Origin of the sequence: Balneola sp., assembly GCA_003712055.1 — a bacterium.
Lineage (GTDB): Bacteria > Bacteroidota > Rhodothermia > Balneolales > Balneolaceae > RHLJ01.
The window spans coordinates 115,344-173,014 of sequence record RHLJ01000006.1 but is presented as its reverse complement, the minus strand read 5'-3'; the positions used below and the strand labels follow the sequence as shown (position 1 = coordinate 173,014).

Genomic DNA, 57,671 nt, shown 5'->3' with positions numbered 1-57,671 from the left:
TGATGATTCGGCCAGGAACAAAAATTTCCTTTATCAGTTCTCCCTCAGACAAATACTTACCAATCTTCAGATCATTTTTAGCTAGTTCTAACACAAATTCTTTGTCTTTTGCTCTTTCCGCAGGTACAAAAATATCAGCTCGTACTTTCCCATTTACCTGCACGGGATACATAATCTCATCTGCTTTTAGATATTCTTCATTAAATACAGGCCATTCAGAATAAGCTATAGAGTCTTCACCTCCGAATTTGTTCCATAGTTCTTCGGATATATGTGGCGCAAATGGTGATAAAATTTGTACAAAAGATTTAGCAACAGATGTTGGAATTGTATCCCATTGATTTGCTTCATTAACAAAAATCATCATTGCTGAGATAGCAGTATTAAACCGTAACGCCTCAATATCTTCAGTAACCTTTTTGATGGCTTCATGAAGGGCTTTTAGTTGATCTTTATTAGGTTCAATTTCCTTGACCTTTTCTTTTACTTCTCCACTGTATTCATCAATTAATAATCTCCAAACCCTATTCAGAAATCTATTTACTCCATCAACTCCTTTCGTACTCCATGGTTTAACCTGCTCTAAAGGCCCCATAAACATCTCGTATAATCGCAACGAGTCAGCTCCAAACTGTTCAATTACATGGTCGGGGTTTATTACATTCCCCCTGCTTTTACTCATCTTGTGGGCTCTGGCTTCAACTCTATTCCCCGTACTGATTTCGTAGAAACTATCTCCCTTCTTCTCTACCTGATCTTCAGATAGTTTTACACCATCCACAGTGGTGTATTCCATTTCTCCCAGAATCATTCCCTGATTCACCAGCTTAGAGAAAGGTTCCTCAGTAGATACAACCCCTAAGTCGAAAAGCACTTTATGCCAGAAACGAGCATATAATAGATGCAGAACAGCATGTTCTGCACCACCAACATATAAATCTACCGGCATCCAATATTGTTCATAATCAGGATCAACTGGCCCTCCTTCCCAATCCGGAGAGATATATCTTAAATAGTACCAGCAGGAACCAGCCCATTGAGGCATTGTATTTGTTTCTCTGATTGCCTGTTCACCTGTATCCGGGTCTTTTGTTTGTACCCAATCAGTGGCATTAGCTAATGGTGGCTCACCATCTCCCGTAGGTTGATAATTATCTACCTGAGGTAAATGCAATGGGAGTTCGTCCTGAGAAATAGCTTTGGCTTCACCATTTACATGTACAATTGGAAATGGTTCACCCCAATATCTTTGCCGGCTAAATAACCAATCGCGAAGCTTATAGTTAACTGCCTTTTGACCTGCATCCTTTTCTTCGAGCCACTCAATAATCCTGGCCTTGGCTTCTTCAATCTCCAACCCGTTTAGGAAATCACTATTTATAGCTGCTCCTTGACCGGTATACGCCTTTCCTTCAAATCCATCCTCAGGCTGAACAGTACGAATAATTGGCAAATCAAATTTCTCAGCAAACTCCCAATCCCGTTCATCCTGCCCTGGCACAGCCATGATCGCTCCTGTTCCATAACTAACCAATACATAATCTGCTATCCAAATTGGTATACGCTTTTCGTTTGCTGGATTAATAGCGTAAGCACCCGTAAAAACTCCGGTCTTCTCTTTTGAGAGTTCTTGCCGATCAAGATCACTCTTAAGTGCAGCTTGATTCTGATACTCTTCGACTAATTCTTTCTGCTCATTGCTTGTGATCTTTGAAACCAGATGATGCTCCGGAGAAAGAACCATATAAGTAGCCCCAAAGATGGTATCAGGCCTGGTGGTATATACTCTTAGTTTATCTTCAAACCCATCAATTTTAAAATCAATTTCTGCACCTATCGATTTTCCAATCCAGTTTCTCTGCATATCTTTTAGAGATTCCGGCCAGTCAAGATCTTCCAGTCCTTCAAGTAACCGCTCGGCGTAAGCAGTGATTTTGAGTACCCATTGCCTCATTGGCTTTCGAACAACCGGATAGCCCCCGACCTCACTCTTTCCATCGATTACTTCTTCGTTGGCAAGTACCGTTCCTAATTCCGGACACCAGTTCACTGCTACTTCATCTTCATAAGCCAATCCCATTTCAAACAGCTTAAGGAAAATCCATTGCGTCCATTTAAAATAGTTTGGATCCGTTGTATTCACCTCGCGATCCCAATCATAGCTAAAGCCAATAGCCCGTAACTGTTCTCTAAACCGGTTAATATTTTTTTCGGTAGTAATTCGAGGATGAGTTCCGGTTTTTACAGCATATTGCTCGGCAGGTAATCCAAATGCATCCCAACCAATTGGATGTAGCACATTAAATCCATTCATCCTTTTATACCGAGCGATGATGTCGGTAGCGGTATATCCCTCCGGATGACCTACATGCAATCCAGCCCCGCTTGGGTAAGGGAACATATCCAGTACATAATACTTTGGTTTTGAAGTATCAGTAGGAGTTTTAAAGGTCTTTTTTTTGAGCCAATACTGTTGCCACTTGGTCTCTATTTCTGCTGGATTGTAAGAGTACATTTACCTTTTATATGCTTGTTTTATTATTAAGCTTCGTTTTTTTTTCTAAACGTTTTTTGCCACTTTCTCTATTCAAAAGAATGCCAAAGATAAGCCTATTTATTTTCTTTTTTTGTGCCTTTATAAGCATGAATGTTTTATCTGCTCAGGAATTAGATTCCACTGGTACAGGCACATTAGTATTGGATACAAATCTCGAAGAATTTTACCTGATCGTAGACGATGATGTTCCAAATGCTGTGCTGGCAAAGTCTAGTATTGAGATTAACCTCCAGTCTGGAATACGTAAATTAACCGTTTCAAGTAGATATAATGATGATTATTCATTTGAACTGGATATCCCTGCTTCTGATACACTTGAATACAGTATTTTTATATCCTTGTATCCCCGATACCCTAAAACCAGTTTCTATACCATCCAAAGTGGAAGAAATCTTCGGATTCTAACCGATAAGGAATCGGTAATTTTTATAGACGGTAGGGAAGTTACCTCGCATTACTCTGAGCTATTTCTACCCAACGGGAGTTATGAATTAAGAATCGATAATCCTGACCATGGTTCCCTAAATTCGAAACTAAAAATCAATTCTCTTGAAGTAAAAGACTTTATCCGATTTAATGAAGAACCTTCAAGACATTTAAGGCCACTGAATATAATTCCTGGATTCGGGCAAATCAGAAAACAGCAACATATAAAAGCAGGAGTTTTTATTACCGGAGTATTGGGGCTTGGAATCGCTGCAATTAGATCTGATGCCTTATACTCTGATAAAAAGGAAACCTTTGATACTCAATTCGAAGAATATTTAGCTGCTAATACAGTTGCTGAAGCTAGATCATTACGGCTTGAGGCAGAATCTACTTTGGACGAAATGCAGCGAATTAATAATACCTCGAGAGCACTGGCATTAGGAACTCTGTTAGTATATACATACTCAATATTTGATAGCTTTCAAAAGCCTAAAAGTGGGTACAGAGGACCTGGAAATATTGACCCAAGTCTGGTAGTGCAATCAAGCCCGGTAGAAAATGAACTATATCCTCAGCTTTCTATAAGGATGAATTTTTGATGAAATCTTTTGGTCTATATATCGCCATGATAGTGATACTATTTGGTTGTAGAGAGTTGCCAAGTGTGGATAAAATAAATGAACTAGATCCTTTCTCACCAGAATATAATCCGATTGCACCTACCCTACTGCCTCCGGTATTTGACCCAAGTTTTGATGTGATTAGAATTACATGGGAACAAGAGAGAGATGAATTAGAGGGTATTATTGGTTATGAGGTATATGTCTCAACTTCGGATACTAATTCTTTTGAGTTACGAGAACGAATCCCGACAACTAACAGCACTGAATATATGTTTGAAGAAGACTTTAATTCGGAGGTCTTCACCTATCTCTTTAGAGTCAGAGCTTACTTTGAGCAGTTGGATGGAACGGTGTACTCCGACTTTGCATCTACTGAGTATTTAGGAAATCTTCCTCAGGTCTTCTCTCAGGTTTGGAGACATCCTTTTGCAGCTGTGCCTCAATACAAAATTGATATATCTGTTATTGACCCTCGGGATCTATCCATCGAAGTATTTTTAGAAACCTTAGACTCGCCTCCTACCTCTATTTACACTACTGAATTCTCTCCTTTCTCTTATGTAAATATCTGGTACCCATTAGATGTAAATGCTGACTCTACCAAATTATACTACAAATTATTTACCGATTCTTTTGAAAGTGGATTAATACCATTCAATCAAGATGATATTCTTGCAGATTTATCGAAAGCTTTGGACTTAGTTAGTTTGAGTACAAGTTCCATTGAATTGAATCTCACAGATGCAGATACAACATGGGATTTGAATTTTCAGAAAACTACAACCATTTATGATAATTATGAATTGACAGTTACCCGATCTAATGAGGAAGTGGTTTTCTCAAACGAAAATTTACTGTTTGAAAATCCAGTAGTACTTCAAGGTTTGAATAGCTACGAATCATATTTCACTTCATTCCGAGGAAAAAGAGGTGTATATACTAGTAATCAGCGAAACAGAAGTTTCCGAGTTACGCAGCAGATCGACAAACAGACTTCGTTTGATATTAACTATCCGGGAGCTGATGGTATACTAGTTGATATTGATACTACGAATTCACTCTACTTCGCATCATCTACTACTTCCCCTTATAATATTTTAATTGATCCTTCAAATGGGGAGTACGAGGTTTCTTCCTACAGTACATCTTCAACTAAAAGAATAGGGAAATTTCCTCCTTTCAATTTAGACTTTAACTCCTCGCTATATATAGCAGATTCTGATTTATCAATAGTAGGATGGGAAATTGAAAATTTATTAATGACCTCAAAGAATGAAGGAGGAGTGGTACCAACATTTTCCATGTTAGCTACAGACTTTGATTTTTATGATGATCATTCAATTATTTATTTGTCGAGATATGGTTCAAATACACAAAACCTATACATAACTGTATACAATTTTGAAACTGAATCTCATGATTATTTATTTGGCATTGAGAATGTAGAAGGAAGAACAGCTCGCATTTTATATAATGAAAGTAAACATCAGGTCTTCGTTTTTTTTAGGGATCTAAATGGGAATGGTAACTTGGAATATGTAGTATACGATATTGGCTCGAATACAATTTCCAACACTTACAGGCTCCGTGATAATAATGGCAGAGATCTATTTGTAGATGAACAATTCAATATCAAAGTTGGAGAAAATGGAGCGAAAATTCATTTATATGATTTCCAAATTCATGTAATAATAGAGGCTAACTTCCCATTTGATCACAATCAGTTTGATTCGATTACACGAATTGATAATACCGCAGCCTCTGAAAGTAGCGAGTTTTGCGTAGCAAGAGGCTCACAAAGTCAATCCAATAATAATTTCTCAATAACATGTTACTCTGGAGAAGATCAACAACAATATTTAGAATATTTCGAGCAAGTAGATGATAGATTATTGGCAATAGATTTAAATGCAGATGCATCAATTATGTACCTTTTATTCTCTGGTGAACTGCGAACATTCAACTTCAAAAAAGAATGGATTTTCGATTAAAACATTTAGGACTTCTCTTATTCTCTTTTTTTGCATTCAATTCCTTGTCTGCTCAAGAACAGGAAAAGAAAACCGGACATATAATCTTTAAATTCAATACCGATTCAGCCCTGGTGGTTGTTGATTATGATTTTAGCCAGGATACCATGCTTACTAGTGGTGATTCCCTCGAATTAGAGGAGGGTATGCACACTTTTGAATTGAACGCTCCTTTAAGCCCTAAGATTACCCGGAGAGTCTATGTTCTGGAAGTCAAAACTAAAGTTATTGAGGTAAACTTTCCTGAAGACCAGATTTCTATTGCTTCGGTACAAAACAATTATGCCTCAAAAGACTATTTCGGATTGAATGCTTTTATCCTTACTGATAGTGACTCTGAAATTTATTACCGTGGACAACTAATCGGCAAGGGTTTTGCAGCCATAGACTTACCTGAAGGTAGCAGCTGGATAGAAATTGAAAACCCAAACTATCGCGGCAAAGGGATAAGAGTTAATGGTCTCCCTTTCATGAAGGTGTATGAACACTATACCAGACCGGATAGAAACACCAGCAGAATGCTTTCATTCGCTCCGGGAGTAAGTCAATTCTATAAAAAGAATTATCTAAAAAGTGCGCTATCTGCAGGGATCTTTTATCCTTTGCTCATTAAATCTATTGGCACTCAGATCAATTATAATTCTGAGTTAGATGATATAGACCAGTTAATTAGGCTATATGAAGGAGCTGACTCGGAACAAGATGCTAATTCTCTGGGAACCCAAGTAGAGCTAAAAATAGAAGAAGCTGACGATACAAAAAGACAACGTAATCTTTTTGTTTTAATGACTGGCCTCGCGTACGGGATACATGTATTTGATGCATGGATTTCAAAACCAAAAGGAGGTTTTAGAGAGAAACGTGATCTGGATTTTTATATAAATGCCGGAGAATTACCCCAGGGGGTACATACGGAAATTACAATGAAGATTAACTTCTGATGAAACTCTGTCTACCTTTTATTCTCTTAATCCTCGTTTTAGGATGTAGTACAGCTCCGGATTTTGAACGTGATAATCCTAACGATCCAAGGAGTGAAGATTTTGTTCCAAATAGACCCAATAATGGGCAATACACGATTGATAATAATGGAAATATAACCCTTACATGGAGAGACAACACTCAATTTGAAACAGCGGTAAATATCTATAAACAAGTCGCTGAATATCCAAGAGAGAAAATTGCAGTATTACCTAAGGATTTAGCTCAATATACAGATACAACCAGGGAGTTCGGATTTCCGACTACTTATTTTATCTCTTCTGAGAAAGACACCAGTGAATCGAATCTTTTAGCTATTGATATAGATTTTGGATCGTTCAACTCCTTTTCCCACGAAACAAGGCTAAGCTCTAATGAGTTACGATTCTTTTGGTATGATGAAATAAGTTTCAAGGATGGATATCTGTTGGTTAAAAAAACAGATAATGATTTAACATATGAGACTGTTAAAATAATTAGTGGAGACCTTTTCGAAACTACCATCCCAATCCCAGAGAGTGGGTTTTCACATGAGTTTAAAATTCGTCCCTTTAAAGTATTTCGGGGAGATACGACTACCATTACACCAACAAATACCTCTGAATTTGAACTCGGCCCACTGAACTTAAGAACACAGTTAATAGCTGAGGATTCTCTTCTTATTTCATGGCAGGAAAACTCTGAATTTGAAGACTCTTTTTTGCTAAGCATAACTACACCTAATGGCTTAAATGAAATTGAGTTAGAAAGAAATTCTACCTCCTACACATTTAATGAGCTTTTATCAAGAGATTTTAATTACAGATTTAGTTTAGTGGCAAAAAATGGAGAGGTCCTGAGCAGACGAATTACTTCGAATAGATCTTTTGAGCTAAGCCCACCAGCAATACAACTTGTTACTCAGAATTCATCTACTGAAATAGTCATACATATAACTGAGCCATCTGAAATTCGAAGAACAATAGACGTTTATAGAAGCCTGGACAACATTAGCTTCACCAAAGTAGGTACAATTTTAAAAAATGAAGATAGCTTTACAGATAATAACTTAAACCAATTTGAATCCTACTATTACTATTTGTCCTCAAGCCTATCAACAAATTCGTTTACTAAAAAAATTATATCGGGACTAGGTTTAAAAGAGGTTAATAATATCGAGTTCGATGACATATTCTTTTCATTCCAGCAATTTGAGCTTACCCTTGGTAATGCAAGTCCTTTTATTGCTTATACAGATTGGGGATCGAGTTCCTTAGAATTTTTTGATTTTTTAGAAGAAGGGATGTCATCCTCAATTACAATCCCCTTGCCAATAAATGAACTGGCAGTAAATAGTGACCATACCTCAGCTGTTGCAACTAATACGGTTACCAACAAAATATATCTTATCGACTTGGTATCGTCTATCGTCATAGATTCAATAAATGTTGATAACCTAAGTAGAATCTATCCTCGTTTTATCAATGAGGGTTCAAAAATTGCTGCCCTATTTCCAACTGACGATACCTATTCTACGTGGGATTTAAGTGTTATTGATCTTACTACTAAGTCTATTGAGTCTGTAGATATTATTACTTCTCCATCAAGTGAAATACCAGATATGTATGTTAACCCCGGTAAAACGAGAATGGTAGTATCAAACTATTTTGGAGAAAATGATTTTGAGCTAGCCTATTACTCTATTTCAAATGGAATGATAACTGATGAAAATAATACATATAAGTCCTGGGGTTACCCTATATCTTTTTCCAACTCTTTGGATTCAGTAATGGCTGTAACTGATCAGTATGAACTAACTATTTATGATAGCCGAACAAGCCAGAGCATATTCAACTATGAATTTACACTTTACAATAGTAGCAATCTTAGAAACTCTTTTTTCTTAAAGAATGGAATCGTGTATGTCCCAGATCAAGCTGGTGCTTATCTAGTCGATATCAATAGATTTCCTGATGATCCTATTGTAGAGATAATAGGCTTCAATTGCTGTTCTATATCGCACAGAGGCTCTTATTGGTTTAATGATTCGGGATATTTAATTGACCTTAGAAATTCCCATATCAGTGGAACCCCAAACTTTGGCAATCTTTATGAACTTGAAGAAAAGTGGAAAATTTCTCTGGAGGAAATAGACTAAATAATAGCCACCCCATCCGGCTCCCACCATAAATCCGGAGTTTGGGCCTGGCTTAGGAATTCGGTTTTTATTCCTTCAATTTGCTCTCCTGCTGAATAAACCGTCTGAACAACTCCTCCAAATTTCTCTCTCAACTCTAGTACTTTAGACTCGTCTCCCTGTACCCAATGCAGGGCAAAATCTAATTCTGGAAAATCCTCACTTTCCTGGATCAGAAAATCATCCAGCCATGCCTGAGGACGTTCAATCGACTTGTTATAAGCAAATTGATAAGCAAGAGCTTCTTTAGGTTTTCTAAGCTGTGGATTCTTCAACCAAAAAGACTCAATATAATCCTGGAAATGGCATTTCAATTTATTGAATCGAATTGGGCTGACTACTACTGCTACCGATCTACAACCCTGCCCTCCATATCTAAAAATTGCTTCCACCAAATCAGTAATAACCTCAGGATCTTCATTAGTTATATAAGCCATTGAAAACTTGGCCGTTCGAATTACAAATTCGGTCTTTCCGGTTGCAGCGTTTAACCGGAAAAGTTCATTTTTGACAGGATTAACAGAGGATGAAGAGCCAGCAAATAATACTTTATCCGATTCCAAACCCTCAAAAGCTTCGATATCCATGGAGTAAAACATCTTTGAATCAGAAACACTTGTGCTTACTTCTTCAAGAAAGGTTGGTAGTAAGTAAGGGTCTTTTTTAGAGAGCTTTCCATAATAATCTGCTCCGGATAAAATAGTTCCTAGCGCATCCTGAAATCCAACTAAGGGAAGGTTACCAGCATGTAAGCAAAGTACCTTTTGACCAATCGAATTTTTCTCTTCATTTAGACCAACCCTCCTTGCCCATTCCTCGACCTGCCCTGCATCAATTTTTTGTTTGAGTGCTCTGATCTGAAATTTGATGTCTTCAAAACTGAACAGCTCTTCATCAACCGTTTGTTCAATGGCTCTTTTTAAGGCAGTATTATCTGGTTGCAGCCATTTTTTTGCTGCTTCTGATACCTGGGTTATGTGATTATCTATGTTCATTTTTACTAGTCCTCCTGAGGATACTTCCGAAGGATCTGAACGGGTAAACCCACTCGTTTAGATTCTTCGCTTATGCCTGTCCTCCGTACTAATACTTTGGAAGGAGGGCTCAGAATGACAATCCATTATTTAGTCCTGATCAATCAAAAAATTACATCCTCGTAAGTTCTGAGGATTCCATCTGCCTAAAACCTGAAAACCTCTGTCTTCGTTTTGAATTCCTTTGTCCCCTGTCAATATAAATGAACAGGAATATACATTAGCTAAATCAATAACTCCGATAAGCCCTTCTTCTCCTTTTGACATTTCTTCCATTGGGTTTGCAGGTTTTCGGATAGAAACACTCATCCATGGTACGCATTGAAACCACTCATTTCCCCTACTATAGGCTTGACTCAGTAATTCCGTCATTCCATATTCAGAGTGAACATTCTTATTCGAAATTCCAAAACCATCAGCTAGTTGTGCATGAAGATCCGTTCTGGATATTTCCCTTCGAAATGTTTTCATACCACCTGTCTCAATAATGATTGAGTCTTTAGGGAGTTTGGTATCTCCGAATCCAACTAAATCCAACAATCCAAAAGCGGCGCCAAAAAGCATCACTCTTTTTCCCGATACATAAATATTTTGAATTTGCTCTTGCTCTAATGGTTTATCTAGCTCCAGAAACCCACTTAATCCAGATTCGTCACCTCTAATCAGTTCGCTTAGCATCCATATTAAGGAAGACTCAGGATTAGAATTATAACGGGGTGTATAAGCTAGAGTCACGAAATCATCTAACGAATAAAAATGATGCATTCCTTTTAGAATTGATTCCCTATATAGCTCTGGCTTTACTACATAGTGCTTACTTCTACTCATTCCCGAAGTACCCGAACTTCGAAATACTAACTCTGGCTTTTGTCCCTCACTTTTAAGGCTCAATAGTTCTGCATCTTTGAAAGCCTGAATAGGAAGCAAAGGAATCTCTTTGATCGATGAAACTTTAGATACACCAAGAGCTTTGCAGAACTTTCCATACACCGGATTAAATTCTTTTTGGTACTCGAAGACCTGAAATGCTTTTTCTTCAAAGGAAATGGTAAGATCGAATGGATTCATTGATCTCGATTAACGCCTTTTATTATTGAATCGACATCCAATTCAAAGGACAAGTTATCAAGATTCATATAATCCAAAAGCTGGATGTGTGCTACTTGAAATGGAAACTCCTCACCTAACAATCCATTTTGGCTCATAAACTGGACTTTATTATTCTTCCAATCAATCAAAGCCAGTTGATCTTCACGTAAACCGATTTTTCCAACTTCCAGACCACTGGGCACTTTATAGCTATCAATAAAATTCCCATTCTCATCATATCTATGAATTGATTTCGAGGACTCATCGTACACAAACAACTCTCCAAAATCATTGACTATCAGTTGAGTTGGTCTGAAACTTCTCTGGCCTTGTGGAGCTCTGATTGTGGACAGGTATTGAAATCGACGATCAAAAATCTGTACACGGTTATTACGGTAATCAGAGATATAAATCTTTAACCCATTAGTGGCATCAATATCAATCGGGGTATCGAACTGGTAATCACCTGAGCCTAATCCCCCAAGTGTTTCCAGAAGTTTTCCATTGTGATCGAGCTTTAGAATGCGATGTTTTCCAGATTCGACTACAAAAAGATGATCCTGAGTAGCATAAATGGAGGTTGGATTATCAAGGCCAGAATAGATGACCTCCTGCGCGCTTAAATTTGTAGCAAATTGTAGAAACAAAAAAACCACAAGACCCACCCCTAAATCCCCTCCCAAGAGGGGACTAATCCGCTTCTTTTTGATGTAGATCTGTTTTTTAAACAACTAAGAAAGGTGTTTTAGTCCTTTTGCTCCAATATCGCTTCGATAGAAGGCTTTTTCAAAACTGATTTTTTTGACTTCTAAATAAGTGTTTTCAATGGATTTTTTCAGCGTATCTCCTGCGCCAACTACATTGAGCACACGCCCTCCGTTAGTAACAATGTCAGCATCTTCAAACTTTGTACCTGCGTGGAAGACAATGGCATGTTCAACATCTTCAATTCCGGTAATTACCTTACCCTTTTCATAAGATTTTGGATAGCCTCCTGATGCAAGTACTACCGTACAACGGTATTTATCATCAAATCTGATATCCACCTGTTCAAGATTTCCTTCCACTGAAGCTAAAAGTGCTTCTAATAAGTCACTTTCGAGCCTCGGAATGATAACTTCACATTCAGGATCACCAAATCGACAATTATACTCAACTACTTTAGAACCTTCTGAAGTAATCATTAAACCGACATACAGAAAACCAGTATATGGGTTTCCCTCTTCTTTCATTCCTGATATGGTAGGCTCAATAATCGAATCTTCTACAATGTTCAGGATCGCATCGGTCACAATCGGCGCCGGTGAATACGCTCCCATTCCACCGGTATTTAAACCTGTATCGCCCTCTCCTACTCTTTTATGATCCTGTGCATTTCCTATCACTTTGAATGAATTTCCATCACAGATGGCAAAAACTGAAGCCTCTTCTCCTTCCATGAATTCTTCAATCACCAATCTGGAAGCTGCACCACTTAGTGATCCTGAGGAGAGCTCTTCTAAGGCGTCCATAGCTTCCTTTTCAGATTCAGGAATCAACACTCCTTTTCCAGCAGCTAACCCATCCGCTTTAAGCACTACCGGATACTTATTCTCCTGTTTGATGTATTCAGCAGCTTTATCAAATTCATCCTGGCTAAATACCTCGTAAGCAGCAGTAGGAATTTGATGCCTTTTCATGAAGTCCTTGGCAAACTCCTTACTTCCTTCCAACATAGCTGCTACCTTTTTTGGGCCAAATACAGCATATCCATGTTCTTCAAGATAATCGGCAATTCCATCTACTAAAGGCTGCTCGGGCCCAACTACTGTAAGTGCAACATCATTCTCCTTAACGAAGGACAATACTGCAGCGTGATCGCTAACATCAAGGCTTACGTTTTTCCCAACCTCTGCTGTTCCGGGATTACCTGGTGCAACGAATAGTGTGTTTAGTAGCGGAGATTTTGCAATTGCCCAGGCCAGAGCATGTTCACGCCCTCCTGAACCTACTAGTAGTACGTTTTTAGACATGTTCTAATAACTAAGAGAGCTTTTCTGCAATGGTGATGATTTCAGCAAAACTGTCAGCATTTAAGCTGGCACCACCGATTAAACCACCATCTACATCCGTTTGCCCTAGTAACTCTTCAGCATTTCCTGGCTTCATACTACCACCATATAAAATTCTGATTGCTTGTGCGGTTTCATCATCATATAAACTTGCCAAGACTCCTCGAATATGGGCATGCATTTCCTGAGCTTGTTCAGGGGTAGCCGTTTCTCCGGTCCCAATTGCCCAAATGGGTTCATAAGCAATTACTACATCAAGGGCAGTATTTTCATCAATCCCTTCAAACGCAGCGTTGACCTGATCTTTTACAAGATCGAAATGAACTCCTTCCTTACGCTGATCAAGTGATTCACCCACACAAACTACAGGAACTAAGTTATGAGCAAGTGCCTTATGTGTTTTCTTATTCACCGTACTATCCGTTTCTCCAAAATATTCTCTGCGCTCAGAGTGACCTATAAGCACAAAAGAACAGCCTGCTTCGGTAAGCATACTCGCACTAATTTCTCCGGTATAAGCACCATTATCTTCAAAATGAAAGTTCTGTGCTCCAACCTGGACGTCTGTATCATGTAAATAATTAACCGACATGGATAACGATACAAATGGAGGACAAACGAGTACATCCACATCTTCAGAAACTTCAGCTTTCTTAGTTTTTAGCCCTTCTAGTAATCCTGCTGCTTCATCAGGACCACAATTCATCTTCCAGTTTCCGGCAATTAAAAATCTCCGCATAGTAAGCTTATAATTAGTTGTTAGATAAAGTTTGAGTAATGGCAGGAATTATCTGTTCGAATTCCTCTCCCACAAATTTTCGAACAATATTTCCATTTTGATCTACCAATATTCGAGTTGGAAAATACTGCACATTAAAATCATCAACGATGCCTTGTGCATCAAAACTAGGTGGGTCAGCCAGTGCCCAGAATCTGTTACGCTCCTGGAAAAAACCGATTATGGTATTCACGCTTTCGTCGAAAGGGATGGTGAAATATTCCAGCCCCTGGGGATTGTAGATCTGATAAATCACAGTAGACTCATCATATTGAGACTGGTAAAGAGAATTTGCTAACCTGGAAAACTCCAGCACATATACTGTTCCCAGCAGTCCGGATTTATTTACTGAATCTCCTGCTGCAGTTACAAAACTGAAGTCAGGAAGTCCCATACCCGGAGCAAAGTTACTTATCTCATACCGAATGTTCTTGTACCAAAAACTAGGCTCTTCATCCTTTTTGATGTACTTCCTCTCGTACTTGGCAAGTAATTCGCTGGCAATGTCCACATTTGCGCTATCGAAATGAAGCTTGATGATGGACTGGTCAATGGCTTTATGAACATCCTTCTCTTTAGTCAGGCTTCGAACGGAATCGAGATAAGCGACGGAGGCATCCAGTCCTTTTGTATTTGCTACATATTGTTTCCCAAAAGTTGCTGCCAGGCCGTAAGCCAAGTCTTCGTCAAAGGCCTGGTTTAACCTGCTGAACATCAAGGGCTGATCTATTCTTCTAAGAATGTCTACAGTACCTTCAAGTGCAAATTTGGCTGCCAGGGAGCCTTTATTCCTATTAAACACTTCCCAATATAGGTCTGCCCATTTTTGATATTCCCTTCCGATTAATGAGTCCGGAACCTGCCCGGCAAGAATGAACCTATTTGTCCGATCATAACCACTTCGTACTCTTTCATAGCGCTCCATCGCTCGGTTTTCCCTCGAATCCACAGTGAAATTATTAGGGATTTCACCAGTAATGGAAATGGTATCACTATGTGAGACGATTAATCTAACCATGCCAATATTAACTCCATTTCTGGAGACTTGAAGCGGAAATACACCTGCTTGCTCAGGTTCAATAAGCCCGCTTAAAAATCCATTTGAATCCGTCTCAGCATAAAACATAGTGTCAGCTGCGGCTCCGGGGGTTTCTCTGCTGTAAAGCAAAAAATGAAAACCTGCAAAATTCCCAGTGTCATCCAGAGAGTCGGGAACTGATATTTGAGCAGAAAATAGTGTCGGAGCCTTAATCTCCTCATTCGATTTGGCACATGACACGCCGGCAATTATAATTACTAAAATTGATAGATATACTTTATTCATTCACTTAGCCTTCTAGTTTTTTTGTGACCATCTGGGTAACCATTTTAGGATTGGCTTTCCCTTTTGATGCTTTCATAGCTTGTCCCACAAAAAATCCCATCAGTTGTTTTTTCCCTGCTTTAAACCGCTCCACCTCATCCGGGTTATTGGCGATAATTTCATCCACTAACCCCTCCAAAAATCCTGTATCCGAAACCTGTATTAGATTCAGCTCTTTAGCCCATTCTTCAGCAGATTTTTCCGAATCCAGCATGTTGTTAAAAATGGTCTGCATCGCCGAAGAGTTGATCTTGTCTTCTTCTTTAAGTGATATCAATTCAGAAAGTCGCTGAGGCGTAATGGTGAATTCCCGGATATCAATGCTCTGTTCGTTAAGAACTCGAAGCACTTCACTCAGTACAATGTTCAACGCTGCCTTAGCATTTCCTGAATACTCAGCTACAGATTCAAAGAAATCAGCCAGGTATCGGCTTTCAGTGATTGTTACAGCATCTACTTCACTCATTCCATACTCTTCCATAAATCGCTTTTGGCGAACATCTGCCAGTTCAGGAAGTTCGGCTTTGATCTCATCCAGCATAGTGGAAGTAACAATAATTGGGGGAAGATCAGGCTCTGGGAAATAACGATAATCATGCGCCTCTTCTTTAGATCGCATAGGACGAGACTGCATCTTTGAAGTGTCCCATAACCGGGTTTGCTGTACTACTTCTCCACCGCTCTCAATCAATTCAATTTGACGATAGATTTCATAATCAATCGCCTTCTCCACATTGCGGAAGGAGTTCATATTTTTTAATTCTGTTCTTGTACCGAACTTTTCCCGTCCTCGAGGGCGAACAGAAACGTTGGCATCACAACGAAGACTCCCTTCTTCCATATTTCCATCACAAATCTCCAGATACTGAACAATCTGTTTGATTTTTGTGAGGTAGGCATAAGCTTCTTCGGGAGTTCTTAAATCCGGTTCAGAAACGATCTCAATAAGCGGAGTTCCCGCGCGGTTCAAATCAACCAAGGTATTGTATGGATCCTGATCGTGGATAGATTTACCAGCATCTTCCTCCATATGGATACGGGTTAAACCAATACGCTTGTCATAGTCTTCAAGCTCGATATCTACAAAGCCATCAAAACAGATAGGGGTATCATATTGTGAGATCTGATAGCCTTTTGGTAGATCTGGGTAGAAATAATTTTTCCGGGCAAAGATTGATTTGGGAGCAACCGAACAGTTTGTTGCCAATCCCATTTTGATGATATAGCGAACCAGGTTTTCATTTACTACCGGAAGCGTTCCGGGATGTCCAAGGCACAATGGAGTTACCTGTGTATTGGGTGCTTCACCATAAATGGCCGCTACCGGGGCAAAGGCTTTACTTTTTGTCAATAACTGGGCATGGACTTCAAGTCCAATTACCGCTTCGAACCGCTCATGCGCAATCGTGCTCATTCAGAAATAGTTTCGATGTTTGTAAGAGGGTGCAAAGATATTAAAGTTGAGCGTGAGATAGTATTGAGATAAACATAGAATCTGCTCTTTCATTATAACCCGGAATCACCTTCTGAGCTATGAGATCCAGTTCATACTTTGAAAGTAGCCTTTCTATATTCATCTCATTCTCTTCTTTAAATACCGAGCAGGTAATATACACCAGGTATCCATCGCGTTTTAGATGAGCCATACTGTTCACAACTATAGATCGCTGTAATGTTGCATACCATTCTATCCTGGATTCATCGAAATAATGAAACTGCTCAGGTGTGCGAGACCAGGTACCACTTCCTGTACATGGAACATCAGCTATAATTATATCAAAAGGATGATTGGGAATATCGTTTATTGGCTTTGAAAGATCTGCCGTTAGTTCATCATATCTGTTTATTCCTGCCTTTTTAAACCTGTTTCGAAGGTTATTCAGAATAGAAGATCGAACATCGGAAACCGTGAGCTGAATTGAATTATTTAAGTCAAAAGCCATTATTGACTTCCCTCCACTTCCTGCGCAGCAATCCCATACCCGTAAAGGGTCACCCTGAACTTGTTTCAGGGTCTGAAACAACTCAAATAGTTCGTTTCCAACCTGTTGAGAGCTCCAATCCTGTATTACTGCCTCTTTATCCAGGACTAGAATTTGATCCAGTTTAGTATTAGGAGAAACCGAACTAGCTTGTTCACCGACTATCTCAAATTGAATATCATGACTTTTAAGCTTGTTGAGCACCGTCTCTTTAAATCCAGGACGAATTCTAACAAATACATTTGGTTGGGTAAGAAATGAATCTGAAAACTCATCAGAAGCTATCCCTTCACTCAGCCCAGAGCGATAAGGAAATAACTGTTCCAATTCAGTTTCGATTCCCAGAAATCTTTTTTTCTCCGCTATTGAGCTGGTGACTTTATCAACCCATTCTGGTTTTAAAGCTTCCAGCACTTGATTGGGTTCTTGGGAAACCAGGAATAATCCCATAAGAATTCGTTCTTCTTTTGGTACATCCATTAGGCTCTTCCCCAGGCGAAAATAACAATAACAAAGATGACTGATTATTCTTCTATCTCTGGAACCATACTTCTTATTCTTTCTGAAAACAGATTTCAAAAAGAGAGAGAACGGTTCTTTCCCTGAGTATTCAGAAAGAATAGATGTTGAAGAGTTTAGATATGAATGAAATCGACTCATTTTACAAACGTGCATTTATATGAATGCTATTAATTATTACACATAAACGCTTTTTTGGTGAATCTTGTGTGTGATTGGTTACTCGTTAATGGTTATTGGAAAGGTGATTTACCAATAACCATTAACGAATAACACTTAAAGTCAGTGAATAACTAAACTTATTATACCCTTAACAATACAACCGAATAAATCTTATATGTTTTTCAATTTGCATTAAACTACGTTACGTTAGATCATAATACTGTTTTATAACTGTCTCGGGAAACAAAACGATATGTTTTGATTAAACAAATCATACAAAGAAATAGCGTTTCATAATCAAGTCTTAGATTCAAATGAAATACATAGCAATACCTTTTCTTTTACTAATTTTCTCAGGCCCTTTAACCGCTTTTCAAACTGATCTATCGGACTCTTTATTTGTAATCGAACCTCATTTTATTGCTAATCAGAATCAAGTCCTTTCAGAGGTCTACCCTGTCGATATAAATAATGACGGGTTTACCGACCTGATATTCAGAGATTATACTCCCTCAGTACCATTTGAACAAAAAACGGTAACTATTAGCTTTATTCCTGGCTCACCGAATGGATTGTTATTTCAAAATAAAGAAACAATTATCTCAAACAGTTTTATTAACAAATTATTTATTGATGATTGGGATGAAAATGGGTCTTTAGATTTAATTACTCAGAAATCCAGGTTTATCGATGGAACTACAAGTATGACTAATGATCTAATTGAGATCTATTTTATGGATGATGCCAGCATAATCGATAGCTTGGAATTTTCTGCCCCGTATGAGATCTATTTAGGAGAAGAAACGAATCCAAAAGAGCTTTACCATCTAAATGATTTAGACCTTGATGGAAGAAATGATATGATCTTTCTAGGTTTCAGTCATATTACTATTGGATGGAGCAATGGAAATGAGCCTCCTGAATTTGATGAGATCACAAATTTCGGGCAAAATACATACTCTACTGAAATATTTGACTTCAATCAGGATGGGTATCTTGACTTTTTATACGATGACCAATACTGGGATGAACCAGCAATTCAGGTCAATAATAAAGATCGAAGCTTTACCAGAACGTCAATTGGACTTCCAAATTCAAACCCTCAAGTCCCTGAGAGTATGTACTGGACTTTCGATTCGTTTTGGTATAACGATGATCACTTTCCAGATTTATTAATACAAAGACCTGATGGTGACTCAGAAGGTGGATTCTATGAAATCTATATTTATGATGATTCCTCCTCCACATACACTTTGAGCCCATCTGCATTTTCAGGAAATCAAATAGGTCAAATGACAGCAATACATCTGAATAATGATGGATATGCGGATTTTGTCGAAGTAAATGAAAATGAAGCTACTCTTTGGGTCAATGAATCAAATTCCAGCTTTAGCAAAATAGTTCTCGATCTTGATACTAATTATGGTTCTACTGGGAGTATTTTTTATTTCGACTCTGATTTAGATAATGATTTGGACGTTTTTTTCTGGTTTCAAAATTCGGGATATCTTTATCAACTTGAATTTGAAGGCACATTAACCAATGAGCAACCAACTATTCCTGAATTTCAATCTGTTTCTGTTACTGATGTTGGTTCGGTGAATCTAAGCTGGAACAAAAGCAATGATTTTGAATCCTTAGAAGGACATGTAAAGTACAGAATAACAGTAAATTCCGAAGAGCAGCAAATTATTTTAGAAACACACTCTAACGATATAACATTAACAGAGTTGAAAGCGGGTAATTATAATGTAAGTATAAGTTCAATAGACCCATTGCAATCTGAATCCAGTAGTTCTCTACCAGCTAATTTCGTAATCATTCTTGAGTCTGGTGAATCTAGCAATGACCTACCTGCTGAGGTTTTTTTACACCAAAACTATCCTAACCCCTTTAACCCGGTAACTAATATCTCTTTTGAGCTGAATAAAACAGAAGACGTTAAGCTTACCGTTTTTGATGCGTTGGGGAGAACCGTATCTACTTTAGTTGATGAAAGAAGAAGCGCCGGATTACATACTATCCGGCTTGACGCTTCAAATTTTCCCTCAGGTATATACTTTTATCAATTAGAAGCCGGCGGGGTTGAGCAAACGAAGAAATTAACACTGATCAAATGACAGAGAAGAAACTGCTACTTTTACTTTTCTTAGGGGGAGTTAGTTTTTCGGGGAATGCTCAGGAGAAATACTTTCATGATTTAAAAGGCATAGAGGATTCAGTAGGGGTTACTCATTTGTTTTATCGAATATACGAAGAGGTACCTACCCCATGCCCATTTGAAGAGGATCCCGATGTAACTTTACTAAATAACGTCTTTCACTTTAATACTTCAACTCAACAAGATTCCATCAAATTTGATGACTATTACAATCCCTGGTGTTTGAGTGGACATTCGGATTCAGAACGAGTTTGGGATTACGGCTTCTATGAAAATGATCCTTCAAAATGGGTAAAACAGCCACTATATCAGGGGTGTTTCCCTCCTCCAGTAGTTGATTACCGAGGAAGGAAATTAACTGCTCCAGGCGTATGTCTTACAAAACAAAGATCGACTGGTTCTATCGATCTTGATTCGGAAAATGGATTCATACTATCCAACAAAGAAGACTCTTTATACTATAATGAGAGCGTTGAAGGAGTAGCTTTTAGAGTTTCTATAGAGGAAGATTTTAACCCAAACTTTTTTATCACAACTGAAGAAGAATATGCCTTTTTCTATCACTATTTAGATTCTGTAGGTACCGAATTTGGTATACAAGGTATCCACCCTGTTCAGGACTCGTTGTTTTATTCAATCAACGATATGGGTCACTTGTTCATCAGTGAATATTATACAGCCAGATTTAAAATCTCCGACTCAACTGCTTCTTATCAAACCCTAAGCTTTGATTCTGAGGCCTCTGTTTTATACGCGATCGTTACTGTAGAAGAGAATGAGGTTTATAGAAGATCATTAAAGAGATCTGAGGACTTTGGCCGACCTAATTCCTGGGCTAATATTCCCTTTCCAGAAGAAGTGGATCGTTTACAATTCTTGGTTACTGATTCGGAAGAAGAAGGAACTGTGCTTATAGCGGATTCCACAACCATTTATCTTTCATCTAATTTTGGAGAAAGTTTTGAGTTCCTAACTGAGATAGATTCCAGGATAACTGGTCTCTATAAAAAGCCTAAGTCGAGCTTGCTCTATACCCTAAGTGAAGAAGAACTTTTTGAAGTAAACACTCAAACCGGAACAATAACGTCCATCAAAAAACTTCCTGTCTCCAATGAAGTCGTGACTGAAGTTCCAAACTCTGTTGTACTTCATCAAAACTATCCCAACCCTTTTAACCCGGTTACTAACATCACTTTCGAGTTGAATAAAACAGAAGAAGTTAAGCTTAGCATTTATGATGTATTGGGAAGATCAGTAGCTACCTTGGTTGATGAGAGACGAAGCGCCGGATTACATACGCTCAGTTTTGATGCATCAAATTTGCCCTCAGGTATTTACTTTTACCGCTTAGAAACAAAAACACAATCCCTCGTAAAGAAACTCACATTGTTAAAATGAATCGTACACTTCGAATGAAAAAACTCGCTACATGGATAAGCAGAACCCTTTTAATTCTTATGGTAGCATGTACACATAAGCCAGAACCAGATCAAAAAGAGACAAGTACTACTACTTCTGCTTCGACCTTTACAGACATCACGTTAACAGATTTCGAGCTGCTTACCGAATCTGCTGATTCCACTCTTATTGTCCTGGATGTAAGAACCGACAGAGAGTTCGAGGCAGGACATATTCCAAATGCGATTCAGGTGGATTTCATGGACCAGGATTTCAAAATGAACATTGCTGAATTCGATACTTCAAAAACTTATATCGTCTACTGTCAATCAGGTGGAAGAAGTGCTGCCGCTTCAACTATTATGGTGAAAGAACTTGGCTTTTCAAATGTCAAAAACCTCTCTGACGGTTATTCGGGATGGAGCAGAAAAAGCCAGTAAAAGTCTTTTTTAACATCTTCGCAATGGAACCGCTTTTCCAAATCATATAGAATGATTTTTAGTACTCGCACAAGATTTTAGGACGAGAATTTTCTCCAAAAAATCCAAATAAATTTCCCCACCTAAATTTATTCATCGAAACTTCATATAGGCTGGTAATTTTTTATGCGAGCCGGAGGTGCTGATTTACATTAATAAGGTATTGACGGCTTAGCCAAAAAAGGTTTAACCGTTAACTAATCTCTTATAATGGGATTAAAATCCTTTGATCTATGCTTATCTTAAAAGGACCTTATAACCCTATCGAAACAGGATCTATGAAAGCTGACTACGACGTACATCCAAGAAGTTCAATTGGCTTGGATTACTTAGGCCTTGGAAGCAATACAGAAGTATACTGGAACTTAAATCCATCCGAACTTTATGAACACGCCGTACTGCATGGCGAAGCAATTTTAACCAAAGATCATGCTCTACTAGTACATACCGGAAAATTTACCGGACGCTCTCCGAAAGATAAGTTTGTGGTTGAGCAACCTTCTATTCAAGACGACATTGACTGGGGCCCCGTAAACCAGCCAACCTCAGAAGAAGTCTTTAACAACCTTTATGACAAAGTAGTCAACTATCTTTCCGATAAACGCCTCTTTGTGAAAGATGTATTTGCCGGAGCTGACGAAAATAATAGACTGAATGTACGTGTAGTAAGTGAGGTAGCCTATCATGCCCTGTTTACTCACAACATGTTCATCCGACCTTCTGATGAAGAACTAGGTGTTCATGAGCCTGAATTCACCGTATTGGCTGCTCCTTTCTTTGAAGCTGATCCGGCTATTGATGGAACACGAACCAGTACTTTTATTCTGTGTAATTTTGAAAAAAAGATCATCCTTATCGGTGGCACCATGTATTCAGGTGAAGTGAAGAAGGGAATCTTCGCGATAATGAATTATCTGCTTCCAAAAAAGGGAGTGATGGCGATGCATTGTTCTGCTAACCATGATGAAAATGGGAAAACAGCTGTCTTCTTTGGTCTTTCAGGTACTGGTAAAACAACACTTTCAGCTGACCCGGACAAAACCCTTATCGGTGACGATGAACATGGCTGGAGTGATGACGGAATTTTCAACTTTGAAGGTGGATGCTATGCGAAAACCATAAATCTGTCAGAAGAAAGCGAACCGATGATTTACGCAACCACCAAGATGCCAGGAACTATTCTTGAGAATGTAATTCTTGATGATAATAGAGAGCCTGACTTTACAAATGTGAGTCTGACTCAAAACACTCGTTGCTCTTATCCAATTCACTTCATCCCAAATGCAAGTGACACTGGTAAAGGAAATCATCCTGAAAATATCATCTTCTTAACTTGTGATGCCTTTGGGATACTACCCCCTATCTCTCGTTTAACTCCGGAGCAGGCGATGTACCACTTCATTAGTGGATACACTGCTAAAGTAGCCGGTACTGAGCGTGGAGTAACCGAACCCGAAGCTACTTTCTCAGCTTGTTTTGGATCTCCATTTATGCCACTCCACCCTACTGTGTATGCGGAGCTACTGGCAGAGAAAATTAAGAAGCATAACTCAAAAGTATGGTTGGTTAACACTGGCTGGACTGGCGGTGTGTATGGAATCGGTAAGCGTATGAAGCTTTCTTTCACCCGTAAAATGCTTTCACAAGCTATTGATGGCGATTTGGAAGATGTGGAATATGTAAAGGATCCGGTATTCGGTTTCCAGGTGCCTATTCAAGTGAAAGGAGTTCCTTCAAAGATTCTTATCCCACGTTACACCTGGGACGATGCCCACGAATATGATAAGAAAGCACAACAACTTGCTCAGATGTTTGTGGATAATTTCAAAAAATTTGAAGATAATGCCAGTGATGAGATTCTTGGGGCTGCACCCCGGACTCTCTGATGTTAAGGGATTAACTCTATGCTTAATATAAAGCCCCGCACTTTTGTGTGGGGCTTTTTTTGTCTGCCACACAAACATTAGTAGTTTCGTTTTTTGTGGCTAATCCAATGGAATAGCTAATCCACCCCTGTATCCCCTCCCAAGAAGGGAACTCCCTGGCTTAAATTAAATCTATAACAACGAGCCTCCCCTCCAGTGGAGGGGATTGAAGGGTGGGTCCAAAGAAGCTATTATCTATGGATTCATCTAAATACAAGCTCCTTTTTATTGATCCTAAGTTTCCATTACCTTCAGCGATGCGCATTCCGATCATACTTTTATTCACTCTTATTTGTGCTACAAGCCAAGCTCAAATAACCTCCCTTCAACTCACCATACCCAAGAGTTATACCATTCTGAAAACGAGCAATACCTTTTCTATTGATGGTAAAGCATTTGAGCCATCATGGAATGAAGCTCTGTGGACCGATTATTTCATAGATATTGAAGGGAACAAAAATCCAAAGCCCTATTACAATACCAGGGTCAAAATGCTTTGGGATGATGAATTCATCTACTTTTATGCAGAAATGGAAGAAGAACACGTTTGGGGAGATATCACAGAAAGAGACGCCGTGATTTTTCACAATAATGACTTTGAAGTGTTTGTGAAGCCCAACCAGTACCAACCCTATTATGGTGAGTTTGAAGTTAATGTGTTGGGTACTCTCTGGGAGCTATTCCTGGCTCGCCCCTATCGAAGAAATGGACCAGTATTAAATCATTGGGATGTAAATGGCACTCAAATCGGAATCGATATAAAAGGTACTATTAATAACCCAACTGATATTGATACTTCCTGGTCGGTAGAGTTGGCAATTCCAATCCAGGCACTAAAAGAAATTGATCGTGGTAGTGAGGTAAAAGAAGGAAGCATGTGGAGAATCAACTTCTCCAGAGTTCAATGGCAACACCAGGTGAATGATGGAGTCTATTCCAGGAAAACAGATGAAGAAGGAAACCGACTCCATGAAAATAATTGGGTGTGGACGGAGCAATCGGCCATTGCCATGCACCGACCTGAGCATTGGGGCTATGTGTTCTTCACCGAACAAGAGGAAATGAGTCAGGCTAATAATTACGCTCCTTCCCTTGCTATAGAATACCAACTAGTATTTTACCTCTATCGAAAGCAAATGGATTGGAGGAATCAGAATAAAGTTTTCACCTCAAATATCTCCGATCTGGGAGGCCCTGACTTTAACACAAATGGCTTCCAACTCTCCGCAGAAACATCGCTAACCAAACTCGGGTTTGAGATCACGGTTTCAAACTCAAAAGGACAAACCATTACCGTTAATCAAGACGGATACGTAATTGCTGACCAATGAAAATCACTTCCTACTTAGTAGTACTCGTTCTATTTATTTCCTGTGTTCCTGCAACTGAACAGGAATCTGAACCTGAATTTATGATTGCTGCCTGGACGGGTGGTGGAATCGCTGATACCGATGAAGAATGGAGAACAGAACTTCAACGACTTTCAGAATATGGACTCACCGACTTATATCTTGGCGCTGGAAAAGAGAAACTGGAACAAGCTGCTTCCATTGCCAGCGAATTTGATATTGATATCCATGGATGGGTATGGACTCTAAATCGCCCCGGAGATACCACAGCAGCCAAAAATCCTGAGTGGTATGCGGTAAACCGAAACGGAGATAATTCCTGGGATTATCGTGCTTATGTGGATTACTATCAGTGGCTCTCCCCTTTTTCGGAAGGTGCCAGGGAGCATATTAAATCCAATATTCGGGAAGTAGCCAAAGCTGAAGGGGTCAAGTCTGTACATTTGGATTATGTTCGTTATGTAGATGTAATCCTTGGAGCCGACCTTCAACCTGTATATGATCTGGTTCAGGATCGACAATTCCCTGAATATGATTATGGGTATCACCCTAATGCCCGTGAAGGATTCAAAGAGTTATTTGGTATTGACCCTATGGAAATGGAACACCCCGAGTTGAGTATGGAATGGTTACAGTACCGACTAAATGCGGTAACAACCTTAGTAAACGAGCTTGCTGATATCGCTCATTCAAATGATAAGCTCATTACTGCGGCAGTCTTCCCTTTTCCGGAAATGAGTCGCCAAATGGTGCGCCAGGATTGGGCGAGCTGGAACCTGGATATTGCCCTTCCTATGCTTTACCAAAACTTCTACCGCCAGAACTTTGAGTGGGTGAAGTTCTCAACAGAGCAAGGTATTCGTGAATCTCATGAGCGATTCCCTATTGTTGCCGGATTGTACATTCCACCAATGAATCCCGATGAACTCGATCAGGCCATCCAAAAAGCCATTGAAGGTGGAGCTTCCGGTATCTCTGTATATGATGTCGGCGCTATGAGCGATGAACATTGGGAGGTGATTAAGAGATTGAGTGAGGAGAGGAATTAGGAATGATTGAATATCACGGCTGGATCACTTTGAGATTCAGTGACTATGATGACGGTGTCAAAAAGCAGTCAGAGTTTCTCAAAGCGTTTAAAAAATATCTCACAGAATCTCATCCGATTATAGATGAGAAAAAATCAAAGTTTATAGACTACAATGGCTTAGAAGCCTTCATCTTCAGTTCGCAACACAATCATAAGGACCAAAGTGTATTTTATCCAATACAAATTTTAAAATGGTTAGCTGAGAATGGACCTGGATCTTATGGGACTTTATACATTCTCGATGATGAAGATCATAATGATGAGATCGACAATTCAAACATATTTAAGCTCTGGGTTTTGAAACGAGGGAAAGTTTATGAAACAAATGACCAAAACTTGTCGCCTTATATCCCAGAATGTGAAAAGGAATACGATCCTAAGAACCCACCAATTGATTACGATTTTGAGTAGATAAAATGATCTCAAAGATTTTAAAAGTATTGAAGCCTAAAAGTAGCTTGAGGAAATACAATTCTCTTACTGTAGATTCATTTTTTAATTTATCTGAATCTGAACAAAAAGCGGTTTGCCAAAGACTTACTCCTTATAAACCTAATGAATGGGATATTTTTAAAGCTGTAGAAAAAAAGTTTATAGATGATTACGGTGACCAGGAGGCTGTTAGCGAAGTATTTTGTGGACTGGCACCAGGTGTAGGCCCTTATAATTCGATAAACGTAACCATACTTAAAGCTAAAAAAAGAGTTAACCTGCCAAAGCACTATTTGGGCTTTCCTGTTTTAAAACACTTCCTGAGAGAAAAATGATTACTGAAATTAATAAAGCTTGGAGCTGGAAAGGATTCAACGCTACTGAAATCATTCGAACCAATGACTTCGGTAATGTGGTTTTCAAAACAGACAAGAACGAGTATTGGAGAATCTGTCCTGAAGAAATTAGTTGTGAAAAAGTTGCAGAATCAGAAATTGAATTTAACCTGCTTTCAACTAACTCTGAATTCATTGAAGATTGGGAAATGACAAACCTTGTGGCGAAAAGTTTATTGATGATTTTCTAAATGAGGAAGGATTGGCATTTACAAAATTCTACTATTTAAATGCTAAAGGGGAATACGGAAAATACCTCACAGACTATCAACTCACTTTAGGTCGGAAATATGATTCACTTTATGAAATACCTAATACCCAGGAAAACTACGATCGGATGTCTAAAATGATTTCCTGGAGATATAAAAAATGGAAAAAGAAATCGAACTCGAGATGGAAATTCTGGAAAAGAAAATGATATGGGAGATGATTTCCACTTTTTCAAAACAAAAATGCCCAACACTAGAAGAGCAGATTACTATCTAGGCTGTTTAGACGGTTCTATTTTTTTAGATTTTAATCGCTCACCTGATAATAGAATTTCATTGGTAAGAATTTCTTTTGACGGATTTGGGTGCTGTGGACTTGATGAAAGTTCAATTGAATTGAGTAGTAAGAATTCTCAAGATTTTATCTCTGAAATGGAAAAAGAGAGCTTAGATCAAAAAGTAATTAGTGAATTAGTCTATCAGATCATAAATGCCAATAGAGAACATATTTGGCCAGAAGCAATTAAAGAGTATGGCTTGCTAAAAAAAGAATAAGTGAGAGTTACGCATTAATGGGATTATCAACGCTCAAAAACAAAAAACTCATTCTAGCCATTTGTGCATGCCTCCTAGCGATTACCGCCCATTCCCAGGAAACCGAGCTTGACGTACTGAGCTATGAACTAACCATCGAACCAAATATTCAAAACCAATCTATCGAAGGTAGTCTTCTAATTAAATTTGAAGTAGCAGACAGTATAAACGAGATAAGCTTAGATGCATCAACACTTGAAATATATAAGGTGTCAGGAGCAAGTGTTATCTATCACAAAAAAGTTGATTCAAAATTGCTGGTAGATCTTACTCCACAAGAACAAACTCTGCATGAAATAGCCATCCATTATCATGGAAATCCTGAAAGAGGACTTCTTTTCAATGCCGATAAGAATCAAGCTCATACCGTTTTCTTTACCGACCATTGGATGGTTAGTAATAATGCCCCAAATGACCGAGCTACTTTTTCTATCAATATTCTCCTTCCAAAAGGGATGCAGTCTATAGCAAGTGGTGAGTTAGTAGGTATTGAAGAAAAAGGAGAAAAGGAACTTCATAAATGGCATCAAAGCTATGAAACACCTTCCTATACCTATGGATTTGTTATCGGATCATTCACAGAAACAACGGAGCCAATCGGAGAGGTAAATCTGAATTACTATTCATCCGAGCTAGATGAGAATGAGTTGAAGGAAATGTTTATCGAAACTTCTGCTATTCTGGAGTTTTTTGAACAAAAATCAGGCATAGAATATGTTCAAGACTCCTACTCACAGATTTTAATTGGCGATAATTATCAGGAAATGTCTGGCCTTTCAGTTTTAGCAGACTCCTATCCTACTTTCGTGTTCAGAGATAGCTCCGAAATCCATCTTATATCTCATGAGCTAGCACATCAGTGGTGGGGAAACATGATCACCTGTAAGGATTTTGGCCACTTTTGGTTGAATGAGGCTTTTGCTGTTTATATGTCCTCAGCATTCAGTGAGCACAGATTTGGTAAGGAAAAATACCAATCCGATATAGCCATCTACAAAAGCATCTACGATGATCTTGTTGAAAGAGGGTTGGACAGACCTTTGGTTTTTGAGGAATGGAGGTCCAACCGGGATAATCGAAATGTTGTTTACTACAAGGGTGCGTATGTATTGCACATCTTAAGAGAAGAGCTTGGAGACGAAGCCTTTTGGAAAGGCATCCAATATTACAGCAAAAGCTATTTTGGAAAATCTGTAACAACAGATGATTTCAAACTAGCCATGGAGGAAGCCACCAATTCGGATTTAGATGCCTTTTTTGAAACATGGATTTACTAAAAGTGAGAACTGATTCCCAAATCTATTAATCAGAGGTTAATTTAGACCAGTTACCAAGTCATGCTGAACTCGTTTCAGCATCTTTGTGAGGCATCAAGAGTACTCATCGACTGATCATTAAACAAAGCCACGTCATAAGATTCCGAAATAAATTCGGAATGACCTATAAGAGAGACTTTGATGGAAATTTAGACTAGTTCTTAAGGCTGTTTTGTCTAGATTAGGCAGCCACTTAGTCAGCCGAATTGACCCAGTTGAGATGCAAATTTTTAATTTAAAGAAGCAAAAAGCTATCAGAGTACCTGTATTTATAGGCATTACCATTCTGATAACGCTATGGCATCCAGCAACAATGTTTGCACAACTTCTTCCAAATCAATTTCACTCATCTACTGAGCAGTACGGACTTCACTGGAACCTGGACTATAATTCCGAAGTGTTATCTAATGTGGCCGGAGGTATACAAAACAAAACGGTTTACCAGGGGTATTTGGATCTAAACATCCATTTTGATTTTGAGAAAATAGTAGGACTAAAAGGAACTTCCATTGATTTCAATGTCATAAACCTGCATGGAAAGAGCCCCTCTTCTTTCGTGGGCGATGATTTGTTAGTCTCCAATATAGACGGTGCCAAGACAACACGACTCCAGCATTTTTTTATAAACTATCAATCCTCAAACGAAAACTTGGCATCAAAGCTGGGATGTTAGCTGTTGATGAAGATTTCCTGACAACCACAGGCACTACCCTGTTCCTTCACATGCCAGCTGGTTACGCATACACACTTTCACCCAATGCTCCGCCATGGCCCGTCGCTTCAACCGCCATACAGATACGTTATGATCTTACTGAGCAATGGACACTACGGCTCGGTGGCTTTGACGCGGATGGCGATAACGTCGATGAATTCGATGGCAACCCCCACGGTTTCCAATTTACACTTCAGCCCGATAACGCCCTTTTGATTGCTGAGACCACCTGGAAAGGATCGCTCGGAGGAGCCAAAGGTTTTTATCGCCTTGGAACCTGGTACGACACAAACACCTTTCCTACAGCTAGTGGTTCTCTTAAACGAGGATTGACGAGCGTCTATTTGGCTGCGGAACAACAACTCTATTCCAAAGCGAACCGGGAGGAAGACGGATTATATCTTTTCACTCTTGCCGGCCTGATATTACAAGATGAAAGAACGCCTTATGATTATGACATTCATGCGGGAGCTTACTGGAAAGGCCTTATTTCACACTGGGATGACAACTTAGGTTTCATCGTTACCTACCCCCATGTGGGCGATGTATTGGTGGCTTCCAACTTGCCAGGACAAACCCAAACTGAATCTTTTCTAGAACTGACCCATCAAAAAAACGTTCTGGATGGTTGGGCTATACAAGGAAGTGTGATACATGTCATCAATCCTGGTGGAGCAAGCGCCAGGCAGATTGATAACGCAACCGTACTTGGCATCCGAACAACCTTTTCATTGTAATTAAAAGCTGATTGTTTTTTATTCGTTTTACTGCTTAGCTAAAACCAATGGACTCTTAACTAGAAAACCATAAATGGAAAAAGAAATAAATGCCGGGATCAGAATTTCTTCAATGGTATTGGATCATTTCATCATGACATTTGTCACTATGATATTCTTTATCCCGGGAATGATATCAACATTTATAACTGCCTTTCAAATAAGCCATGAACAAGTCAGTCCTGATATTTTTGGAGGGTTAAGTTTTATTGGGTTAATAGGTTTTGCTCTTTATTTCTGTAAGGATTCAATAAACGGTCAGAGTATTGCTAAAAGAATTCTAAAGCTCCAGGTTGTTGATAAACGAACAGAAAAGGCGGCATCTCCTCTAAAATGCCTTGTAAGAAATTTGTTTTGTATGATATGGCCGATAGAAGTGATTATGGCATTGGTAAACCCTGGTCGCCGAATCGGTGATATGGTTGCTGGAACTAAGGTTGTACCTTTTAACTCCGAAATTGAACAACCTGAGCCTAACTATACACAAATGGGAATAGCTTTTGCGCTAGCCCTTGGCTTAATGCTACTTTTCTCTTTGCCCTTTGTCGGACTTAACGAGCTAATCAAATCCAATCAAGTATCCTATATTGAAGCCTCGATAAATAATTCTGCAAGTCAGGAAATAGCTGAACTTTTTGAAAGTGAATTTGGAAACGAATTAACTGCAGATGTAAGAGTCTATGATCGAATAAAAGCAGAACCGAATCTGAAATACATTTCTGTAATTCTAACACTTGATAAAAATCATCTAACTAGTAATGATGATTTTGTGGATTATCATAACAAAGCTTTATCAGTTCTACTTTCCAGACATGCAGAAGGGACGTTTGTAGGTCAGATTAGATATGTTTACAAGGAAACCGGAAATATGATTACTAGAACAAAGCCATTAGACTGGCGAGAAAAATAACAATGTGAATTACCAAACCTTTCAACCTCATCCGGATTTAGTAGCACTCGTCAAGTTTTACTGGACACTGGAAGTACCTTATGATCCTACTAACCAAAAGCAGAAAATTATCCCTGATGGCTGTATTGAAATGACTTTCAACCTTGCGGATGATATAAAACGATACGTTTCTGATACCGAATATATCGTTCATCCTTGTGCTATGGTGATGGGGCAACGAACCAAATCATATTATATCGAACCCATGGGAAATGTAGACTCTTTCGCTATCTGCTTCTACCCCTATGGCTTTGCCAATTTTATAGATACTCCACTCAAAGAGTTATCAGATGTAGAAACTCCTGTCTCAACGTTGTTTGGAGAAATCCCTGCAAAAGAATTGGAACAAAAGATCGTCCGGGCAGAGAATACACAACAGAGAATCGAAATTATTGAAGCTTTTCTTCTCAAGAAATTAAGCGAACAATCTACGGTAGATGCCATTGTTCAATCTACTATCGATGCTTTGGTATCAACGAAAGGAAGTACCTCAATTAACACTATTCTTCAGGAAGACCTTTCCAAACGAAGGCAGCTCGAACGAAAGTTTGTGAAGCAAATTGGAATCAGTCCCAAACAGTTAGGGAGAGTAATTCGACTGCACAGTGCTCTGAACATGATGTTGAATGAAGAGGGAGAAAGCCTGACCAACATAGCCTATGAAAATGAATACTTCGACCAGGCTCACTTCATTAAAGATTTTAGAGAGTTCATTGGAGTTAGTCCCAAGGAATTTTTAGACAATGAGCATATGACCCTTTCCACCCTTTTCTATAAGTGAACCAACCCTGTCGCATTTTTACAATTCTATCTTTAATTCCTGGCTTAGTTTTGTTTCAACTTCGCTAGTGGTTATTTGTTAATGGTTATTGGTGAATCATCTTCCCAATAACCATTAACAAATAACTAGTAACTAATAACTAATAACCAACCTATGAATAGCTATATCTCACTTTTTGAAATCCCGGCAACCGACATTTCTCGAGCCATCGAATTCTACCAGGCCATTTTGGATGTATCCGTAGAACAAATGGAAATACCAGGTATGGAAATGGGCATCTTGCCTTATGAAAATCAAACAGTCCATGGCGTTATCATCCAGGGAGATGGATATCAGCCTTCCACTGATGGAGTTGCCATTTACCTCAATGCCGGAGATGACCTTCAAGTGGTGTTAGATAAAGTTGAAGAAAACGGAGGCAGCGTCATTGTCCCCAAGACTGCTCATGCTGATGAAAGTGGCTTCTTTGCTTTATTCCTGGATTCAGAAGGCAACAGGCTGGGCTTGAATTCCCCGAATTAACTTGTCATTTCGAAGTCTCTTATTCTGGATTTTAAACCTTCTATCCGATAAGATTCTTCGGAAGTATCCTCAGAATGACTTTTTAAAGATATAAGCTATATAATGGCCAGTCATCTTGAGGATACCTCCGAAAGATCCTGTAGAAATAGTGATAGTCTTTCGATTTATGTAAGAATCATCCATCAACGCGAATTCTTAGCTTATTGCGAATATATCTTTACTCATTTCCTAAGAAATCACTATTGAAATTCTACCTTCTATCTCTTTCTTTTAGGCTCACCTTAAAGAAAGACTCATGCCTACTACCACTCCAGAACACGATGCTCGAATTGCTGCATTAACCTTCGCTTCCGTATATCCACACTATGTAACTAAAGTGGAAAAGAAAGGACGAACAAAAGAGGAACTTCACGAGGTAATTGAATGGCTTACCGGTTTCAATGAAACCAAATTACAAGAGTTGATAGATCGAAAGGCAACCTTTGAAACCTTTTTTGAAGAAGCTACCCTACATCCCAATGCAGAGCTTATTAAGGGAGTGATTTGTGGGTATCGCGTTGAGGACATTGAAACTCCTCTAACACGGCAAGCCAGATACCTTGACAAGGTGGTAGACGAATTAGCAAAAGGTAAAAAGATGGAGAAAATTCTGCGAACTGCTTAAGGCGCTGATTCATAATTCTCTTCTATTATCCTTTCATTACCTTCTATCCGATGAGATCCTTCGGTAGTAACCTCAGGATGACTTGTAAACATAAAGTCTTCTTATTTAGGTCATCTTGAGCATACTTGCGAAAGATCCTGTCGGATAAGTACTACTTAATTAAATAACATTGTAAGGAATTCCATCAAGAGCGATCTCTCTTGTATGAGAGAATTCTATGTTTATATCACTACCAACCCCTCGAGAACAACACTATACACCGGAGTTACGAATGATCTCCAACGCCGACTTATTGAACATTATATACATAGAGGTAGTTCTGATACATTTGCAGGAAAGTATTACTGTTATTTTTTGATTTACTATGAAGCTTTTGCTTCCTCCCATGAAGCCATACAAGCCGAAAAGTATATAAAGGGGAAATCCAGGAAGAAAAAGGAAATGATAATTCAAGATATGAACCCTTCCAGAGCATTCTTGAATACAAAGGTATGTGGTATTTGGCCACCAAAGTGATTCGTTGTTTTTTTGAAATGAGTATTACAATTATAAAAATCGTAATCCGATTAGATCCTTCGGAGGCATCCTCGGGATGACTTTATAAAAGTTCTTATGATATAATACTTAGTCATCTTGAGCATACTTGCGAAAGATCTTGTCGATTTAGTGTGCCCATTCACTTGTAACATAGAACTAATTGTTAGTAAGGGTATTCAATTCGGTTTAGTTAATATCAAACTAATTCTTCAATCTCCCGTCTACAACTCCGTTTGTTATTAGCCAACATATCGTGGAATGAAAATTTATTTAATCCCTGGCCAGGGTGCTGATTATAGGTTGTTTGGTAAGCTCTCTTTAGCCCCTTCTTTTGAGATCCGCTATATACACTTTGAGCTCCCGGAGAAAGGACTTTCAATGGCAGAATATGCACAGCAGCTTGCCTCTCAAGTTGATAAGAGCGAGCCTTTCATTCTGGTTGGAGTTTCCATTGGCGGGATGATTGCGACAGAGATGAATGATCTCTTAAATCCTATAAAAACTATAGTTGTTTCAAGTGCCAAGTCAAAAAATGAACTACCTAAGCTTTACACCATTCAACGTAGATTCTTCCTGTATAAAATAATACCAGGTTGGATTTCTAAATTAGGAGCTCAATTCCTACAACCTATTTTTGAGCCCGTAAGAAACACTGAAAAGGAAGTCTTCAAACAAATGTTGAAAGATAAAGATCCAAGGTTTTTAAAAAGAACCATTGATATGATCGTTAACTGGGATCGAACATCTTATGACTCATCGATAATATCGATTCACGGAGATAACGATAATACTATCCCAATCAGAAATGTTGATGTTGATCAAATAGTAGAAAATGGCTCCCACTTGATGATTTTTACTAAAGCTACCGAACTGAGTAGAATACTAAACGGTATTCTTACAGCTAGTTTTGAGCATATAGTACAGGAGAAATGAAAATACTTACCAAAGGTACTTACTATGGCTCGATGAATGCCGAGCAGGAGATGAACGGTATCCTGTTTTCGGAATACGATTACCTGACAGAAAGAACTGATTGGCATTTTCATGAAAACCCCTATTTCATGTACGTTCTTGAAGGGGATTTATACGATGTAAATAGAAAGCGGAAAACGACCTGCCCTTCCGGAAGCTTCCTTCTTCATAACTGGCAAGAAGTTCATTTCAATTCTAAAGAATCAGTGCATGCGCGGGGTTTCCATATTGAATTTGAAAAAAACTGGTTCGAGAAAAATAACATAGACATCAATCTATGGGAAGGGAGTACGCTCATAAGAAACCCAAAGCTTCATCATATTCTCGCCAAACTATATAGGGAGTTTAAATGTGCCGACATATACTCCGAAATTTCCTGTGAACTCCTGGTCTCTGAATTATGTGAGAATATCGATAAAGAAAAGGTATACCAGATGGAGAAAAATCCTTCCTGGCTCTCCTCTCTTGTTGACATGATTCACCAACATAATGAACCGTTCAATTTAAAAACCCTATCGGAACAGTTAGGCATTCATCCCGGACATCTGTCCCGATCCGTGCCAAAATATTTTTCTACTACACTTGGTGACTATATCCGACAGATGAAGATCAAGAAAGCTGTTGATCTCATGCTATCCACCAACAAATCGCTATATGATATCTGCTATGAATGTGGGTTTTCTGATCAGAGTCATTTTTCAAGGACCTTCAAAAGATACCTGGGAATGACCCCAAAAGAATTTCAAAAAAAATGTGGGTGATGTTAATTTCATTCTATTTTGGATGGTAAATCCGGAATAGTTTGGTGCTTTATGAATTAATACCACTCTAAATGAGAACCTTCGTATTTGTCCTATTATTCGCTGTCATCCCATTTGCATCCTCATGTGCGCAAAGCTCATCCAAAACAATGTCTGATATTGTAGAACATAAAGGTATCACCTCTCCCCTTCACCAGGCAAATGTTGGGAACGTTGTTTTCATGCCAGGCATCTTTCCAGTAAAAGTATATAAGGAAAGTGAATTCCTTTCTTCTTTCGAAATAGAAAACGACAGTGATCTGAACTTCATCGCCTTTCTTGATAACTCTCTTACAAATTACCTACACCAATTAGATCCGACCTTATCTGTAGATGAGCTTCTAAAGAGGGGAAATTTTCAATTCTCCTTTTATATAGACAGCAAATTAGTTTATACAGAAAATCTCAATCGCGGTGCAGGGCTCCCACGAAGAAAGAATCAAGACACTATCCTGCACAAGCCTCTGATAAGCAGTATTAATGCAGATTCATGGGGACGATTTTTATGGGCACGTTTTTTATATCGAACAGATGCTTATACAACACTCGTAACAGGAACACATGTTGTAAAAATTGAACTACGCCCCTATTTAAATAGCGATGAAGGACTCATTGTTGGTGATTTAATCGCGGAAGGTGAAATCTCACTGAAATATGCTGAACCTGAAGTAAATGAAGCAGAAAAAGCCATCCAACCTATTCAACCGAATAGTGGGTGGGAAATATCTAAAGACCGTTACGATGAAGAGAAAATCAGGGCACTTAATGAACGTATAGCTCAGAAAAGATTTAATCACATCACCAGTATTGTGGTGATTAAAGACGGAAAGCTTTTATTTGAGGAGTACTTTAACGGGAGTGATCGAAACACCTTACATAATACCCGATCAGTAGGAAAGTCCTTCGCTGCAACTATCACTGGAATTGCTATCCAAGACGGCCATTTTAAAGGAGTGGATCAGACACTGGATGAATTCTATGACCTTAGGCAATACCCGAATTATTCCTCCAAAAAAGCTCAGGTGACGCTAGAAAGCCTTTTAACCATGAGCTCTGCTTTCCATGGTTCCGACAATGATTCCGATACCCCTGGTAATGACTCTAACATGTATCCGTCGAATGATTGGGCGAAATTCACCCTGGATTTACCGATGGATAAAAACAAGGAAAATGGTGAGGTATTTGATTATTTCACTGCAGGTTCGGTGTTACTCGGAGATATTATCCAAATCACAGTTCCAGGTGGGCTGGAAGGATATGCTGATGAGAAGCTATTCAAACCACTGGGCATTTCAAGGTACAAATGGCAATATACTCCCAAAGGCATCGCCCATACTGCCGGAGGGCTGGCTCTTAGTGCTCTGGATTTTGCCAAGTATGGTCAGCTTTATAAAAACAAAGGAATGTGGAATGAAAAGCAGGTCTTATCTGAAGAATGGGTTGAACAAAGCTTAACTAATCATTTTGCAGATACGCCCAATCAACCAGCGTATGGCTACCTTTTTTGGAACGAAGAATTCTCAACAGAAAAAAAATCCTATAATGCTTTTTACGCCAGCGGTTATGGAGGGAATAAAGTCATCATGTTTACCGATGAACCTCTCGTGATTGTAATAACTGCAACTGCTTTTGGTCAACCCTATGCACATCCACAGGCTGAGCTTATGATTGAGAAGTATATCTTACCTGCAGTTTTGGAATGAGTATTTTCGAAGATGGATAAGAGATATCATATCATTATGTTTGGGCATAATGGATTCCATAATTCTAAAAATCATTAGTTTCTTTCTTGTCTCTGGATACATCTACCTAAGCTGGGGGCATTCAATCAAAATTATTCGGTGTGCCTATCTATCTAGCAAAAGGAAGAAGCTACATTTAACTTTTACCTGGCTAATACCTTATTTATGGGTTCTTATAACCAAAGATTTTGTATTTATTGAAGAACCTCAGACAATGACCAAAAAGAAAAGAGATGAATTACTGGATGAAGAATCAGGACATTTTTATGAAAGTCGTAAAGGGTTTCCTGGCGCTCGCAGATAAATAGAATACTTAGATTACATACATTGAGCACATCCTTTGGATGACAAAGAAAAACCGAGGCTTTCGAGAATAACATAACCGAAAAAAAATAACTGAAAAGGAGGTTATATACTTTTAAGAGCTCATGTTTAGAATCATACTATTTACAATCTCTGCTATCATATTAGCTTGGTTGACCTTTAGAATCATATACGCTCGAAAAAAAAGAATGCAATACGAGAATGTTTTCTTAGAGGTTTTTGAAAATATTCAAGTCGAATTACCAGAGTTTAAAATCGATTATAAATATGGTTATCCAAGTTTTGAAGTTATTTTTAAGAATCAAGAGGATCTAAAAGTTGCAGAGTCCAAAGGGAGTACAGAAAAGTTTAAGGATATGATTCAAATACTTCATAAGAATATCGATGATTTTGAAGCTGAACTGGCTATACATTATACATGGAAAACGAGAACCTATAGTTCTAATCTTTAAAAGGATCAATGAACCTCCAACCTACGTTAGAAGACGAGTTAATAATTCTAAGGCCTCTTGGTGAAGATGAGTTTGAGGTGCTTTATGAAGTAGCCAAAGATCCTCTGATTTGGGAACAGCATCCAAATTGGGATAGGTATAAAAGAGAAGTGTTTATTGATTTCTTTGCTGGAGCTATACAATCAAAAGGGGCTTTTCTCATCCTTGATAAAGAGACGGGAAATGCAATTGGTAGTACCAGGTTTAAGAAAGTAGAAGGAGCAGAAGACGCTATCGAGATAGGATGGTCGTTTTTAGCCAGGGATACATGGGGTGGCAAATATAACCGATCCATGAAGAAACTCATGATTGACTATGCACTCGACCATATGAAGCATATAATCTTTTATATTGGCAAAGAGAATATCAGATCTCAAAAAGCGGTAGAAAAATTGGGAGGAAAGGAAATCACTCAGCCAGAATTAGATCACTTGGTCAGAAAAAATGGTACAGATTTAACTTTTCGGATAGGTAGAGAGGATTGGAACATATAGTGTTCTAATCACCGCCAAGTTTATTACTTTTTCTCTGTATCAAATTGCTTCAATAATTTTTAAGTAAATAGCCATGATAGAAAAAGAGATTATTCGAAATGGAGAAGGTGATAACTATAACTACTCTCAAGACCACTGCTTTATAAAACTTTCCTCTCGGCTTACTAATGGTGAGTTAAGTTTTGTGGAAGACACCCTGAAACCCGGCTTTTATTTGGGGAGGCACCACCACAAAATTATGACCGAAGTATTCTACATCTTAGAAGGGGAAGTAGAACTTATCTTTGACGATGAAACGATTGTAGCTAAAGCAGGAGATACTATCACTGTCCCTCCAAATGTTTGGCATGCTGCGAGGTGTACTGAAGGTGGAAAAATGCTCACCATCTTCAAAAACGGGCAATTCGATGTATATCTGGAAAAACTCTCAACAATGTCAGATAGTGACTTTGCTAATACTGAGTTAATGAAATCTGTTTCTGCAGATTTTGATATTTACGAGGGATAAAAAGAGTTCATGAATATTGAGTTTAAGAGGTTAACAGAAGTCAATACCTCAGACATTATGGAACTGATGAACAATACCCTGGTAAGAAGGCAGATGCCCTTGTTAAAAGGTGAGTTCACAGAACAAAGCTGCGAAAAGTTTGTCGCAAATAAAGAGAAGCTTTGGGAAGAACATGGCTATGGACCATGGGCTTTTGTGGTAAACAATCAGTTTGCGGGTTGGGGAGGACTCCAACCCGAAGAAGGAGAAGCAGACCTGGCTTTGGTGCTCCATCCTGATTTCTGGGGTATTGGCAAAGTGCTATATAAAAAGATCATCGATAAAGCTTTTAATGAAATGGGTTTAGACTCAGTGGTTGTTTTCTTCCCCCCTTCTCGAACTCGAATCAAAGGTTTTCTGCGTCTTGGCTTTAAGAAAGATAAAGAGTTAAAAGTCGGAGACGAGGAGTTTATCCGGTTTCGTTTAACAAACCCGGTTAAGAATGACTGACCAACGCTCTAACGAAACTTCACCTCCTCCCCAGCTGAAAATATGTGGCTAATGGAAAGTATAAACTTTACAGAATCAATAGAGATCAACTGCTCCCCAAACGAAGCTTTCGATTACACTCAGGACTACACACAGCGTTTGGATTGGGATACTTTTCTTAAACATGCAGAACTTATCGAAGGAGCATCAAAAGCGGATAAAGGAGTAAAAGCATATTGTGTTGCAAAAAACGGATTCGGGATGGTTACAGAATACGTTTCATTTAATAGACCTAAGGTCACAGCAATTAAAATGACTAAAGGGCCTTATTTATTTAAATCTTTCTCCGGATCCTGGACTTTTAAGGCTATTGAAGCAAATCTATGTAATGTGATTTTCAAATATTCATTCACTTTACGATTTCCTTTCTCCTTATTCGGTAAATTTGTAAGGGGGAATCTTGAGTCTAACGTTAGGCAGAGACTCATCGATCTCAAAACAAACCTCGAGTCGTGATATTTAAATGGATCAAAACTAAAGTTTAATCCTTAGTTAACTACAGTAGCGCATTTTTTTTGTTTATTTGGATAATCAATAAAGCTAACGTTTGCCATGCGCCCCTTAATCATTCTTACTTTTCTAGTTACTCTGTCAGTTTGTAACACTTCAACAGAAAATACCAACGAAATTGTCTTACCTAACACTCTGGAGGTAGGTCAAGGAGAAGAGCTAGCATCCGGACATGTCTATCATGATGCGAATGAGAATGGAACTATGGATGCTAATGAAATTGGTATTCCTGGTGTATTTGTTTCCAATGGCCTGGACCTGGTTCAAACAGACGCTAATGGCCAATACAGCATTCCTGTTGATGATGACGCGATCATTTTTGTGATTAAACCCCGTGACTGGATGACTCCGGTGAATGAAGACAATTTGCCGCGCTTTTTCTACTTGCATAAACCTGCTGGTTCTCCTGAGAATTTCACCTATCCAGGTATTCCGCCAACCGGCCCACTACCCGACCGAATCAATTTTCCATTGTATAAAGAAACAGGCTCCAATCAATTCAAAATGGTCGTTTTTGGTGATCCTCAGCCTTACAATGTGGAACAAATTGATTTCCTGGCTGAGGATATCATTTCTGAATTGATTGATGCTCAAGGCCTGGAGTTTGGAATGACGATGGGCGACATCGTTGGAGATGACCTGGATTTGTTTTCACCCTTAAACCAGGCTGTTTCAAAGATTGGTATTCCGTGGTACAACGTTCTGGGTAACCACGATGTGAATTTTATGGCTATTGGAGATGAAGATTCAGATGACACTTTCGAGCGGGTATTTGGTCCGGCCAATTATGCTTTTGTGTATGGTGATGTTCATTTCATCGTAGTTGATAATGTAATCATGGATGAGCCCGAAGGAGCAAGAGGTTATGTAGGAGGCTTACGTCCTGATCAGATCGAATTTGTTAGCAATTATCTTAATGTGGTCCCAAAAGACAATCTTATTGTACTTACCATGCATATTCCTCTGGTTGAGCACGGCGAAACGTTCAGAAACAGCGATCAAAAAAAGCTTTTTGATCTATTAAAGGACTTTCCAAACACGCTCTCCATCTCGGCTCATACTCATACACAGAACAATGTATTTTTTCACAAAGATTCTTCTGACTGGCAGCAAGAGGTACCGCATCATCATTTCAATGTGGGTACAACTTCCGGGAGTTGGTGGAATGGTATCCGGGATGAAACCGATGTCCCTCACACCATGATGCGTGACGGAACTCCCAATGGTTATTCATTCATCACTTTTAATGGCACTGAATATATTATCGACTGGAAAGTTGCTGGTAGTCCGGAAAGTCATAAGATGAACATTCATGTCCCCAGAGGAATTGTGGCGAATTCTGGAGAAACTACTCTTCTTACTGTCAATTTCTTTAATGGAAGCGAACAATCGGAATTAAGCTATCGTGTGCTCGGAGCCACTGAATGGCAGCCTATGGAAAAGGTGAATAAGCCTGACCCCTACTACTCAAAAATTTCTCAGCGACATGAGAATATGCAGGCTCTTCAGTTTCCTGAATTGTGGGATGGAAATTCAGAGCTAGACGATCAGCCATACCCGATCTCAAGAAGAATGTCCAGACCGGTAAATTCTTCTCATTTATGGGAAGCGAATCTGGGCACTGATTGGCCGGCTGGGAGACATGTTATCGAGGTAATGGCTAAAGACCGTTATGGCAGAACATTTACTGCATACCAAACAATGAGAGTAATTGAAGAGTGATCAAAGAAGGAAAATAAAATTGAACTTTTAATCTTAGAGTAAGAATTATATGAAATCCAGTTTTTTAGCTTTTTATGTTGTCGCATTTGTATGCTTCACCGCCTTCCCTGTTAGTGCTCAACATAGTCACACTCATAGTGGGCTTCACCACTGGGAAATACCCAGTAAAGATCCGGACCGGATTATACTAACGTTCAATGGCGATCCGGCAACAACAAGAGCCGTAACCTGGCGTACTGATACCAGCATTAACCAGGCAGTGGCGCAAATTGCAGAAGCTACGGTGAACTCAAAGTTTGTTAATGACGCCGTAACTGTAAATGCAGTCACCGAAGAATTTGATCTCGGGTTATATAAAGAGAATAAATCACTACTAGTTCATTACCACAGCGTTACATTTGAAGGGTTGAAACCAGATAAGCTGTATGCCTATCGCGTAGGAGACGGAAATGATCGCTGGTCTGAGTGGATTCACTTTCGTACAGCAAAAACTGGGTACGAACCTACTCAATTTGTTTACTTCGGCGATGCCCAGAATGACGTTCTCGCTCATTGGTCACGGGTAATTCGCATGGCCTATCAAACAGCTCCTGATGCATCATTTGTGATCCATGCCGGAGATCTTATCAATGATGCTCACCGCGATCAGGAATGGGCGGAATGGTTTAAGGCCGGTGGATTTATTCATAGTCAATGGACAGCAATACCTGTTGTTGGAAACCATGAATTCATGCGAACTGGAAATTTAAAGTCAAGAAGGCTCTCTATCCAATGGAGACCGCAATTTACCCTACCTGTTGAGGAGGACCTGAATTCAAAACTACATGAAACCGTATACACTGTAAACTACCAGGATATACTAATCATCGTCCTAAATTCCACGGATGAGCTTGAAGAGCAAACCGACTATATCGAGGAACAACTAAAAAATAACACCGCTAAATGGAAGATTGTTACCTGTCATCACTCGGTGTTTTCGCCAGCAAAGGGGCGCAACTTCCAATTTGCACGTGATAACTGGAAACCACTCTTTGACAAATACGGCGTTGATCTGGTGCTCAATGGCCACGATCATACTTATGCACGAGGTCATGTCCCAGTTCGAACCACAGATCAAGATGAAGAAGGCATTAATACCGTTTATGTCACTTCTGTGAGTGGACCTAAGCAGTATGAGTTGGATAATGAACAATTGAAAGACTATGCCGGGGAGGGGTATAAGCGAGATAAAGATGCTGAACAAACCCAGTTTTTCCAGGTTATTACAATTGAAGACAATACACTCACCTATGTAGCCTATACTGCCATTGGAGACGAATATGACCGAGCTGTTATTGCTAAAGATTTCATAACTGGCAAGAAGGAATTATTGCAAAAATAGCAATGGTCTTTTGTGTTCACGATAAATCATAAATCGTAAATGACAGGTATAGTAGTTTCTGAACAGTATTAAGAAAGGCAATCCTCACATTGCCCAATGAGTAGTAACTCTGCCGAATCTATCTTTCGATTCTGAATTGATGGAATAGAAACATCAACGTCTAAGCATTCTACCTTACCACATATCTTGCATTGAAAATGCGGGTGTGTATCGGAACCCTTTTCAGAGGAATACTTCTTGTATTTAGCATACCATGTGCGTCCATCTTTTCCTTTAAAAGAATGAAGGATTCCATCTTCTTCAAGCCTTTCCAAAATCCGGTAAACTGTAGTCTTATTCATTTCCTTTGTAAGCCTGTTTACCAATTCTACAACGGAAAGAGCACTGTTACTTTGCTCAATAACATTCAGCAATGATCTTGTCGTATTTGTATTCCTTCTAACGGCCATAGAAGAAAACTATCGCAACTATGTTGCAATAACAAGTTCGGATTTCCTTATCTTTGCCGTTCTTTCGATCAAGTAAATTGTTTAATGAATTTAATTATTTCCAAATCTGATACATGGGGAGCTCTTGCAGGCACCTTATGTATGCTCCACTGTTTTGCCACTCCTTTCCTCTTTGTTGCACTGGCAGGAACAGCAAGTTCGGGCGAAGAAGCTCCATTATGGTGGCTTTCAATTAACTACGTATTCTTAGTGATTTCTTTTTTTGCTGTACTTCGATCTGTTCAAACAACTTCTCGTGCATTCATGAAGCCCCTGTTTTGGACAAGCTGGATCACACTTACTTTTGTTATTGTAAACGAACAATTCGAATGGCTGGAGCTTTCAGAGATCGTCACTTATGCCGCTGCTACTGTCTTAGTAGTTTTGCACCTTTATAATCGAAGGTATTGCCAATGCAAAACTGATAATTGCTGTGTAGATGACAAATAAAGAGAAATTTGAGGTTATGGGAGATAACCATATCTCTGCGAATGTAGAAACCCCTCTACTCCCAAATGCCTTTGAAAAGTCTGACGACGAAAAAATCAAAAATATTGAGAAGTATTTTGGATTAATTATGGAGGAGCTAGGTCTGGATTTGACCGATGATAGTTTAGCTGGCACTCCTTATCGGGTTGCAAAGATGTATGTAAAGGAAATGTTTTATGGTTTAAATCCAGAGAACAGACCTAAGATTTCTACCTTTGCAAATCACTATGAGTACAGGAAAATTATTGTTGAGCAAAACATTAATATAGACTCTGCTTGCGAACACCACTTCTTACCAATAACAGGATATGCTCATATTGGATACATACCAGGTGATCGTGTAATAGGCCTTTCTAAAATAAACCGTTTAGTGGATTACTACTCACATCGCCCACAGGTACAGGAGCGGTTATCTTTACAGATTCTTAAGGACTTGCAAAACGAACTGGGAACTGAAGATGTAATCGTTATGATTAATTCAAAACATCTCTGCGTTTCCACGAGAGGAATTAAAGACAAGGATAGTTTTACTACCACATTAGAATACGGTGGCTGTTTTGAGGGAAGGGAACACAGAGAGGAATTTTTAAAGCTGATTGGAAATAAGGAACTCTAAGGCTTTGATTGTCTCATCTTCCGTTATGGTATTGGCAAAGATTGGAAGCTCTACCTAAATTCACTGGGCTTACATAATTCCTGCATTCTTCTTGCTATCATATCAAATATTTTCAATGGTATATAGATTTTTAAAAAGTGCATCTACTCACTCTATTGTCTGGTTTATAGCCTTCATTATCTGGGGGTTAATGAGACAGTTTGGACAGGACTTGTTGGATGGACCAAATCTAAGAATTGAAGAATTGGCTTTGATATATGGAGTTTTAGCAATGAGTGCAGGAATAGTATTTGGAATGGTAGAAGTATTGATACCAACTAACCCCACAAAACGCACTTCCTTTGGTAAAGCTGTGTTTCTCCGAACATTGATCTATTCAATGTTCTTTTTTCTTCTAACCATTCTGGGTATCTCGATGTTTTCTTTTTTTGACGAAAGTGGATTGGAGTTAGGCGCCAATTATAGCTTCATGTACTCAAAAGAAATGTTATTACTACTTATCTACTGTTTCACGGTGGTCTTCGTAATACATTTCGTAAAGGAGCTCGATAAAAAATTTGGGCCTGGTAATTTGATGAAAATGATCTTGGGTTCTTTTCACAAACCCAAAGAAGAAGAACGAGTTTTCATGTTTTTGGACTTAACGTCTTCTACCTCAATTGCTGAAAAATTGGGGCATTTTAAATACAGCCAGTTAATTCAAGACTGTTTTTCAGATTTAAATGCAGTATTTAAATACAAAGCTGAAGTTTATCAGTATGTAGGAGATGAGGTTGTATTGACCTGGACAAAAGAAAATGGAATAAAGAAATCCAACTGTTTGTCTGCCTTTTATAGTTATAAAAAACGTATTACCGAAAGGAGCAACTACTATATGGATCACTATGATCTGATTCCTCAATTTAAAGCAGGAATCAATGTTGGAAAAATTATGGTTGCGGAGGTAGGAGAAAAAAAGCGTGAAATAGCCTATCACGGCGACACTATTAATATTGCCGCCAGAATTCAAAGCGAGTGCGGAATTCGCCGAGAAGAAATATTAGTTTCAAAAGAGCTATTCGATCTTATTAGTTATAATGACAAATACACTTTTGTATCAAAAGGAGAAGTACAACTGAAGGGTAAAGCCAAGAAAACAGAGATTTTTGCGGTGAAAGAAATAAAGCTATAGCTCTAATGAGACTTTAATCTTCCAGTTCTTTTACCCCTCAGCCATCCCTTGCATACGTTCCAGATTGTCCTGAACTCTTAAGGCTTTGATTACTTCTCCAATCTCCCCTTTCATGATAGCATCTAAATTATAGAGAGTGAGATTTATACGATGATCAGTACATCTACCTTGTGGAAAGTTATAGGTCCGAATTTTGGCGGAGCGGTCACCGGTCGAGACCTGGCTTTTACGTTCAGCCGCTCTTTCTTTTTGCTTCTGCTCCAGCTCGATATCATACATTTTAGCCCGAAGCATAGTGAGTGCGCGTTCTTTGTTTTGATGCTGAGAACGTTCTTCCTGGCACTCAACAACGATCCCGGTTGGCTCATGGGTAATTCGAATTGCTGAATCGGTTTTATTTACGTGCTGACCTCCTGCTCCACTTGCTCGAAATGTATCAATCCGCAGATCGCTAGGATTAATGTCAATATCCACATCCTCTACTTCCGGAAGTACCGCTACGGTTGCCGCAGAAGTATGCACCCTTCCCTGACTCTCAGTAGCGGGAACGCGTTGCACACGATGCACCCCAGATTCATACTTCATGTTCCCAAAAACCTGATTTCCTTCTAATGAGAATACAATTTCTTTATAGCCCCCTTTTTCCGATTCATTGATATTCATCAGGTTTAAACTCCAGCCTTCTGAATCAGAATAGCGCCGGTACATATCGAACAGATCTCCGGCAAAAATAGCAGCTTCATCTCCCCCAGTTCCTGCACGGATTTCCACGATGGCATTCTTGGAGTCTTCGGGGTCTTTTGGTACAAGTTTAACTTTAATGTCCTCTTCTAACTGTTCAAGCTCTACAACAATCTCTTTATTCTCATCCCGTGCCATTTCAGTGATCTCAGGATCTTCGTTCAATTCAATGAGTTCTTTATTACCCTCAAGCCTGTTTTTTAAATCGGACCAGGTATCATAGTCTTGCACTAACTCTTCCAGCTCACTCCTCTCTTTGGTAAGCTTGGTATAGGTATCAGGGTCATCAAATACAGAGGAATCACTCATCGCTGTATTCACTTCCTGGAATCTGGATTTAATCTGCTTTAGCTTTTCTTCAATATTCATGCTCATGTGCTGCTTTTTTGTGCCGAGCTAAGGTAAGCAAAATGCAGAAAAAGGAATTCGGATTATCTACTACTAAAATTTAACAGCGAAACCTACATAAGGAACCCCTATACCGAGGTCGTCACTTATATCGCTGTTATTTAGAAAACCTAAATCTGTACTCAACTTTGAGCCAAAAAATCTGAATCCATATAAATGAAAGCTATTATTTCCTTCTACATCCGGGAAGAAATAGTTTTCTGTGAGTAGGGATACTCTTCGACTTATTCTTTTTGTCCCGCCGAGGGTATATATAGGACGATCTGCTATCTCTCCATCAATAAATCCCCAGCTAAGCCCGACGGAAATATTGTCGTTCGTATTGCCATAAGTTCCTACTGTATAAATGGTACCTAACCAAAAATCATCTGCATTTATCATCAAAACACCACCACTGAGCCGAAAATCTTTAGCTACTTTGCCTCCAATTTTTGGTGTGAGATAAAAAATCGGAGAAATACCAGAGCCGAACGTACTTAAGAATTCAAAGCCACCTCCTACCGAAAAGAAATCCATTAATCCCACATTCACCGAATTAAAAAGTAAGTAGGTGTTTTGGTAATAACCTTCCTTTCTATCCAAGGTAAATGCAGTAGGAGACAAAAAGTACCGGGTTGAGCTTGGGTTTGGAAACCAGTACTCCCCATCAGAGCGAATATTTAGGGAATCGATCTCCTCTATCTTTTTAATATTCTCAAAGGGAATGTCTATGCTCGGAATTGAATTGGTCGAAAATATAAGAGAAGTCTCTGTTACCTTTATCACTTTTCCTGTTAACTGGGTACCGTCGTTTAGAGTTAGTACATAATAACTTGTTGTATCAAACTCCATTTCTGAAAAAGCGTTCTGGGCATGTGCCTGTTCAACGCAGCATAGTGCAAAAAACAGACCCATTAACGCAGCAATATATTGTCCCCTTTTAATACGAGCTATTGATCTCATCTAAAAATTTTACTTAATGATTAACCCAAAAAACTTTCCTATACACGTTTACCGAAACGGTTTAGTATAAAAATGATGTCTGTGTAAAAATAAAAACTTATTTGGCTTCAAAAACTTTTTAAAACCCCTTTAAGCTAACTTGAGGTTTAAGAGTTAGGATTCCCATTATTCTAACAATCCTATTTCTTATTTTCTGCTTCAATTTTGAACAAAAGATTTTATGGCTAACACTTCCCTCCCTTCATCTACAAAACTTGGTTTCCTTGGAGCAGGCCAACTGGCAAGAATGAGTGCTCTTCAGGCTTTTCGATTTGGAATCCAGGTCGCCGTTTTTTCTGACCGATCAGAAAATGAGCCTGTTCAGTTCATGACCCCATTCTCAGCTTCCGGGTCTTTCGAAAATGTGGATGAAATGGTTGAATTCGCCAAGAAGTGCGATGTAGTTACCCTGGAAAATGAGTTTATCAGTTCTGACCTCCTTAAGGAAGTCCAGGAGAGAAGCGGAACCCCAATCTTTCCTTCACCTGATAGTTTTGCACTTATTGAAAACAAACTCATTGAGAAGCAGACCTTTGAAGCAGCGGGGATTCCGGTTACCCCCTATCGCCTTGTTCAATCAGCAGAAGATTTAGAAGCCTTTGGCGATGAATATGGTTGGCCTTATTTATTAAAGTCTTCGAAAGGCGGCTATGATGGGTACGGCAATGAAACTGTCAGAGATTTAGAAGGAGCCAAAGCTGGCTTTGAAAAACTTGGGGGAATTAAGGGACATGATATTGTAGCAGAAGCTTTTGTTCCTTTTACTAAAGAACTGGCCGTCCAGGTAGCCCGAAATGAAACCGGTACAGTTGTCTATCCTTGTTGTGAAACCGTCCAGGAAAATCATATTTGTGTAGCCGTTCTCTCACCTGCTCCCATCGATACAAAATATCAGGAAAGGGCACAGGAATTAGCTGTAAAGGCTATTGAAGCTATTGATGGAAAAGGCATCTTTGCGTTCGAATTCTTTTTGACCGAACAAGGTGATGTACTATTGAACGAATCTGCTCCACGCCCTCATAATTCCGGGCATTATACCATCGAAGGATGTGTAGCCTCTCAATTTGAAAACCATGTACGATCTGTATTGGGACTTCCCTTAGGCTCAACAAAGATGAATAAACCTGCAGCAGCTATGATTAATCTGCTGGGAACTCATAACCGACTTGCTGAAGCGGATCATATTTCTGATGGACTAGCCCATGAAGATGGACATTATCATGTATATGGTAAGGTTCAAAGCAAAGTAGGTCGAAAAATGGCTCATTATACCTTATTGGGAGATGACCTTGAGGCTACCTATCAAAAAGCGAAGGAGCTTACCAGTAATTTCGAAATCTGATCGGACACTGGTTCAATACTTGTATAAAAGCGGTAAGCTTTAGGTAATCATTACCCTACTTTTTCTAAAAATGTTGTAGTATCCTTTTGGTTGTCACACCGTAAGGGGTCGACATTCAATCTATTAGAATTATGAGACGGGGTATTTTTCTTTTTTTACTGATGGGGATTACTGTGAGCATAAACGCTCAAATCACATCCGAAAACGGAAACCTGATGGGAGAGTTCATCAACTATGAGCAAAACCTCATTCCTGATGAAGATTCAGAAGGTTTCGTAGTTCCTGATAGTACCCAGCTTGAGCAATGGAAGCGGATGATGGATTTATTTGTTGCCGAATCCTATTCCCAGGCCGAAGATAGTTTATCTGCCAACTTTAGTGATTATGAAATGGTATTACTCACCGATACCTCGTTCATAGATCGACAATACTATCTGATTAGAGAGAAAACTCCGGTTACTCTTGGTTGGGGACTATATGCTTCTGATCCTAATTACCAAAGAGATGTTATTGTTGGTGTGCCACATCCCATCTATGATTCCTTTACTCCTCAGCAAGGAGTAAATATGTTCCAATATCTAGGTGGGCGTCTACTGGCTATGGCTGGTACTCACCGCTGTTCGAACGATGAAGCAAGTTTTAGCGATGGAACTACCACGGTGTGTAATGATACAGATACTTCTGAGAAGTTTAAGGTCTCTGATATGGCTCATTATGATAGTACCGCTTTTCAAATTGCTCATGAGTCTCTAAAAGAACTTTCTTCAAATGTCTACGCCATCAATTTACATGGTCATGCAAGTTCCAGCTGTGAAGATGTATTTTTATCAAATGGTCGTGAGGATGATCCTCAACCAGGCCTCCAGGCAGTTAGAGATAGTCTAATCGCTGACAACGTGGATGCCGCTATGACAGGAGACGGCTCATCATGCACACTCATCGGCTCTACTAATGTTCAAGGCCGTTTTATCAATGGATCTACTACACCTGCTACAGAAGCACCTGATAATAATACCGGGTTCTTTTTTCATGTTGAACAATCCAGGGATATTCGAAGATCGCTCGCAGGGCATATTCCCGTGATCGATGCATTTGGAGAATTAATCAGCCGATCTTTCAATACCGTCACTTTTCCCGATTATCCTTCACTTACCATTAATGAAATTCACTTCAACCCCGATGCCATCAACGGGGATGCAAATAATAATGGAAGTGTAGGTAGTGTTTCAGATGAGTTCCTCGAAATAATAAATACAGCGGATACTACGATAGCGCTGGATAAATGGATAGTAGCTGACAATACCAGTGATCGTCACGTCATTGAATCGGGTACCAATATTCTACCGGGTCAGGCTTTACTGTTATTTGGCAGAGACACCTTTGATGGAGATTTCGGGGGGGCGACTGTTCAAGCTGCTTCAACCGAAACATTGAGCCTCAATAATACCGGAGATAAGATTTCTATTAAAACACCTGCTAATGATGTAATTACTTTTGTGGAATATCCTGGAACTGAGAGCGGGGTTTCCATCACATTGAATCCGGACATTACCAGTGATACCCTGGTTTCACATTCTACTGCCGACACAGATGATAATTCGTTGTTCTCTCCAGGTACTAAAATTAATGGTGACACTTTTCTACCCTTTGTTGAAATAGATGGAAACTCTGGTTGGAGAATGATGGCTAGCCCAACTTCTAATTTACCGATACAGGATTTAGTTGCTTTTAGCCCAATTCAGGGATTCGGTGATGATCATGACAAAAACTTTTATACCAATTATAATGGCAGCAGTTGGGAGGCTCCTTCATCCCTTTCCGATAGCATAAAGAATGGAGAAGGATTCATCTTCTATTTCTTTGATAATACCAATGCTGAAAGTTCTGAACTTCCTCTAAAACTTAGAGCGACAGGTAGTGTTCCCTCGTCTGATGTTACCATTGATTTACATACTTCCGGAGATAACTGGAACCTGATAGGTAACCCGTTTGATTCTGCAATTGATTTCTCTTCGATTACTATAAATGGGGGATCTTTAGCAAGTAGTGTAGGTCAGATTTATGATCCTTCAATAAGCAATTATGTTACTACTACCTCCCGTGATGATACCGTTGCCGCTTGGCAAGGCTTATTTATAGAAAACTCGTCCGCTTCCAGCATCACTATTCCAACTTCTGCTCAAACTGATGGTGGTACTTTCCTTAAAACCCGTTCCAAAGATTTATCCTATGTGGTACTAACACTTAGAAGTACCGAACTTGATTTAGCGGACGAATTAGTAATCGTTTTATCTCCTACTGCAAAAACCGACTGGGATCTTTTAGATGCCGAAGAGCTTACTTCCTTATCCATTAACTATGTTTCATTTTTTGGCATTGGAGAAAAAGAGGAAGAAGAAATCCGACAGAGCCAGTTTTCGATTCCTGTTAGCTTTGAGGAACAGATAAATATTCCACTAAAGATTGGTCAGGTAGGAACTAACTCCGATCTTATACTTTCGGTCTCAAAACTGGCAAATGTTCCTGATGAACTTGAGCTTACACTCCATAATCAATCCACCAATGAATATATAGACTTGCTTGAAGGCTCTTTTGAGCCAATAATTCTGAAAGAAGGGAATGCTACTGATTCCTATCAATTACTCCTTTCTAACTCGGCAAATACAAGTACTGAAGCAGATCCTGAGGTACCAGCTCGATTTGAAGTATACCAGAACTATCCAAATCCTTTCAATCCCAGCACTAACATATCATATTCACTCCCAGAACCATCTCCGGTACTTATTGAAGTGTTCAATACTTCAGGAGCTCTTATCCGGTCAACAGCATTTGATCAACAAGTACGAGGTAAGCAAAGCTTTTCATTTGATGGAAGTAGCTTAAGCTCTGGAATGTATATCTACAGGATTACTTCAAATTTCGGATCGAAATCCGGTAAGATGATATTGCTCAAATAGATTTTGTACCTTTATCCGAACGATAAACTAAATCATTTCAGGTAATGAGTAACCCAATAGTTGGCGTGGTAATGGGCAGCGACAGCGACTGGCCTACAATGAAACAAGCGGCTGAGATTTTGGACCAATTTGGAGTGTCTTTTGAAAAGAGAGTAGTCTCAGCACACCGCACTCCCGATGATATGGCTAACTATGGAAAAGAAGCCCGAGAAAGAGGGATTAAAGTAATTATAGCAGGTGCAGGCGGAGCAGCACATCTGCCCGGAATGTTAGCCAGCCATACAACACTTCCTGTAATTGGAGTACCTATCCAAACTTCAGCGTTAGGTGGAGTTGATAGCTTGTACTCGATTGTTCAAATGCCCAATGGAATTCCAGTTGCAACGGTAGCGATTGGTAAAGCTCAAAACGCAGGCTTATTAGCACTTCGTATTCTTTCAACAGAAGACAAGGGTATTGCCATGCAGCTTAAACAATACCATGAAGGTATGGCAAACGAGTCTCGTAAGAAGACAGAGAATTTAGTTTGATTCGAAGATTTATTAATACCCTATTTATTTTGGGGGTTATTCAGCTTGGAGCCGCTAATAGTTATGCGCAGGAAGCCGATTCTACCGCTAATCCTCTTCAAAACTTCGAATTTTTAATTGGTGGAACCTGGTCGACAGATAATACCCAACAGACTTTTGAGTGGGGAGTTGGTCAGAAGTCCGTGGTCTCCAAACTCTATTTTTCCAGAGGTGACAGCCTTCAACTAGTAGGAGAAATTACCTGGTTTTGGCATCCTGGTTTAAAACAAATCAAGGGCTTTGGAACTTCTATTGAAATGCAGATGGATTTCTTTGATTATACAACAGTGTTCGAAGGGCCTTATAAAATGGTAAACACTTTTATGGGTTACGGGGGACACATAGATGGACTACCCCAATTAGAAACACTGGAATTTGTGGACGAAAACAAATATCTCTGGACCTATTTCAACAAAAAAGGCCTTGAGTTTCATCCAGCCTACAGTATTACTTACCGTAGAAAGGATATATCTAATAAATAATTGGGTATAGTGTATAATTCCTGTAATTTACCCGCCACTTTGGATGGACTACGACTTGCAGACTAGAGAATCAATTTCGAACTATAGCTCTGAATTCTATTCTTTCCTATAACTATTAATTCAGACTTACTACAATGAATATTTATGTTGGGAATCTTAGCTATGGCGTTAAAGATGACCATTTACGCGAAGTTTTTGAAGCTTTTGGAACTGTTAGTTCTGCAAAAGTAATCACAGACAAATACTCAGGCCGTTCAAAAGGTTTTGGTTTTGTTGAGATGGATAACGATGCAGAAGGGCACGCTGCTATCGAGCAATTAGATGGCGCTGAGATTGATGGCCGACCAGTTAAAGTTAACGAAGCACGGCCAAGAGAAGACAACCGCCCGAGAAGATAATTAAGATTATCTGATACTAAATGGTATCAAAGCCTCATGCTTTTGCATGGGGCTTTTTTTATGCTTTCAGGACGATAAGATTTATCTATTGTCTCACATAGTTTTATCACCTACTTTAATATTGTTCAACATTAAACTATTATTAAATTTACGAGGTGATTATTATGAAACATGTCCCAACTATCGCAAGATATCTTTTCGGCCTGATATTCTTTGTTTTTGGCCTGAACAAATTCCTTCAGTTTTTACCACAACCGGAATTATCAGAAGCTCCAATGGCTTTTTTTGGGGCATTAATGGCAACAGGATACATGTTCCCATTTATAGCAGTAGTTGAAATCTTAGCCGGAGCGTTATTATTAGCAAATCGTTTTGTTCCAGTAGCTTTAGTAGTTGTTGCACCAGTAACCCTTCACATTCTTTTGTTCCACATTTTTCTTGATAGCTCAGGTCTTGTGATGGGTATCGCTGTATTTGCTTTAAATCTTTACCTGCTTTTCGCATACAAGAAATATTATTATCCATTCCTGGTTGCATCTGCAACTCCTGATAAAGATTCTGAATAAGAGTAACTTTTCAAAAATGTATACGAAAAAGGCCGTTTATTAGCTTAAGCGGCTTTTTTTATATCAATTAAATTTCAAAGGAGTTAACTATGGTAATGACAACAACCAATCATCTTGATGGGCGAGAAATTCAAAAATATCTTGGTGTTGTTACAGGAGAAGCAATCCTGGGGGCAAACATATTTAAAGACATTTTTGCTGGTATTCGGGATATCGTTGGGGGCCGCTCAGCTTCATACGAGCGTGAACTACAGGAAGCACGGAGGATAGCTTTCGCCGAGCTGGAAGAAAAAGCTGCTCGTGTTGGAGCAAATGCTATTATTGGTATCGACATTGATTACGAAACTATAGGTGCTAATGGAAGCATGCTTATGGTTTCAGTTAGCGGTACCGCCGTTTCAATGTCTTAAGCAAAAAAATACCCCGCCACGTTTTACACGTGGCGGGGTTACTCCTACCCTCTTCTGTCTCTGTGTCCTCTCTCGAACTCTATCTCTTCTCTCATAATATCCCTGAATTCGTACATCAATCTTCTGTGCTTTTTCTTATTTACAAGGGCTCTCCTTCTCCCTGTTAAGTAGGTCTCCTCAAATCGGTTTTTGATCCAGATTTGATCCTCAAGTCGATCCATCAATAGCCTTACTTCATAATTCTGATAACGTCCTCGATTTTTTGACTGGATACCACCTCTTCGGGTTCTGTACTCTGAATAGTTTCTTTTTGAATAGTTGTTCCAACTTCTATCCAACCTGTCCAGTTCTCTCCTGGTTTGACGAATCTCTCTTTGCATGTCATTAAGGATACGATCCTTAACCTTCTTCGCCTGCCAGTTGTCTTCAACCATTAAAGCGTATGAAAATCGATCCAGTTTGTTTTCGAAATTTCTCAACTCACGAATATCCTCATTTACTTCGTAGCTATAATCTATTTGGTTTACTCTTCGAACAGTATTTTGCTGAGCATTAATCTCTATGGTTCCTATGCCTATAAAAATGATTGTTACTAATAGCTGTTTCATAGTTCCTCCTGATTTTGTGAACTCGTTGATAAGTTAACGGCTAAATACCCACCAACTTTCTCACATCTTTGTGTTAGCATCTTCGTGTGAGCATATTTCATGTTCATCTGAATTTTTTGAACATTGGTTGTAACGTTTCAACCCAGGTCTGCATCAAAGAAGAAAAGAACCTTTACTTGCTTCCGGAAAAAGAAGAAATAGCACTGATTAACAGAGCACTCTCTGGCGATCAAAAAGCTTATGAAAAGCTTTATGAGAGCTATGTAGAAATCCTGTTCCGATTTTTGGCTCAGTTTTCTGATCAACGGGAACAAGTAAAAGACTGGACTCAAGTTGCGTTTGTGAAAGCATTCGACAATCTAGATTCATTCAAGTTCAATTCGAGATTCAAGACCTGGTTATTCTCAATTGGCTTAAATGTGATGAGATCAGAAATGAGATCGAAAATAACGTTCACAGACCTGGAAGAGGCTAATCTCGATAAACAGGAACCAGAACATTCTACTTCTCATGACTGGTCACTACTTCGAAAAGCTATTAGAAAACTATCTCCTGAAAAACGAATGATTCTGCTTCTCCATGAAGTGGAAGGATATTCACACAATGAAATCGGTTCGATGCTAAACATCAAGGAAGGTACCTCCAGGGTGATCTTACATCGCACAAAAGAAGAACTAAGAAAACAACAACTGGTATGAGCGAATCTTTCTATAATTCATCAGATTTACCAACAGAAGAAGAAAAACAGGCTGTATGGGGAGGTGTCCAATCCTCCCTTAAAAAACCTAAGCCGGCAAAGATTATCCATATCCACTGGAAAAGCTTCTGGGTTGGAAATGCAGCTGCCGTACTTCTGATTTTTGCAGCTGTTGGAATAGTATTCACAGGTAATTCACTTCAAAACCTGTCGAATGCAGAAAACAGTGATGAGCAGATTTATGAAACGCTCAACTCGGCCACAAACCAGCTTAGTGATTTGCCACCACTTCTTATTGATCAGGCTACAGAAGGTCGTAGATCATCTCTTGAGTCCACTACCCATGCTATTGAAGAGATTGACCTCTTAATAGAAGAACTAAAGACAGACATCCTTATCAATGGAGAAAGTCCTGTCAAACGAAATACCCTTAAGCGGCTCTACGCAACCAAACTAGATTTTTATAAAGATTTATTACTTAACGAGGAATTAGAATCATGAAACGAATCATCATCCCATTTATAGCTGTCCTTTTTATTTCTCTAAACCTTTCTGCACAGAATTCTAATGATAAAGGCCTGGAAAGGCTCGCCCTCCTGGCAAATATGGATTTATTCTTCCAGGATGGTACTAAAGAAGGAGAAGTAGATCTTGAAGGTATTAGTCAACTAGAAGTATTGGTTGATGCCGGAATGGAGATTACAGTTAAAGGAGATAATAGCACGAAACTAAGCTATAAATACTACTTCAAAGGGAATAAGCTGGCCTATGAACGCTATTTTGAAAATTTTGACCCTGAAGTAAAGCGGAATGGTGGCGAGGCGCGATTTGAGGTTGACTTCCCCAACATTAATATCAAAAATGAGACTTTCAGGGTTGATGAACACCGCCTGGAAATCACTCTCCCTTCGGAACTTCTCTTAAGACTTAGATCCAGGTATTCTCAAATCGAAGTCGAAAATATCCGACTTGGTCTTGAGGTTGAAAACCGAAGTGGTACTGTTAAAGCAAGAGATATCTTTCAGACCGTTCGAATCTATAACGATTATGGTTCTATCGTAGCAATGAATATTCAGGGTGAGCTTTTTATTGCAAATCGTTCGGCTAGCATTGATGTACAGGAAATTATAGGGGCCGTTCAAGTAAATGCCAATTATTCAAAAATGAATATTTCAAAGGTTGATGGAGACCTGGACATCACAAATCGAAGTGG

General features: G+C 39.1%; 60 protein-coding genes (2 of these 60 cut by a window edge). 47 read left to right on the top strand and 13 right to left on the bottom strand.

All coding sequences use genetic code 11. The features are described from left to right. Window positions 1–2,515: the 5' portion of a leucine--tRNA ligase gene (locus ED557_14235; GenBank protein ID RNC79676.1), read on the bottom strand. 20 nt of this gene lie to the left of the window's left edge; 2,515 of the gene's 2,535 nt are visible here — the first part of the coding sequence; the start codon lies at window positions 2,513–2,515; its stop codon lies off the left edge, out of view. Between the two features lie 128 nt (window positions 2,516–2,643). Between ED557_14235 and ED557_14230 the strand changes: the two genes are divergently transcribed. From ED557_14230 to ED557_14215, 4 genes are read left to right on the top strand one after another with little or no spacing between them, the layout of a single operon-like run. Next, on the top strand, window positions 2,644–3,585 hold the full coding sequence (locus ED557_14230) for a hypothetical protein (protein RNC79675.1): 942 nt from the start codon (window positions 2,644–2,646) through the stop codon (window positions 3,583–3,585). Continuing rightward, a complete protein-coding gene (locus tag ED557_14225; protein RNC79674.1) occupies window positions 3,585–5,600 on the top strand; it encodes a hypothetical protein in 2,016 nt (671 codons plus the stop codon). Before ED557_14230 ends, ED557_14225 begins: the two co-directional genes overlap by 1 nt. Continuing rightward, complete coding sequence (locus ED557_14220; GenBank protein RNC79673.1) at window positions 5,585–6,580, top strand: hypothetical protein; 996 nt, start codon at window positions 5,585–5,587, stop codon at window positions 6,578–6,580. The genes ED557_14225 and ED557_14220 overlap by 16 nt, the downstream gene beginning before the upstream one ends. Then, a complete protein-coding gene (locus tag ED557_14215) occupies window positions 6,580–8,757 on the top strand; it encodes a hypothetical protein (GenBank protein RNC79672.1) in 2,178 nt (725 codons plus the stop codon). Before ED557_14220 ends, ED557_14215 begins: the two co-directional genes overlap by 1 nt. Here ED557_14215 and ED557_14210 read toward each other — a convergent pair. The 8 genes from ED557_14210 to ED557_14175 form a co-directional block, all read right to left on the bottom strand. Beyond that, window positions 8,754–9,791, bottom strand: a complete 1,038-nt coding sequence (locus ED557_14210; protein ID RNC79671.1) for a hypothetical protein — start codon at window positions 9,789–9,791, stop codon at window positions 8,754–8,756. The genes ED557_14215 and ED557_14210 overlap by 4 nt on opposite strands. Before the next feature lie 129 nt (window positions 9,792–9,920). After that, window positions 9,921–10,898, bottom strand: coding sequence for a hypothetical protein (locus ED557_14205; protein ID RNC79670.1), 978 nt, complete (start codon window positions 10,896–10,898; stop codon window positions 9,921–9,923). Further along, window positions 10,895–11,650, bottom strand: a complete 756-nt coding sequence (locus tag ED557_14200) for a hypothetical protein (GenBank protein RNC79669.1) — start codon at window positions 11,648–11,650, stop codon at window positions 10,895–10,897. The genes ED557_14205 and ED557_14200 overlap by 4 nt, the downstream gene beginning before the upstream one ends. Continuing rightward, window positions 11,651–12,931 carry a phosphoribosylamine--glycine ligase gene (gene purD, locus ED557_14195; protein RNC79668.1) on the bottom strand — a complete coding sequence of 427 codons (1,281 nt, stop codon included), beginning with the start codon at window positions 12,929–12,931 and terminating at the stop codon, window positions 11,651–11,653. It abuts the gene before it with no gap. Window positions 12,932–12,941: 10 nt separating this feature from the next. Beyond that, on the bottom strand, window positions 12,942–13,709 hold the full coding sequence (locus ED557_14190) for a triose-phosphate isomerase (GenBank protein ID RNC79667.1): 768 nt from the start codon (window positions 13,707–13,709) through the stop codon (window positions 12,942–12,944). Between the two features lie 13 nt (window positions 13,710–13,722). After that, window positions 13,723–15,072 (bottom strand): hypothetical protein, encoded by a 1,350-nt coding sequence (locus ED557_14185; protein RNC79666.1) that lies wholly within the window; start codon window positions 15,070–15,072, stop codon window positions 13,723–13,725. 4 nt (window positions 15,073–15,076) lie between these two features. Then, on the bottom strand, window positions 15,077–16,525 hold the full coding sequence (gene gatB / locus ED557_14180) for an Asp-tRNA(Asn)/Glu-tRNA(Gln) amidotransferase subunit GatB (GenBank protein ID RNC79665.1): 1,449 nt from the start codon (window positions 16,523–16,525) through the stop codon (window positions 15,077–15,079). Between the two features lie 40 nt (window positions 16,526–16,565). Further along, entirely contained in the window at window positions 16,566–17,768 is a 1,203-nt protein-coding gene (locus tag ED557_14175; GenBank protein ID RNC79664.1) for an Fmu (Sun) domain-containing protein, read from the bottom strand. A 320-nt stretch (window positions 17,769–18,088) separates the two neighbouring features. Here ED557_14175 and ED557_14170 point away from each other — a divergent pair, with 320 nt between their 5' ends. The 30 genes from ED557_14170 (at window position 18,089) to ED557_14025 (ending at window position 43,535) form a co-directional block, all read left to right on the top strand. After that, entirely contained in the window at window positions 18,089–19,894 is a 1,806-nt protein-coding gene (locus ED557_14170) for a T9SS C-terminal target domain-containing protein (protein ID RNC79663.1), read from the top strand. After that, window positions 19,891–21,333 (top strand): T9SS C-terminal target domain-containing protein, encoded by a 1,443-nt coding sequence (locus ED557_14165; GenBank protein RNC79662.1) that lies wholly within the window; start codon window positions 19,891–19,893, stop codon window positions 21,331–21,333. Before ED557_14170 ends, ED557_14165 begins: the two co-directional genes overlap by 4 nt. Window positions 21,334–21,392: 59 nt before the next feature. Beyond that, entirely contained in the window at window positions 21,393–21,773 is a 381-nt protein-coding gene (locus ED557_14160) for a rhodanese-like domain-containing protein (GenBank protein RNC79752.1), read from the top strand. 317 nt (window positions 21,774–22,090) lie between these two features. Continuing rightward, window positions 22,091–23,698 (top strand): phosphoenolpyruvate carboxykinase (ATP), encoded by a 1,608-nt coding sequence (pckA, locus tag ED557_14155; GenBank protein ID RNC79751.1) that lies wholly within the window; start codon window positions 22,091–22,093, stop codon window positions 23,696–23,698. A 236-nt stretch (window positions 23,699–23,934) separates the two neighbouring features. Continuing rightward, window positions 23,935–25,068, top strand: a complete 1,134-nt coding sequence (locus ED557_14150) for a carbohydrate-binding family 9-like protein (protein RNC79661.1) — start codon at window positions 23,935–23,937, stop codon at window positions 25,066–25,068. After that, window positions 25,065–26,135, top strand: coding sequence for a hypothetical protein (locus ED557_14145; protein ID RNC79660.1), 1,071 nt, complete (start codon window positions 25,065–25,067; stop codon window positions 26,133–26,135). The genes ED557_14150 and ED557_14145 overlap by 4 nt, the downstream gene beginning before the upstream one ends. Before the next feature lie 2 nt (window positions 26,136–26,137). After that, the gene (locus tag ED557_14140) at window positions 26,138–26,587 is read left to right on the top strand and encodes a hypothetical protein (protein ID RNC79659.1); all 450 of its coding nucleotides are present in this window, start codon (window positions 26,138–26,140) and stop codon (window positions 26,585–26,587) included. 5 nt (window positions 26,588–26,592) lie between these two features. Further along, a complete protein-coding gene (locus ED557_14135) occupies window positions 26,593–26,943 on the top strand; it encodes a hypothetical protein (protein RNC79658.1) in 351 nt (116 codons plus the stop codon). Then, the gene (locus ED557_14130) at window positions 26,940–27,194 is read left to right on the top strand and encodes a hypothetical protein (GenBank protein ID RNC79657.1); all 255 of its coding nucleotides are present in this window, start codon (window positions 26,940–26,942) and stop codon (window positions 27,192–27,194) included. The genes ED557_14135 and ED557_14130 overlap by 4 nt, the downstream gene beginning before the upstream one ends. After that, the gene (locus tag ED557_14125; protein RNC79656.1) at window positions 27,146–27,421 is read left to right on the top strand and encodes a hypothetical protein; all 276 of its coding nucleotides are present in this window, start codon (window positions 27,146–27,148) and stop codon (window positions 27,419–27,421) included. The genes ED557_14130 and ED557_14125 overlap by 49 nt, the downstream gene beginning before the upstream one ends. Before the next feature lies 1 nt (window position 27,422). After that, window positions 27,423–27,767, top strand: coding sequence for a hypothetical protein (locus ED557_14120; protein ID RNC79655.1), 345 nt, complete (start codon window positions 27,423–27,425; stop codon window positions 27,765–27,767). Window positions 27,768–27,784: 17 nt separating this feature from the next. Then, window positions 27,785–29,083, top strand: a complete 1,299-nt coding sequence (locus tag ED557_14115) for a hypothetical protein (protein RNC79654.1) — start codon at window positions 27,785–27,787, stop codon at window positions 29,081–29,083. Window positions 29,084–29,342: 259 nt separating this feature from the next. Then, window positions 29,343–29,795 (top strand): hypothetical protein, encoded by a 453-nt coding sequence (locus ED557_14110; protein ID RNC79653.1) that lies wholly within the window; start codon window positions 29,343–29,345, stop codon window positions 29,793–29,795. Continuing rightward, window positions 29,756–30,571 carry a hypothetical protein gene (locus ED557_14105; GenBank protein RNC79652.1) on the top strand — a complete coding sequence of 272 codons (816 nt, stop codon included), beginning with the start codon at window positions 29,756–29,758 and terminating at the stop codon, window positions 30,569–30,571. Before ED557_14110 ends, ED557_14105 begins: the two co-directional genes overlap by 40 nt. Before the next feature lie 73 nt (window positions 30,572–30,644). Continuing rightward, window positions 30,645–31,520 carry an RDD family protein gene (locus tag ED557_14100; GenBank protein RNC79651.1) on the top strand — a complete coding sequence of 292 codons (876 nt, stop codon included), beginning with the start codon at window positions 30,645–30,647 and terminating at the stop codon, window positions 31,518–31,520. 4 nt (window positions 31,521–31,524) lie between these two features. Continuing rightward, a complete protein-coding gene (locus tag ED557_14095; GenBank protein RNC79650.1) occupies window positions 31,525–32,340 on the top strand; it encodes an AraC family transcriptional regulator in 816 nt (271 codons plus the stop codon). 153 nt (window positions 32,341–32,493) lie between these two features. Then, window positions 32,494–32,862, top strand: coding sequence for a VOC family protein (locus tag ED557_14090; GenBank protein RNC79649.1), 369 nt, complete (start codon window positions 32,494–32,496; stop codon window positions 32,860–32,862). Between the two features lie 295 nt (window positions 32,863–33,157). Then, entirely contained in the window at window positions 33,158–33,526 is a 369-nt protein-coding gene (locus tag ED557_14085; GenBank protein RNC79648.1) for a DUF2200 domain-containing protein, read from the top strand. 204 nt (window positions 33,527–33,730) lie between these two features. After that, window positions 33,731–34,042, top strand: coding sequence for a GIY-YIG nuclease family protein (locus ED557_14080; GenBank protein RNC79647.1), 312 nt, complete (start codon window positions 33,731–33,733; stop codon window positions 34,040–34,042). Window positions 34,043–34,321: 279 nt separating this feature from the next. Beyond that, window positions 34,322–34,996 carry an alpha/beta hydrolase gene (locus tag ED557_14075; protein ID RNC79646.1) on the top strand — a complete coding sequence of 225 codons (675 nt, stop codon included), beginning with the start codon at window positions 34,322–34,324 and terminating at the stop codon, window positions 34,994–34,996. Continuing rightward, the gene (locus tag ED557_14070; protein ID RNC79645.1) at window positions 34,993–35,796 is read left to right on the top strand and encodes an AraC family transcriptional regulator; all 804 of its coding nucleotides are present in this window, start codon (window positions 34,993–34,995) and stop codon (window positions 35,794–35,796) included. Before ED557_14075 ends, ED557_14070 begins: the two co-directional genes overlap by 4 nt. 71 nt (window positions 35,797–35,867) lie before the next feature. Next, a complete protein-coding gene (locus ED557_14065) occupies window positions 35,868–37,538 on the top strand; it encodes a class C beta-lactamase-related serine hydrolase (GenBank protein RNC79644.1) in 1,671 nt (556 codons plus the stop codon). 49 nt (window positions 37,539–37,587) lie between these two features. After that, a complete protein-coding gene (locus tag ED557_14060; protein RNC79643.1) occupies window positions 37,588–37,881 on the top strand; it encodes a hypothetical protein in 294 nt (97 codons plus the stop codon). 124 nt (window positions 37,882–38,005) lie between these two features. Continuing rightward, window positions 38,006–38,353, top strand: coding sequence for a hypothetical protein (locus ED557_14055; protein ID RNC79642.1), 348 nt, complete (start codon window positions 38,006–38,008; stop codon window positions 38,351–38,353). A gap of 8 nt (window positions 38,354–38,361) precedes the next feature. Then, the gene (locus ED557_14050) at window positions 38,362–38,886 is read left to right on the top strand and encodes an N-acetyltransferase (GenBank protein ID RNC79641.1); all 525 of its coding nucleotides are present in this window, start codon (window positions 38,362–38,364) and stop codon (window positions 38,884–38,886) included. A 73-nt stretch (window positions 38,887–38,959) separates the two neighbouring features. Beyond that, window positions 38,960–39,394, top strand: coding sequence for a cupin domain-containing protein (locus ED557_14045; GenBank protein ID RNC79640.1), 435 nt, complete (start codon window positions 38,960–38,962; stop codon window positions 39,392–39,394). A 9-nt stretch (window positions 39,395–39,403) separates the two neighbouring features. Beyond that, the gene (locus tag ED557_14040) at window positions 39,404–39,883 is read left to right on the top strand and encodes an N-acetyltransferase (GenBank protein ID RNC79639.1); all 480 of its coding nucleotides are present in this window, start codon (window positions 39,404–39,406) and stop codon (window positions 39,881–39,883) included. A gap of 51 nt (window positions 39,884–39,934) precedes the next feature. Next, window positions 39,935–40,378 (top strand): SRPBCC family protein, encoded by a 444-nt coding sequence (locus ED557_14035; GenBank protein RNC79750.1) that lies wholly within the window; start codon window positions 39,935–39,937, stop codon window positions 40,376–40,378. A gap of 96 nt (window positions 40,379–40,474) precedes the next feature. Continuing rightward, window positions 40,475–42,154 (top strand): metallophosphoesterase, encoded by a 1,680-nt coding sequence (locus tag ED557_14030; GenBank protein ID RNC79638.1) that lies wholly within the window; start codon window positions 40,475–40,477, stop codon window positions 42,152–42,154. Window positions 42,155–42,203: 49 nt separating this feature from the next. After that, the gene (locus ED557_14025; protein RNC79637.1) at window positions 42,204–43,535 is read left to right on the top strand and encodes a metallophosphoesterase family protein; all 1,332 of its coding nucleotides are present in this window, start codon (window positions 42,204–42,206) and stop codon (window positions 43,533–43,535) included. Between the two features lie 68 nt (window positions 43,536–43,603). Here ED557_14025 and ED557_14020 read toward each other — a convergent pair whose 3' ends face one another. Beyond that, complete coding sequence (locus tag ED557_14020; protein ID RNC79636.1) at window positions 43,604–43,984, bottom strand: transcriptional regulator; 381 nt, start codon at window positions 43,982–43,984, stop codon at window positions 43,604–43,606. A gap of 84 nt (window positions 43,985–44,068) precedes the next feature. On the opposite strand from ED557_14020, the gene ED557_14015 reads away from it, so the two are divergent. From ED557_14015 to ED557_14005, 3 genes are all read left to right on the top strand, one after another. Beyond that, complete coding sequence (locus ED557_14015) at window positions 44,069–44,473, top strand: MerC domain-containing protein (protein ID RNC79635.1); 405 nt, start codon at window positions 44,069–44,071, stop codon at window positions 44,471–44,473. Continuing rightward, complete coding sequence (folE, locus tag ED557_14010) at window positions 44,463–45,128, top strand: GTP cyclohydrolase I FolE (GenBank protein ID RNC79634.1); 666 nt, start codon at window positions 44,463–44,465, stop codon at window positions 45,126–45,128. The genes ED557_14015 and folE overlap by 11 nt, the downstream gene beginning before the upstream one ends. Before the next feature lie 115 nt (window positions 45,129–45,243). Next, window positions 45,244–46,299 (top strand): adenylate/guanylate cyclase domain-containing protein, encoded by a 1,056-nt coding sequence (locus ED557_14005; GenBank protein RNC79633.1) that lies wholly within the window; start codon window positions 45,244–45,246, stop codon window positions 46,297–46,299. A 30-nt stretch (window positions 46,300–46,329) separates the two neighbouring features. Here the strand turns inward: ED557_14005 and ED557_14000 are convergent, their stop codons facing one another. Next, a complete protein-coding gene (locus ED557_14000) occupies window positions 46,330–47,409 on the bottom strand; it encodes a peptide chain release factor 1 (GenBank protein ID RNC79632.1) in 1,080 nt (359 codons plus the stop codon). 72 nt (window positions 47,410–47,481) lie between these two features. Further along, the gene (locus tag ED557_13995; protein ID RNC79631.1) at window positions 47,482–48,390 is read right to left on the bottom strand and encodes a hypothetical protein; all 909 of its coding nucleotides are present in this window, start codon (window positions 48,388–48,390) and stop codon (window positions 47,482–47,484) included. A gap of 220 nt (window positions 48,391–48,610) precedes the next feature. Between ED557_13995 and ED557_13990 the strand changes: the two genes are divergently transcribed. The 7 genes from ED557_13990 (at window position 48,611) to ED557_13960 (ending at window position 55,153) form a co-directional block, all read left to right on the top strand. After that, window positions 48,611–49,771, top strand: a complete 1,161-nt coding sequence (locus ED557_13990; protein ID RNC79630.1) for a 5-(carboxyamino)imidazole ribonucleotide synthase — start codon at window positions 48,611–48,613, stop codon at window positions 49,769–49,771. A 131-nt stretch (window positions 49,772–49,902) separates the two neighbouring features. Further along, a complete protein-coding gene (locus ED557_13985; protein ID RNC79629.1) occupies window positions 49,903–52,728 on the top strand; it encodes a T9SS C-terminal target domain-containing protein in 2,826 nt (941 codons plus the stop codon). Window positions 52,729–52,772: 44 nt separating this feature from the next. Continuing rightward, window positions 52,773–53,258 carry a 5-(carboxyamino)imidazole ribonucleotide mutase gene (purE, locus tag ED557_13980; protein ID RNC79628.1) on the top strand — a complete coding sequence of 162 codons (486 nt, stop codon included), beginning with the start codon at window positions 52,773–52,775 and terminating at the stop codon, window positions 53,256–53,258. After that, complete coding sequence (locus ED557_13975) at window positions 53,255–53,779, top strand: hypothetical protein (GenBank protein RNC79627.1); 525 nt, start codon at window positions 53,255–53,257, stop codon at window positions 53,777–53,779. The genes purE and ED557_13975 overlap by 4 nt, the downstream gene beginning before the upstream one ends. A 134-nt stretch (window positions 53,780–53,913) precedes the next feature. Then, entirely contained in the window at window positions 53,914–54,177 is a 264-nt protein-coding gene (locus ED557_13970; protein RNC79626.1) for an RNA-binding protein, read from the top strand. 164 nt (window positions 54,178–54,341) lie between these two features. After that, window positions 54,342–54,743 (top strand): DoxX family membrane protein, encoded by a 402-nt coding sequence (locus ED557_13965; GenBank protein ID RNC79625.1) that lies wholly within the window; start codon window positions 54,342–54,344, stop codon window positions 54,741–54,743. An 89-nt stretch (window positions 54,744–54,832) separates the two neighbouring features. Continuing rightward, window positions 54,833–55,153: a hypothetical protein gene (locus ED557_13960; GenBank protein RNC79624.1), complete on the top strand. Its 321-nt coding sequence runs from the start codon at window positions 54,833–54,835 to the stop codon at window positions 55,151–55,153. Window positions 55,154–55,197: 44 nt separating this feature from the next. Here the strand turns inward: ED557_13960 and ED557_13955 are convergent, their stop codons facing one another. Continuing rightward, window positions 55,198–55,761, bottom strand: a complete 564-nt coding sequence (locus ED557_13955; protein ID RNC79623.1) for a hypothetical protein — start codon at window positions 55,759–55,761, stop codon at window positions 55,198–55,200. 86 nt (window positions 55,762–55,847) lie between these two features. On the opposite strand from ED557_13955, the gene ED557_13950 reads away from it, so the two are divergent. The 3 genes in view from ED557_13950 to ED557_13940 are tightly spaced (each overlapping or abutting the next) and all read left to right on the top strand, a layout consistent with a single transcriptional unit that may run on beyond the window. Then, window positions 55,848–56,459, top strand: coding sequence for a sigma-70 family RNA polymerase sigma factor (locus ED557_13950; protein RNC79622.1), 612 nt, complete (start codon window positions 55,848–55,850; stop codon window positions 56,457–56,459). Then, entirely contained in the window at window positions 56,456–56,959 is a 504-nt protein-coding gene (locus ED557_13945) for a hypothetical protein (GenBank protein ID RNC79621.1), read from the top strand. Before ED557_13950 ends, ED557_13945 begins: the two co-directional genes overlap by 4 nt. Next, window positions 56,956–57,671: the 5' portion of a hypothetical protein gene (locus ED557_13940; GenBank protein ID RNC79620.1), read on the top strand. Its footprint extends 700 nt past the window's final position; 716 of the gene's 1,416 nt are visible here — the first part of the coding sequence; the start codon lies at window positions 56,956–56,958; its stop codon lies off the right edge, out of view. Before ED557_13945 ends, ED557_13940 begins: the two co-directional genes overlap by 4 nt.

What these genes read in the sequence shown, in the direction of transcription:
- ED557_14100 (RNC79651.1), top strand. Translation starts at nt 30,645, where the DNA reads ATGGAAAAAGAAATAAATGCCGGGATCAGAATTTCTTCAATGGTATTG.
- ED557_14110 (RNC79653.1), top strand. Translation starts at nt 29,343, where the DNA reads ATGCAAATTTTTAATTTAAAGAAGCAAAAAGCTATCAGAGTACCTGTA.
- ED557_14190 (RNC79667.1), bottom strand. Translation starts at nt 13,709, where the DNA reads ATGCGGAGATTTTTAATTGCCGGAAACTGGAAGATGAATTGTGGTCCT.
- ED557_14045 (RNC79640.1), top strand. Translation starts at nt 38,960, where the DNA reads ATGATAGAAAAAGAGATTATTCGAAATGGAGAAGGTGATAACTATAAC.
- ED557_14020 (RNC79636.1), bottom strand. Translation starts at nt 43,984, where the DNA reads ATGGCCGTTAGAAGGAATACAAATACGACAAGATCATTGCTGAATGTT.
- ED557_14185 (RNC79666.1), bottom strand. Translation starts at nt 15,072, where the DNA reads ATGAATAAAGTATATCTATCAATTTTAGTAATTATAATTGCCGGCGTG.
- ED557_14005 (RNC79633.1), top strand. Translation starts at nt 45,244, where the DNA reads ATGGTATATAGATTTTTAAAAAGTGCATCTACTCACTCTATTGTCTGG.
- ED557_14140 (RNC79659.1), top strand. Translation starts at nt 26,138, where the DNA reads ATGATTGAATATCACGGCTGGATCACTTTGAGATTCAGTGACTATGAT.
- ED557_14160 (RNC79752.1), top strand. Translation starts at nt 21,393, where the DNA reads ATGGTAGCATGTACACATAAGCCAGAACCAGATCAAAAAGAGACAAGT.
- gatB (RNC79665.1), bottom strand. Translation starts at nt 16,525, where the DNA reads ATGAGCACGATTGCGCATGAGCGGTTCGAAGCGGTAATTGGACTTGAA.
- ED557_14205 (RNC79670.1), bottom strand. Translation starts at nt 10,898, where the DNA reads ATGAATCCATTCGATCTTACCATTTCCTTTGAAGAAAAAGCATTTCAG.
- ED557_14080 (RNC79647.1), top strand. Translation starts at nt 33,731, where the DNA reads ATGAGAGAATTCTATGTTTATATCACTACCAACCCCTCGAGAACAACA.
- purD (RNC79668.1), bottom strand. Translation starts at nt 12,931, where the DNA reads ATGTCTAAAAACGTACTACTAGTAGGTTCAGGAGGGCGTGAACATGCT.
- ED557_13955 (RNC79623.1), bottom strand. Translation starts at nt 55,761, where the DNA reads ATGAAACAGCTATTAGTAACAATCATTTTTATAGGCATAGGAACCATA.
- ED557_13970 (RNC79626.1), top strand. Translation starts at nt 53,914, where the DNA reads ATGAATATTTATGTTGGGAATCTTAGCTATGGCGTTAAAGATGACCAT.
- ED557_13995 (RNC79631.1), bottom strand. Translation starts at nt 48,390, where the DNA reads ATGAGATCAATAGCTCGTATTAAAAGGGGACAATATATTGCTGCGTTA.
- ED557_14015 (RNC79635.1), top strand. Translation starts at nt 44,069, where the DNA reads ATGAATTTAATTATTTCCAAATCTGATACATGGGGAGCTCTTGCAGGC.
- ED557_14210 (RNC79671.1), bottom strand. Translation starts at nt 9,791, where the DNA reads ATGAACATAGATAATCACATAACCCAGGTATCAGAAGCAGCAAAAAAA.
- ED557_14000 (RNC79632.1), bottom strand. Translation starts at nt 47,409, where the DNA reads ATGAATATTGAAGAAAAGCTAAAGCAGATTAAATCCAGATTCCAGGAA.
- ED557_14150 (RNC79661.1), top strand. Translation starts at nt 23,935, where the DNA reads ATGGATTCATCTAAATACAAGCTCCTTTTTATTGATCCTAAGTTTCCA.
- ED557_14035 (RNC79750.1), top strand. Translation starts at nt 39,935, where the DNA reads ATGGAAAGTATAAACTTTACAGAATCAATAGAGATCAACTGCTCCCCA.
- ED557_14145 (RNC79660.1), top strand. Translation starts at nt 25,065, where the DNA reads ATGAAAATCACTTCCTACTTAGTAGTACTCGTTCTATTTATTTCCTGT.
- ED557_14120 (RNC79655.1), top strand. Translation starts at nt 27,423, where the DNA reads ATGGGAGATGATTTCCACTTTTTCAAAACAAAAATGCCCAACACTAGA.
- ED557_14165 (RNC79662.1), top strand. Translation starts at nt 19,891, where the DNA reads ATGACAGAGAAGAAACTGCTACTTTTACTTTTCTTAGGGGGAGTTAGT.
- ED557_13960 (RNC79624.1), top strand. Translation starts at nt 54,833, where the DNA reads ATGGTAATGACAACAACCAATCATCTTGATGGGCGAGAAATTCAAAAA.
- ED557_14050 (RNC79641.1), top strand. Translation starts at nt 38,362, where the DNA reads ATGAACCTCCAACCTACGTTAGAAGACGAGTTAATAATTCTAAGGCCT.
- ED557_14055 (RNC79642.1), top strand. Translation starts at nt 38,006, where the DNA reads ATGTTTAGAATCATACTATTTACAATCTCTGCTATCATATTAGCTTGG.
- ED557_13985 (RNC79629.1), top strand. Translation starts at nt 49,903, where the DNA reads ATGAGACGGGGTATTTTTCTTTTTTTACTGATGGGGATTACTGTGAGC.
- ED557_13990 (RNC79630.1), top strand. Translation starts at nt 48,611, where the DNA reads ATGGCTAACACTTCCCTCCCTTCATCTACAAAACTTGGTTTCCTTGGA.
- ED557_14170 (RNC79663.1), top strand. Translation starts at nt 18,089, where the DNA reads ATGAAATACATAGCAATACCTTTTCTTTTACTAATTTTCTCAGGCCCT.
- ED557_14060 (RNC79643.1), top strand. Translation starts at nt 37,588, where the DNA reads ATGGATTCCATAATTCTAAAAATCATTAGTTTCTTTCTTGTCTCTGGA.
- ED557_13965 (RNC79625.1), top strand. Translation starts at nt 54,342, where the DNA reads ATGAAACATGTCCCAACTATCGCAAGATATCTTTTCGGCCTGATATTC.
- folE (RNC79634.1), top strand. Translation starts at nt 44,463, where the DNA reads ATGACAAATAAAGAGAAATTTGAGGTTATGGGAGATAACCATATCTCT.
- ED557_14230 (RNC79675.1), top strand. Translation starts at nt 2,644, where the DNA reads ATGAATGTTTTATCTGCTCAGGAATTAGATTCCACTGGTACAGGCACA.
- ED557_14085 (RNC79648.1), top strand. Translation starts at nt 33,158, where the DNA reads ATGCCTACTACCACTCCAGAACACGATGCTCGAATTGCTGCATTAACC.
- ED557_14130 (RNC79657.1), top strand. Translation starts at nt 26,940, where the DNA reads ATGATTACTGAAATTAATAAAGCTTGGAGCTGGAAAGGATTCAACGCT.
- ED557_14115 (RNC79654.1), top strand. Translation starts at nt 27,785, where the DNA reads ATGGGATTATCAACGCTCAAAAACAAAAAACTCATTCTAGCCATTTGT.
- purE (RNC79628.1), top strand. Translation starts at nt 52,773, where the DNA reads ATGAGTAACCCAATAGTTGGCGTGGTAATGGGCAGCGACAGCGACTGG.
- ED557_14025 (RNC79637.1), top strand. Translation starts at nt 42,204, where the DNA reads ATGAAATCCAGTTTTTTAGCTTTTTATGTTGTCGCATTTGTATGCTTC.
- ED557_14040 (RNC79639.1), top strand. Translation starts at nt 39,404, where the DNA reads ATGAATATTGAGTTTAAGAGGTTAACAGAAGTCAATACCTCAGACATT.
- ED557_14090 (RNC79649.1), top strand. Translation starts at nt 32,494, where the DNA reads ATGAATAGCTATATCTCACTTTTTGAAATCCCGGCAACCGACATTTCT.
- ED557_14215 (RNC79672.1), top strand. Translation starts at nt 6,580, where the DNA reads ATGAAACTCTGTCTACCTTTTATTCTCTTAATCCTCGTTTTAGGATGT.
- ED557_13945 (RNC79621.1), top strand. Translation starts at nt 56,456, where the DNA reads ATGAGCGAATCTTTCTATAATTCATCAGATTTACCAACAGAAGAAGAA.
- ED557_14075 (RNC79646.1), top strand. Translation starts at nt 34,322, where the DNA reads ATGAAAATTTATTTAATCCCTGGCCAGGGTGCTGATTATAGGTTGTTT.
- ED557_14175 (RNC79664.1), bottom strand. Translation starts at nt 17,768, where the DNA reads ATGCACGTTTGTAAAATGAGTCGATTTCATTCATATCTAAACTCTTCA.
- ED557_14220 (RNC79673.1), top strand. Translation starts at nt 5,585, where the DNA reads ATGGATTTTCGATTAAAACATTTAGGACTTCTCTTATTCTCTTTTTTT.
- ED557_14070 (RNC79645.1), top strand. Translation starts at nt 34,993, where the DNA reads ATGAAAATACTTACCAAAGGTACTTACTATGGCTCGATGAATGCCGAG.
- ED557_14065 (RNC79644.1), top strand. Translation starts at nt 35,868, where the DNA reads ATGAGAACCTTCGTATTTGTCCTATTATTCGCTGTCATCCCATTTGCA.
- ED557_14135 (RNC79658.1), top strand. Translation starts at nt 26,593, where the DNA reads ATGATCTCAAAGATTTTAAAAGTATTGAAGCCTAAAAGTAGCTTGAGG.
- pckA (RNC79751.1), top strand. Translation starts at nt 22,091, where the DNA reads ATGAAAGCTGACTACGACGTACATCCAAGAAGTTCAATTGGCTTGGAT.
- ED557_14030 (RNC79638.1), top strand. Translation starts at nt 40,475, where the DNA reads ATGCGCCCCTTAATCATTCTTACTTTTCTAGTTACTCTGTCAGTTTGT.
- ED557_14225 (RNC79674.1), top strand. Translation starts at nt 3,585, where the DNA reads ATGAAATCTTTTGGTCTATATATCGCCATGATAGTGATACTATTTGGT.